This is a genomic window from Pseudomonas sp. PS01298 (assembly GCF_029959745.1).
Taxonomy (GTDB): Bacteria; Pseudomonadota; Gammaproteobacteria; order Pseudomonadales; family Pseudomonadaceae; genus Aquipseudomonas; species Aquipseudomonas aylmerensis.
This window is the reverse complement of the sequence record NZ_JASCPP010000005.1, coordinates 57,326-112,331: the sequence shown is the minus strand read 5'-3', so window position 1 is coordinate 112,331 and position 55,006 is coordinate 57,326. Positions and strand designations below refer to the sequence as shown.

The window sequence follows — 55,006 nt, the reverse complement described above, 5'->3', positions numbered from 1 at the left end:
TGGCGGGCATGACCGACGCCATCGGCTTCATGGCCAGCGGTGACTTTGTGTCGTTCATGAGCGGCAACACCACGCGCCTGGCGGTGGCGATCAGTGCCGGCGATCTCGGCTTGACCGCACGCCTGCTGTTGCTGGTTGCGACATTCGTGGTGGGCAATGCCTTGGGCGTGGTGGTCAGCCGCCTCAGCCGGCGGCATGCCTTGCCTTTGCTGTTGTGCATTGCCGCCCTGCTCTGCGGCGGCGCGCTGCTGCCCTTCGCCGACACGTTGCCCGCGCTGCTGGCGGCGATCATCGCGATGGGCATGCTCAATGCGGCAGTGGAAGAGGTCAACGGCTTGCCGGTGGGCCTCACCTACGTCACCGGAGCGCTGTCACGCTTCGGGCGTGGTCTGGGTCGCTGGATGCTCGGCGAACGCCGCAACGGCTGGCGGGTGCAACTGATTCCATGGGCGGGGATGTTTATCGGCGCGGTGATTGGCGCGCTGCTGGAACAACAGCTGGGCCTGCGGGCGCTGTGGGTCAGCGGCGCATTGGCGGGGGTGCTGGGGTTGGTGTCGCTGAAGATTCCCCGTCGCTGGCACCTGGGTTTTATGCCGCGCTAAGGGTTGAAAGGATGCTCGCCCGACGTTTAGGCCTCGACGTCCGTGTACTGGTAAAGAGCCATCATGTCGGGCGAGCGCGTGCATCATAAGCGAATGTCCGGCGGCTGTCCCGCCGGGCGATTCCTAAAAGCACTAAGGCAATGGATTACAGACAGGTCGCGAGGGCCGCCAGGCGGCGTTTGGCCGGCATGTTGTCTTGCGCTGCGTAGTACTTGACGGTCGATCCGGCGCCGGCGCTCAGCACGTCGACAAAGTAATCGCCAGCGGTGGTGTAGACGGTAAAACCACCCGCTCCGGTGGGCTCCTTGAAGCCGCCGGCGTCGACGCCAAACACACTTTCATCCTGCCAACCGAACTGAATGCACTCGGCAACAACCAGGGTGGCCTTGTCCGAGGTCATGGTCTTGTAGGGGTTGCCGGCGCGCGCCTCTTTCATCTTCGAGCCCGCGCAACCGGCCAGGGCGGCCAGTACCAATGCGCCTATTACGACCTTGTGCATGCCATCGTTCCTTGGAAAAAAACGCGACTCTACCATTAGCGGAACCGTCGAGGCGAAAGCCAGGCAGAAACCTGCCCCGCACGCAGCATGAATTTAGTTTCACTGTGAGGGGCGATCGCGCCGCCTATAGTCGGCAGGCTCATTTTTAAGAAGTCTCCCTTCTGCCCGCTCTCCCGCGGGCTTTTTTTCGCCTGTGCGTCAGAGCCACCAACGAAACAGGTAGAACAACGCCATGCTCAGCAGCACGGTGATCAATACGTTACGCGTCCAGAACATCAGCCCTACCGCGCAGATGGCTGCCAGCAGGTAAGGGTTGGCCGGACTCAGGTTGAGCTGGTGGTCAGCGAGAAAAATGATCGGCCCGCAGATCGCCGTGAGCATGCCCGGCACCGCAAACCCCAGGAACTCGCGCGCCCCGCGATTGAGGCGCACCGGCAAGCGCGGCTCGATAAACAGGTAACGGTTGAGAAACACCACCAGGCCCATGGCCACAATCATCAGGTAGATCATCGCTGCCCTACTCCCAGGCGTTTGCACACAAAACCGGCACTCATGCCCAGCACGCCGGACACCACCACCGCCGATTCCCAGTGCAGGAAGCTCAACCACACTGAACACAACAATGACACGGCCACACAGACCACCGTCGGCACGTCGCGCACCACCGGCGTGATCAAGGCAATAAAGGTCGCGGCAATCGAGAACTCCAGGCCCAGTTGATCCAGGCCGGGGATGCTTTTGCCGAGCACGATGCCGGCCAGGGTGAACAGGTTCCAGGCGATGTAGAACGTCAGGCCGACCCCCAGCGCATACCAGCGATTGAAGGTTTCGCGGTCGTAGTGGCTGACCAGGGCGAAGAATTCGTCGGTCAACAGAAAGCCCAGGCTCATGCGCCAGCGGCTTTTAAGCGGGGAAATAATCGGGCGCAGGTGCATGCCGTAGAGCAAGTGCTGAGATGTCAGCAGCAGCGTGGTGAGCACGATGGAGATCAGGCTGGCGCCGCTCTTGACCATGCCGATGGCGACCAACTGCGCCGCGCCGGCAAACACGATGGCCGACAAACCTTGGGCTTGCAGTGGGGTGAATTGCGCATCGATGGCCATCGAACCGGCCAGCAAGCCCCAGGGCGCACAGGCCAGGGACAGGGGAATGACGGCGATCGCGCCGCGAGCGAAGGCGTAATGAGGTAAGGCAGTAGGCATGGAGACGGCTCATCGACAGACAGTCGACAAGCATGCCAGCGCAACCAGGGGCTTGTCTTGAACGATCTTGCTCAGGCCAGGCGTACCGACACCTGCTCCACCGAATCCCGCGCTTCGCGCAGTTCGTGGGCATCCTGGTTGAGGCGGTGGATGGTATTGAGCAGACGTTGGCGCAGGACTTCATCGCCGAGTTTTTCGACGGCACGCATCAGGTCGAACGCCGCGGTTTCGTTATTTTCCGCGACGGAATCCAGGGTCTTGCGCAGGTTGCGAGTGGCACGGGTCACGCGGGGTCATCCTTCATCAGCAATGGGCAGGCACTTTAGGACATTCTTGTTTCATTTTAATTTCAAACACTTGTGGCTGATTTCCGCGGATTTGATCCACGTCAATTGAAACAAGGTTTGACCTAAATATATGGATATCCGTATATTCGTATTTCCATATATTAAAAACAGGCCTGCGCATGTCGGACCTCTTCTCTCCACCCACATTGTTCAAATGCCTGGCTGACGCTACCCGCGCGCGCCTGACGTTGTTGATCCTGCGCGAAGGCGAACTTTGCGTCTGCGAACTGATCCATGCCTTGGACGACAGCCAGCCAAAAATTTCCCGCCACCTGGCGCAACTGCGCAGTTGCGGGCTGGTGCTGGATCGTCGCCAGGGCCAATGGATCTACTACCGCCTCAACCCGGCGCTGCCTGGCTGGGTGACCGAGGTGTTGCAGACCACCCTGCAAGCCAACCAGACCTGGTTGCACAGCGACGCACAACGCCTGGAAGCAATGGGCGACAGACCACAACGGGCCAGCGCCTGCTGCTGAGCCAACGGAGCGTTTATTCATGCTTGTCGCAGTTGCTATTTTTATCCTCACCATCGTGCTGGTCATCTGGCAGCCCAAGGGCCTCGGCGTGGGCTGGAGTGCCACGCTGGGCGCGATCCTGGCCCTGGCCTGCGGCGTGATCAGCCTGGCCGACATCCCGGTGGTGTGGCACATCATCTGGAACGCCACCGCCACGTTTGTCGCACTGATCATCATCAGCCTGTTGCTCGATCAAGCCGGCTTCTTTGCCTGGACCGCCTTGCATGTGGCGCGCTGGGGCCGTGGACGCGGCCGGCGCTTGTTTGCCTATATGGTGCTGCTCGGTGCCCTGGTCTCGGCGTTGTTTGCCAACGACGGCGCGGCGCTGATCCTCACGCCGATTGTGATGTCGATGCTGCTGGCGCTGCGTTTTTCCCCGAGCGCGACCCTGGCGTTTGTCATGGGCGCAGGCTTTATCGCCGACACAGCGAGCCTGCCGCTGGTGGTGTCGAACCTGGTGAACATCGTCTCGGCGGATTATTTCAAGATCGGCTTCAACGAATACGCCGCCGTCATGGTGCCGGTGAACCTTGTCAGCGTCGCGGCGACCTTGGCGGTGCTGCTGTGGTTTTTCCGCCGCGACATCCCGCAAACCTACGACCCGGCTGACCTGGAAGACCCTGCGAGTGCCGTGCACGACCGCGCCACCTTCCGCGCCGGTTGGTGGGTGCTGGGCATCCTGCTGGTCGGTTGCTTTGCCCTCGAACCGCTGGGCATTCCGATCAGTGCCATCTCGGCGGCGTGCGCCGTGCTGCTCCTGGTGATTGCCGCCAAGGGCCACAAGATTTCCACGCGCAAAGTACTCAAGGAAGCGCCCTGGCAAATCGTGATCTTCTCCCTGGGCATGTACCTGGTGGTTTATGGCCTGCGTAATGCCGGGCTCACCACCTACCTGGCGACCTGGCTGGATACCTTTGCGCAGCACGGCGTATGGGGCGCCGCCATGGGCACGGGCGTGCTGACCGCGTTGTTGTCGTCGGCGATGAATAACCTGCCGACGGTGTTGATCGGCGCGCTGTCCATCGAGTCCAGCCATGCCGTGGGCGTGGTCAAGGACGCGATGATCTACGCCAACGTGATCGGCAGTGACCTGGGTCCGAAGATCACCCCGATCGGCAGTCTCGCCACGTTGTTGTGGCTACACATCCTGGCGCGCAAAGGCATCACCATCACCTGGGGCTACTACTTCAGGGTCGGGATCGTGCTGACCCTGCCGGTGCTGTTGATCACCCTCGCCGCCCTCGCCTTGCGCCTGAGTCTTTGAAGGAATCGAGCCATGAAAGTCCTGTTCATGTGTACCGCCAACAGCTGCCGCAGCATCTTGTCCGAAGCCGTGTTCAATCACCTGGCGCCGCGCGGCTTTGCAGCGATCAGCTCCGGCAGTTTCCCCAAGGGCCAGGTGTTGCCACGCAGCCTCGGCACGTTGCAGGCGGCGGGCATCAGCACCGAGGGGCTGTACAGCAAAGGCAACGAGGCCTTTGAAGGCAGCCCGCCGGACGTGGTCATCACCGTGTGTGACAAAGCCGCTGGCGAGGCCTGCCCGGTGTATTTCGGGCCGGCGGTGAAGGCGCATTGGGGTCTGGAGGATCCCTCCGACGTGCAAGGCGATGAAGCCTCGATCCAAGCCGCATTCGATGCCACGCTGGCGATTATCGCCACACGCTGCCGTGCATTGTTCGCCCTGCCTGTCGCCGACCTCAGCCCTGCTGACCTGAAAACACAACTTGAGCGCATTGCGCAGTTGTCACCGCAGAACCCATGAGCCCCCTTGCCAAACCTGGATGTATCGCTGCTCCCGCCCGGCCCACTGGATTCGACCCAGGCCCCGCGCATCCTGCTGCTATACGGGTCGACCCGCGAACAATCAACGGTCGATTTGAACCGCGCTGCCAGCGTATGCTGAGGCCCTCACTCCTAGCGAGCCACCTCGATGAGCGCCATGCAACACGCCTGGCTGGGCAACTACGAACTCAGCAGCACGACCTGCACCGGCCTGACCTTTGCGCGCCACAGCCATGATGAATGCGTGATCGGCGTGAACCTGCTGGGCGAGGAAAAAGTCTGGCTGGACCGCCGCGAGTTTGCGGCGGGGCCGGGCTCGATCACCCTGTATAACCCTGGGCAGATTCAGGGCGGCGGCGCTGCCGAGGGGGCGCCTTGGCAGTTTGTCAGCCTGTACGTGAGCGCCGACCAATTGGCCGGTGATCTGGGGCTGGCACAGGTGGAGTTCGACCGCTCGCTGTGTGTCCAGCCGGACCTGGCCCAGCGCCTGGCGATGGCGGTGAAAGGCGCATTGAGTGGCGATGCGCGGGTGCGCGAGTTGCACGAAGAGGCTTTGCTCCTGTTGCTCGGCGAAGTGGTCGGCCTCAGTGGTGTGCGCCTGCCCGGCACCGCGGCCACCGGCAAAAGCCTGATCGGCCGCGCCCAGGAACTGCTCGCCGAACAGCTGCATCAGTCCGTACCGTTGGAGCAGTTGGGCGATGAGCTGGGGTTGTCCAAATTCCATCTGCTGCGCACCTTCCAGAAAGAAACCGGGCTCAGTCCCCGGCAATGGGCCATGCAATTGCGCACTCGCCGTGCCAAGGGCTTGTTGCGCAACGGCGTGGCGGCCAGTGAAGTTGCGCACACGCTGGGCTTTGCCGATCAGAGCCACCTGAATCGGCATTTTCGCGCGGCCTACGGCATCACTCCCGGCCGCTACCAGAGCGTAGTGAAGCGCTGAACAGCGCAATCTGGTTCAAGACTGCACACCCATCCCTGCGCACACTGCCCGGCATCATTTGAAGGAACGCGGGCATGCTGACGATCTTCTTTTACGCGCTGGTATTCGGTTTTGTTTTTTGCCTCTCTCCCGGCGCGGTGCTGACGGAAACCCTGCGCCGTGGCCTATTGCACGGTTTTACCCCGGCCTTGCTGGTGCAGGTCGGTTCGCTGGTGGGCGATGCCGTCTGGGCGGTGATCGGGCTCACCGGTATCGCGTTGCTGATCCAGCATGACGCGGTGCGCGTGCCGCTGACGGTGGTCTGTGCGCTGTACCTGGCCTGGCTGGGCGTGCGCAGCCTGCTCGACGCCTGGCACCTGCCCGAAGCTGACAGCAACGTAGCCCGCTCCGGTAAAAATGCGCTGGCGGTAGGCGCGGCGATTTCGTTGGCCAACCCAAAGAACATCGTCTATTGGGGCGCGTTGGGCAGCGCCTTGTCCGGCATCGTCGGCGCGACACCCAGCCACGGGCAGACGCTGATGTTTTTTGCGGGGTTCATGCTGGCCTCGGTGTTGTCGTGCTTTTTGATTGCGGCGCTGGTGAATCTGTTGCGCCAGAACGCTTCGCCGTTGTGGCAACGCATCAGTTACGGCGCCTGCGGCGTGGTCTTGATCTATCTGGCTATTCTCGCGGCACAGGGCATATGAAGTTATATAACCGGTAACTTCAGAGTGCCTCTTATCTGAATGAACTCTGAACCGCGGGTTATTTAATTAATCATGCGTTGACATTTTGTAACTGTCTGAGTAGATTGCCCGTGCCCGCTACTGGGGCCTTTTTTAAACCTCACAAAAGAAGCCAATGGACACAGTATCTAGTCGCTGTCCGAGCACCGCGTTTGCGGGCATCGGGCGCCAAACCCAGAATATGACAGGACTCGCCTTCCAGGTCCGGTAAGCTGCGCTAGAGCTTGATGCTCCTCCGTAACTGCCTCGCCGGATGCGTATCCGGTCCCGAGGTGTGTTATGACCTTCCAAACCTTTGTTTTACCTGATGTACGCACACTGGCCGCCGCCCTGCGCGCCAAGCTGTGCCGCGAGCCCGTGGGTTTTTCGCCGACCCGTTCGCCACTTGCCGTACCCTCCCCTCAAGTGCGCCCGGCCCACCCGCTGGCGCACTGGCGTATCTGCCCAGCCACTGGCCAATTGCAGCAGCACTGGGATCACGCCGACCCTCAAGACCCACAGAGACCGACCGTTTCCCGCCTGGCGCAAGCTGGCTTGATGCTCGGTCTGTATGTGAGCGCTCGCGCAGCTTAACCCCGCTGGAAACAGCAACTATCTGATCAATACCCTGGAGTTCCTCATGAACACTTCCAGATGTAATCGGCTGCGCGTTAGTTAACTAACGCCGCCATCAAAGTTAGGTAAACACCTTATTTGAACCGATCGCCAAGTTAGCGGCTCGGCCGGCTTTCACTCGCCTGTATGCAGGCAAGTAACGGGCCTGTTTTGTCGACAACTGGCGACAGGAGTACACACCATGAGCGCCGTAAAAAACACGCCACTGCAGAAGAAAAAGGGCACCGACGCCGACACCAAACTGTCGATGCGTGCCGCCCGCGAAGCCCACAACGGCTTATCCGCCACCCTCGCTAACGTTCGCGCCACCCAGGATGGCCTGACCGAACTGGACGCCGCTGCCCGCCTGCAACGCGAAGGCTACAACGAAGTGGCGCACGACAAGCCGCCTCACGCCATCGTCCAGTTCCTGCAGGCCCTGAACAACCCGTTCATCTACGTGCTGCTGACCCTGGGCGGCATCAGTTTCTTCACTGACTGCTGGCTGCCGATGCAGGATGGCGAAGAGGCCGACCCCACCAAAGTCATCATCATCATGACCATGGTGCTGCTCAGCAGCCTGCTGCGCTTCTGGCAGGAGCACCGCTCGGCCAAGTCCGCCGAAGCCTTGAAGGCCATGGTGCGCACCACCGCGACCGTGCTACGCCGCGAGCAAGTGGGCGGCCAGCCCGCCCTGCGCGAAGTACCGATGCGCGAACTGGTGGCCGGCGACATCGTGCAGTTGTCGGCCGGCGACATGATCCCCGCCGATATCCGCCTGATCGAGTCCCGCGACCTGTTCATCAGCCAGGCCGTGCTCACCGGCGAAGCCTTGCCGGTGGAGAAATACGACACCTTGGGTGAGGTCACGCAAAAATCCGCCAGCGCCTTGGCCGCCGACCAGGGCAACCTGCTGGACCTGCCGAACATCTGCTTCATGGGCACCAATGTGGTCAGCGGCCGCGCCAAAGCCGTGGTAGTCGCCACCGGACCACGTACTTACTTTGGCTCGCTGGCCAAGGCGATTGTCGGTTCGCGGGTGCAAACCGCCTTTGACCGCGGGGTGAACAGCGTCAGCTGGCTGCTGATCCGCTTCATGCTGGTGATGGTGCCGATCGTGTTCCTGCTCAATGGTTTCTCCAAGGGCGACTGGGGCGATGCGTTCCTGTTCGCACTGGCGGTGGCCGTGGGCCTGACCCCGGAAATGCTGCCGATGATCGTCAGCGCCAACCTGGCCAAGGGCGCCACGGCCATGGCCAAGCGCAAGGTGGTGGTCAAGCGCCTCAACGCGATCCAGAACTTTGGTTCGATGGACGTGCTGTGCACCGACAAGACCGGCACGCTGACCCAGGACAAAATCATCCTCGAGCATCACGTCAACGCCTTTGGCCAGCGGGATGACGCGGTGCTGTCCCTGGCCTGGCTCAACAGCTATCACCAGAGCGGCATGAAGAACCTGATGGACCAGGCCGTGGTGCAGTTCGCCGAGCAGAACCCCAAGTTCCAGGTGCCATTTGCCTACAGCAAGGTCGATGAATTGCCCTTCGACTTTGTGCGCCGTCGCCTGTCGATCGTGGTCAAGGACGCCGCCGACGACCACCTGCTGGTGTGCAAGGGCGCCGTGGAGGAGATGCTGGGCATTTCCACCCACGTGATGGAGGCAGGCAAGGCCGTGCCGCTGGATGAGCACCGCCGCGAAGCGTTGCTGGCGATTGCCAACGACTACAACGAAGACGGTTTCCGGGTGCTGGTGGTGGCCAACCGTCACATCCCTAAATCGCTGGCGCGCCAGCAGTACACCACCGCTGATGAGCGCAACCTGGTGATCCAGGGCTTCCTGACCTTCCTCGATCCACCGAAGGAAACCGCCGGCCCGGCGATTGCCGCGCTGCAACAAATCGGCGTGGCGGTCAAAGTGCTGACCGGCGACAACGCGGTGGTCACCAGCAAGATCTGCCGCCAGGTCGGGCTCGATCCAGGCCAGCCGCTGCTGGGGGTGGAAATCGAAGCGATGGACGACGCGACCCTGCTGCGCCGCGTGGAAGAGCGCACGGTGTTCGCCAAGCTCACGCCACTGCAGAAATCCCGCGTGCTCAAGGCTCTGCAAGCCAACGGTCACACGGTCGGTTTCCTCGGTGACGGCATCAACGATGCACCGGCGCTGCGCGATGCCGACGTGGGTATCTCGGTGGACAGCGGTACCGATATCGCCAAGGAATCGGCCGACATCATCTTGCTGGAAAAGAGCCTGATGGTGCTTGAAGAAGGCGTGCTCAAGGGCCGCGAAACCTTCGGCAATATCATGAAGTACCTGAACATGACCGCCAGCTCCAACTTCGGCAACGTGTTCTCAGTGCTGGTCGCCAGTGCGTTCATTCCGTTCCTGCCGATGCTGTCGATCCACTTGCTGCTGCAGAACCTGATGTACGACATCTCCCAGCTGGCCTTGCCGTGGGACAAGATGGACAAGGAATACCTGGCCAAGCCGCGCAAGTGGGATGCCAAGAACATCGGCCGCTTCATGATCTGGATCGGGCCGACCTCGTCGATCTTCGACATCACCACGTTTGCGCTGATGTGGTACGTGTTCGCCGCCAACAGTGTCGAGATGCAGACCCTGTTCCAGTCCGGCTGGTTTATCGAGGGGCTGCTCTCGCAAACCCTGGTGGTGCATATGCTGCGCACGCGCAAGATCCCGTTCTTCCAGAGCACAGCCGCGTGGCCGGTGCTGATGATGACCGCCGTGGTCATCGGGCTGGGGATCTACGTGCCGTTCTCGCCGCTGGGCACCCTGGTCGGCCTGCAACCGCTGCCGCTGGCGTACTTCCCGTGGTTGGTCGGCACCCTTCTCGCCTACTGCTGCGTGGCCCAACTGATGAAAACCCTCTACATCCGCCGCTTCAAGCAGTGGTACTGAGTTTCACCCTGCCATGCCTCGTAGGAGCCGGCTTGCCGGCAAGCCGGCTCCTACACCCAGGCAGCGTTTGCATTGCAAGGAAATTTCTTATGCGCGTCTTGATCTGTGCAGGTCGTCATTACGCCGACACCAAAAAGTCCCGCCAGGTGCTGGACGCTTACCACCGCCTGCGCCCGGTGCAGGTATTGATCCACGGCGGCAACCAGTTCCTCGGCAGCGACATCGAGGAATGGGCACGCGAGCTGGGCATCGACGTGGTGCGCTACCCGCCCAACTGGCAACACCACGGCAAGCAGGCGGAACGCCAACGCAACCATTTCATGCTGACCGACAGCCGCCCCGATGTGGTCATCGCCCTGCCCGGTGGCGATGACACCTTCGAGCTGGTCTGCCAGGCCAACGCCAGCGGTATCTCGGTACTCACCGTAGAAAGCTGAATTCACGCGAGGTGCATCATGCACAAAAAACACACCCCTCAACGCCCCGACGGGTTTGCCAAATACCGTGCGCGCCACTATCGCGGTGCGCGCAATAGCCTGCTGCTGTTGCCACCGGCGAAACGTCGGGCGCTGCGGCGCAATCTGATCTTTATCGGCCTCACGCTGGGCCTGATCCTGCTGGTGGCCCTGGTGTCGAAAGCCCACGCGGCCGGCGGTGCCTACGTGGTCGACGACGGCGCGATCAATGCGCCAGGAGCATGCAACATAGACGCCTGGTACAGCGCCAATCGCCACGATAGCAGCACCCACAGCGAGACGCTGTCGCCGGCCTGCACCTTCGCCGCCATGCCCTCTGTGCAATGGGGCGCGGCGCTGTCACGGGCCGACCATGAGACCCAGGTCAACCCGCAACTCAAGGCCCAGGTGCTGTCCCGACAAGACCTGGGCGTGGAAATCGCCGTTTCCGCTGGCGCGCACCTGGCGCTGGATCGACAACACGGGTTTGATGGCGCTGACCTGAACGTCCCGTTCACCTGGCAAGTCCTTGAAGCCTTGCGCCTGAACCTCAACGCCGGCTGGACTCATGCCTACAACGACGGCGATCAGCAACATCGCCTGACCTGGGGCAGCGGCTTGGAGTACGAGCTTGCGCACGCCCTGACGCTGATCGCCGAGCGCTATGGCCAGGCCGGCGGCGACCAGGCCTGGCAGGCCGGACCGCGCCTGCACCTGGGGGAATTTGTCGACATCGACCTGATACTGGGGCGCAGCCTGACCGGCGCCCGCGACCAGTGGCTGACCACCGGTGCGACACTGCGGTTCTAGGCTTTGGCCTGTTGCTCCAACAGCAGCTGCAACTGCGGGTCGATCTGCAACTGCCCCGCGAGGTCATCCAGGTAGTTGCGTTCGGCTTCCTGCTGGTCATCGACCAGCAGCACACTGGCCACGTACATCTCGGCCGCCACTGCCGGGTCTTCGGCAAACTCGGCAAAATCCGCCGCATCCAGGGGCTTGGCGATTTCGGCGTCGAGCCACTGTTGCAACTGTGGGTCGTCGGTATGTCGGCGTACTTCATTCGAGATCAACTGCCGCTCTTTTTCGTCGATCTCGCCGTCGGCCTTCGCGGCCGCGATCAATGCACGCAAGACTGCGTGACTGTGGGCTTCGGCTTCGGCGCCGTGGAGCTGGTCGACGGTCTGGAATGCCGCTTGTGGCTTGGCCGCCTGCTGGCTCTGCCAGGCCTGATACGCTTGGAAAGCCATCATTCCCAGGGAGGCCAACGCCGCATAGTTCATCCCACCAGTACGCCCCTGGGCCGGGCGCGCGGCAGCTCCACCCCCGAGCATGCCGCCCAAGCCACCCAATAACCCACCGAGGCCGCCACCGGCAGGCGCATTGGCGCTGTTGGTGCCTTTCAACAGACCACCAAGCAGCCCGCCCAGACCGCCGCCCGCGGTGCCACTGCCCGGCTGCCCGGCGCGCAGCAGTTGTTCAAGTAAGTCGCTGGTGTTCATGGTTTCACCCTCCCAGGGCGTGGTGTTGGCGTCTAACAACCATAGCGCGCCACTGCGGGAACACCATGACCGCCGGGCGGCCACGCCTTATGATGGCGCGACCCCGGCAACAAGAGACACACCCCGTGAACCGTATCGAACAGATCGCGCTGATGGCGACCTACAACCAGTGGATGAATCGCAAGGTCTATGACGCGACCGGCACCCTGGACCACGCCGCACTGCTGGAGGACCGCCAAGCGTTTTTCGGCTCGATCTTCGGCACGCTGAACCACCTGGTGCTGGGCGATACGGTCTGGCTCAAGCGCTTTGCGCTGCACCCTGTCGGCTTTTCGGCACTGGCCCCGTTGAGCGCCATCGAGGCACCACGCGACCTCAAGCACCTGGCCTTCGCCGATCTGTGCGCACTCGCGTCCCGGCGCGTCTGGCTGGATGAGCTGATCATCGAGTGGGCCCACGGCTTGAGCGATGGTGACCTCGACCATCGCCTGCACTACCACAACATGCGCGGAGTCGCGGCGGACAAGCCGTTTTTCAGCCTGCTGGTGCATTTCTTCAATCACCAGACCCATCACCGCGGCCAGGTGACGACGTTGCTGACCCAGGCCGGCGTGGATGTGGGCGATACCGATCTATTGGCGCTGATCGACTAGCCGTAGCCGCGTACCTATCCGTTTGGGGGGATAAACGAACGTCACACCACCGATGGGGTCGTAACTTCAGGTGCCGGGATTTTTCCGCTCCCGCCCTCCCCGCGCGCATTGTGGGTCTACCGATGCGCGTACCCCATAAGAAGGAGACGCTTACATGGTCATTCACTTCAAGGTCGCCGGGCATCTGGCTTGCGGCCATCACGGCACCAACCTCCCGTCCAGCACCGAGTTGAACCGGGTCAAATGCCGCACCTGCCGCAACACCGAAGCCTACAAGGAAGCGCGCCGCACCCAGCGCAACGCCGCTCGCCGCGCGTCACGCAAAGCCAAGACTCATACCGCAACCGACTGGCGCAGCGCGTGGACACAACGCCTGACCGACTTGCCAGGCCTGCAGCGCCTGCCACGCGGGTTCAGCGGCCAGCCTTTCGTCTAGGCTGCCCATGCAAAAGCCCCGGCCAGGCCGGGGCTTTTTTGTTGCACTTCAATCATCATTGGACACCGGCCGGTTGCGTGCCTTGTACCCTGGCAAGGTAGCGGCATACGCAAATGCCTGTTCGCGGGAATTGAAGGTCGCCAACCGGTCCTGGGGCGTACATACCCGCCACGGTCCATGGTTGACCTGCACGATGTCGTAGCCATTCAGATGCAGCTTCGTCAGCATTGGAGCGCTCATAGTCACCTCGCTTTCCTGAGATTTTCTGGCGTTGCAGCCCCACCTTACACCCGCTACGGGCTCAGAGGTCGACCATGTGTCGTACCGAAATGGCTGCATTCATGAACACCAAACAGCCACTGATCCACGCTCTGGCCGGGGGGTATGGCAAGTAGCCAAAGCTGTCATTTATGGCTCATGTTCTGTCGCCAGCCGAATCGTCCGATTAGCCTCAATACCCCCTGTAGATCACTGATCTGCCGAGCTTTTTCACTCAAGCCTTCAGCAAGAAAGCTGCCCTTCGACCTTGCGCCCGAGCGTACGGATCTATATATTCCCAACCCTGCTACAACGCGCTGCCGCCCGAATGGCGAAACTGGTAGACGCATGGGACTTAAAATCCCCCGCTCGTAAGGGCGTCCCGGTTCGATTCCGGGTTCGGGCACCAAAGATATCAAGGGCTTGCGTGATGAACTTCATGCAGGCCCTTATCTTTTTATGCTCCGCGATTCCCCTCTCCGACGTCCTGCCGATAGTTAACCGTTCATAACTCCAACCGAACTCCACTAAACCGACAATGCTCTATCGAGAGACGCCTGGACGCCTCCAGGCCAACCCGCAGGGAGTGGAATTATGTCTGACGATCTGAAAAACCGTGGCCCTCAGGACCGAGCTCGCGTGAATACCTCCGAGCCTTGGGAGGTAAAGCACTGGACCAAAGAGTTCGGCGTTACTGAACAACAGCTTAAGGACGCCGTGAAGGCGGTGGGCCCGATGGTTACCGATGTCCGTAAGAAGCTCGGAAAATAGCTGCAATCTCGCCTCGTGCTGTCGCGGGGCGAGCTTATTTATCCCATCTACCGGCGTTCTGCTGACTCAACTCGAATACCCCGTTTTCATCGGCTGCTACGCTGTCCAATCTACTAAGGAACAGCAATGCCAAACACTGATCTACTAAGAACATCCGCGGCGTTTTGCACTCAATCGACGAGAACGGGGGGTTCATCAAGCTGACTCTGGCAGTCTTCATGTCGCCCGATTGAAGTTGATCAGGCGCTGAGCACCTCACTACTTGCAAGCAACCGACCACAGCTGATCGAGCTTCACGGTGTAGCTCTGGCTCATCATTTCCCGACGCATGCACCAGTCGGGGTTCGTCGGCACACTGGCCGACCTCAGCGCTCCCCTTCCCCCCTGTCATTGATCTGGTCCAGCACGATCATAACTCTCGTGGCCTCGGCCGGCTGAGACACCGCGAATAGATCGTCCATGTTCTCGCCCGGCTGGCACAGATTGAGCAACATCGCCTCGGCTTTGCTGTACTTGAAGCCTGTTCGAAAAATCCGGTCAAGAGCGTCAACTGCAGCCTTGCTCAGCAGGCGCATGTCGTCAGTTGGATACGGCATATCCACCACTACCCCGTTGGCGTATTTCGCTTCATCCGGATTGAACATGCCGGTGCGGATGCATATCCGACTGTTCATAAGCCCCGACGGGCGGAGACGATTATGTGCGGAAGACTGACGCAGTACCGTGGCATCCACGACTTTGTTGCAGCCCTCAGCATGCCTAACACCTTGACCAAATCTATGGGTGACCCGCCAATCGAACGCTACAACGTCGCGCCGACCACGCAGGTCGCGCTACTGCACGTTCAAGGGGATCTGCTGCACGCTGACCCGGTGCGCTGGGGATTGCGGCCGCATTGGGCAAAGGATCGAGCTTCACCGATCAATGCGGGCGAGGAAAAGGTCGCCGACGGGCCGTTCTTCAGGGCGATCTGGCTGCACCGGGCAATCACTCCGATCCACAACAGCTTTGAGTGGGTAGACGAAGGAGGTCCGAAAAAGTAGCCCGACCTAATCCGCCGTCGGGATGGCGCGCCGATATTCTGCGACGCGATAGGCCAACTACCGGACGTAGATGAAGGACCTAGCGAGCATGACGGGTTTGTGATCATCACCGCTGACAGCACCCGCAGCATGGTTAGATATCCACGAGCGTCGACCCGCGGTGCTGACGCCGGGAATGGTTGGACCCGGCCACACCCGAAGAGCGAGCGGAGCAGATAGTGCTGCACCAAGGCGAACTGTCCGAGGTCTTTGAATGGTTCAAGGTCGACACTGCTGTGGGCAACGTGAGGAATAAGGGGCCACAGCTGATCCAGCTGATCGAACCGGCATTGAAATAACAGGCAACATTCTCCCGCATGGAACTGGAGGCTTCTTTTTATTGGTGGTCTAAGGTCTCCTTGCAATCAAATTGAGTCGTAACAAGGAGAAAGTCATGTCCAAGTCTGGAGGCGGCAAAAGCAACTCAGGTTCGACTGGTAAAGGCGCAGGCAGCGGAGGCACCAAAGCGCCCGTCGTTGCAAACCTTCCAAGTACCACGGGCAAACCTTCCGGCGGCGGCCGAGGAAATGCCGCACCCAAAGCCAAGTAAACTCTAGCGGCCACCCGCCTTTGTGGGTGGCTCTCTCATTTCGGGCCTGCACTCAGTTCCCTCAGATACACCTGGCACGCCCGCAGCGCGATCACCGCATTATCTCCATCGTCGGTGATGGCGATAATTCGTTGAGCATGCGCTGGGTCAAGTTGGGCTCGACGGGCAGCATGAACCACGCCCACGGAGCCGCGGGTGTTAGGCACGTCACAGCCACTGGCTGAATCCGTGGTGTCAATAAGGACTGACAGCCGCACATCAGCAGTAGCAAGGCGGTCACTCAATAGAGCCTGGTTGCGCTAGGCATCAGATAATTCCTTGGTATGTTTTTGGTCGGCGACGGCCAGATGCTGCTCCGTGAAGGCGCTTTTCCTGCTCGGCGCGAGCCTCAGCCGCCGCGGCATTGCCGATCGAGGTCAGGTCCGTCTCGAACTGGGTGCTCTGCTCTGCCAGTACCTCCCCGAGGCGCCAGTCTTGCACCTGCCAGGTACCGGCAGCACTGATCGCCATCGCCAGCAGTATCGCGGCCAGGATCTGCCCGGGCGTCATTTCAGTGCCTTTTCGTAGAGCGCCTGGCGATCATCCTGTCCGGTGAGCCCGGCATTGATGCGCCGAGTAATCTTCACGAACTGTCCTTGATATGCCAGGGTGTTCAACCCACGGGTAGAACAGAACCAGGCTGCCGACATTGCCGCGTGCTTCCAGCAGTGTTGGTTGATTGACCAAGTCAAGGCCCAGCGCTTCACCGCACTCCATGTCGCTCGCCCGCCCAGTGATTTGGATCAGGCCCCGGCCACGGTACTTGGGGCCGTCCCCCTTCACCGTGTTGCCCAGATATGCGCGCCCTTCGTAGCCGGCCTGTTGCGCGGTGGGTCCCCATATCTCCCGCACGTAGCACAGATGGCCCGACTCGTGTCCAAACTGCGCGCCGAATGCGGCGATACGCAGCTTGTCCACGATCCCGTACTTGCCCATAACGGCGTTCAGCACAGGAACAAAAACGCCGGCGTTGGTGGGAATCTGCAGCAACTGCTGCTCAGTGATCGACATGATTTTCTCCAGGCAATAAAAAGCCCGCTCATCGCGGGCTGATTAGGCTTTATCGTTTAGAGGCACGCGGCATTGCTCATACTAAAATCGTAAAACTGTAGTAGCAGCGTTCCTTAAGCCTGCCGCCGGAATACAAGCTTAATATTTTGAATAAAACCACCGTCCTTCATCTTTCCAAGACGAATGAATGGTGTTTCGATATACCGATAGGAAAGACTTGCGAGATATAGCGTTAGAGGAACGGAAATAAACATAGCCACATAAAAAAGAGGCATGCCGGTTGAAACTGATTTTGGAATAAACTTCTGCACATAGAAGAATGTAACGCTATGAAGCATGTAAATTGAATAAGACATCTCACCAAGGTGCTTGAGACCTTTCTCAATAAACGTTTTACCTGACAAGGCCAATCGCAAACAGGCAAAGGTTGCAATAATACTAAACAAGGTGAAGACCAGTCGATCATATCCAGTAACAAGCTGTATCATTTCAGGAGTACTCTCATAAAAGAACATTCCAAGTGCCGCCACAACCAAAAGCAACACAGAAGATACATTCGATAACCGCGAAGGCTGCACAGAGAGAGAAAACTTAGATAGTGCAACACCAACGACAAATAAAAAAATTTGATTGAATGGGTGAATATAGGTAAACCACTGCTCAGCAAGACTCTTATCAGTGCCAAGCAAGTTAAAAGCAAAGTGAATATAGCTTACTAAAGAAACTAACAGCAAAGCCAGAAGTGCTGCCCAGCGCCGGGCACAAATAATAACTATCGGAAATGCAAGGTAGAAACAAACCTCATTACCAATTGACCATGAGCCGGCAGGTATACCTTTCGTGTATCCCAGAAAGCCAAAAGTCATAGATAGATTCAGCATCACCGTCTCTATCGAATAATTTCGCCATAGCTTAAACAAGAACCCAATGCATGCAATCCAATATATCGGGGCAAGTCTTAACAACCTTTTCTTCCAGAACTCAGAAACCTTATCAAGCCCCCAAGATGAATTTCTATAAGCAAGAAATAGAGAGGCACCGCTTATTATATAGAAAAGCGACACTCCATAAATACCAAGGCGACCAAGAACGGTATTTCCGTCAGGGTCTCCAATAGTTCCGCAAACATAGTGATAAATCATTATTGAAAGCGCCATTACCCCCCTTAAGTAGTCAAGCGCTTCGACTCTCTGACCTTGCCCCATTAACGGCTTCCCTGCGGTAAAAAGGAAAGGAGAATATCAGATCGTTTTCGGTTTTCAAAAAATATCAACGACAAGGATGCCGTTGGGAAGTAGTCCATACGCTGCCGCTCCGCACGTATTCCACATGTGTTATGCGACTTGCACGATCTGTCTCAAATGCTGCTCGATGACAGGCATAGCTTTTTTTCAGGAAAAAATAAACCCGTTTATGGCGGATGAGGTTATGCAATATCGGATCAGATGGGTGCTATGGGGCGCTTGTTGCTGTCGGGAAAAGCGGGTTTGTCGGCAGTCCACTTGCGAAGGGCGAGCCAGTATTTCTGCCACTCGGCAATCGTTCCAGGGATGCCCTCCTCCCCATAGGAAAACCTTCCCGTTCTCCCCGACTGGCTTTATCTGAAAGGCATCAATCTCATCCGAAGGAGCCGGCTTCGCATCCAGCATCCATAAAAGCGCAAGGTTGCATACTTGTCGAAAGTCGACACAGAGGAGCAGCCAGCCAGCAGGAGCGAGTGAATAACGAGCGACATAGCTATCAAGATTTTACGCATGGGCATCCTTGCGATTCAGGCGGATAGTGAAACTTGGAATCCAAGCACTGTTCCCCGGACCTGTCCAGGCATCCAGCGTGGATGGAATGCCAGTAACTGGGCTCTTCGCAGCGTAGTAGCGTTGTGCCTTTCAGAAATGCCAAGGAGTGGCAATGCCGCATCGCCTGACAAAGTTAAAATCCGCGCTCAATCAGATGCCAAACAACACCTACTCACAGTTCCAGGCTCTGAGAGACGGACTCGTAGCCTCACTTATCGACTGGCCAGTGGAGAAGTGAGATATCTCTGATGAACATTTGCCGACAGATCAGCCGGCCTCCCAAAAATCTAGAGATTGGCTAGACGCGCTGACTGTGGCGCTTGCCCAGGATCTCCCCACTAATAAATCGGAAGCTACTCCCGAGCGACTGAACAACATTCTGGTGCTCGCGTCCGCAACGCCCCTCTCCCGGCCTTCTGCCGACTCAAATCAAAGTCCCTGTTTCACCACCTGCTACGCTGATACATCCACGGAGAATCAGCCATGCCAAACTCAGATCTATTGCCCTCCCTGCTATCAAAACTTTACGAGAATCAACTGTCCCTCGAGGCTTCCGTCATGGAGCTATCGAACTGGGTCGAGCAACGCGGTTCCGCTGAAGTGGCAGAAAACGTGCGCAGCGCTTTGCATACCATCGACGAAAACGAAGAGTTCATTAAGCTCACCCTGGCCGTGCTGATGTCACCGGAGTGATCCTGCGTATCAGGCCTTTACTGAGTTCTTGATCACCCAAATGCCAAGCGCAACAAATACAGCTGATTTAGCCACGGCAAACAGGGTGTCTCTTCCCGCAAACAACTCGAACGCCGAAAACAGCAGTGAGAAGGTGCCTACTATCGCCAAACCATAGCCAACCGGGCGCACGTACCTGTGGAACATTTCTTTCATCTCCCTGAAAAAACAAAAAGTGTAGATTTTACCGCCCCTCAGCGTGAAATCACCGATGCGCTCTGGCAGGGGCCGGCACACATTAACAAGCCGCCCGCTGTCTCCGGCTAATAAACCAACCCCACACATTGATCTTTTTCAGTAGGGAAAAACTTCAGGAGAAGCGTTTTAAGGGGGTAATGCTGCGATTTCACTTCATAAACAACGTTGGTAAAGCTGTCTGCATCAGATCCATTACCCGCGTTTGATGCCTCAGACACCTTTACCAATCTAACGTCAGAAATATCACCCACCAGCGAACGCATTTGATTCCACCCCGTCAGCGGGTCATCAACAGATTCAAGGCATAACAGTGACTGCCATCGCTCTTTATCGCCTCGCTCATACGCTGAAATTGCCTGTTGCGCGAGCTTGAGCGTGCCTTGTGCACCCGCAAGGTTCGGCAATGAATGTGAGTCTTTGTGCGTTGAACACCCGGTCGCGAGCATGCACATGAATAAGACGGCTTGCCCCGTCAATATCAACGACGTTTTAGAGTACATATGATTCGCTATCCTTTTTGAATCCGATCCTAGCCTGCCCTCAGGCTGCGATGCGTAGTCAGCACCCCGCTCTTATCGAACAGGAAAATCATCTGGTTTCCCCCACCATCCTGGCAAACAACGCCTTCGGTTTCTCCGTCGACGATTCCTTGGCAAGCCATGTTCCATACGTATGGACGGATTTGGCACTTGAGGGTTTTGCCATCCTGGATAATCAGGTGGTGAGTGGCGGAGACGTCTTCAGGGGCTGGTTTGGGGCAGCTGCCCTCCCCCCAATTGACACCTTGGTGATTGGGTTGAGAAGCGCAACCGGCCAATAGTAGGAGGGAAAACACGCATTTGAAATTCATGATTACCGTCCTTAGTCATGAAGAGGGAGTAGCACTACATCCGTATAGGCGCGGTTTATTGTGCGTCACTTCGCGCTGATATTTAAGATCGGGGTAGCGGTTTTCGACAACAGGCACGTTAAAACGTCTAGCGATGGATGACGGATTACCATCACCCGCCCCGGCTTGAGGGCTCAGCGTCTCTATCGAGTTGGCTCAAGAGTGGCCAGACCACACCGCCACCCAGGACTTGGTCGATAGCGCCAACCTTTGAAAAGGCTTGCTCAAGGTTGAAGTCTGCGCCGTTGCTGAACACTTCGGCCTCATTATGCAGTGCATACGCTATGTGGGCTTCAGCCCGTACTTTCATCGAGGCATTCACGTCACTTTCAAAGCAATTGGACATCAACGCGCGGTCCTCAATTAATTCCAGCGCCAAAGCCTGTTCTGTTGTGACTGCATAATGCCCTCGGCAGTGAACGAAGCCCCTTAGCCTCCACGAACCTCGCTTCCGAGCCCGGACGAGACGCTGGTCAGCCAGGAAAGTTGGGAGCCAAGAATTATTTCGTCAACCGGTGCATCCACTTTGATCGCTGGCTCGTAGATTCAATACCCTCACCCGGAGGGCATAAGAGCCAAGGAGATACATCATGCACGCTTTTTACAAGAAACTTGCAGCAGCAGCCTGCTTCGCGATTCTCTCCGTCACCGCAACGCTCAGCTTTGCCGCCGACACAGTGATGGTCGGAGGTGCAGCGATGTACCCGAGCAAAACAATTGTCGAGAACGCAGTCAACTCCAAGGACCACACGACACTCGTCGCAGCCGTCAAGGCTGCCGGGTTGGTTGATACACTCAACAGCAAAGGCCCCTTTACGGTGTTCGCGCCCACCAACGAAGCCTTCGCAAAGCTTCCAGCCGGTACCGTCGATACTCTGGTCAAGCCGGAGCACAAAGCCGATTTGACTAAAATCCTGACCTACCATGTCGTGCCCGGCACTCACACATCGGCACAGCTCATGGCCGACGCCAAGAAGAACGGTGGCACCGTAGTATTGAAAACAGTTCAAGGTGAGTCGCTGAACATCAAGCTGCATGACGGCAAGCTTTGGGTAGTCGATGCCAAGGGCGGCAAGGCCAGTATCAGCATCGCAGACGTGATGCAGTCCAACGGCGTGATCCACGTTGTCGACTCGGTCTTGATGCCTTAAACACTCGTCATTCCCGGCAGACGCGCAGTTTGCCGGGTGTTGAGGCCGCCAGAGCCGCTGGGGTCTGAGCAATAGAGTGCGAAAATCGGCCTAGTTTTCGTAGAAATACCAAATGACCGACACCACGGCGACTACCCAGCCGAGGGTCAGCAGAAACGAGAGACCTGCAAGTCGCTTATCCATGACGTCCTGTCATCTTGTTGAAAGCCCATAATCCTTCAAACAAAGCGTAGCAGGTGCGCCCGAGATGGGCGGTGGGTCGCTGAGACTCAATGAATCAGCTCCCTGGCCTTTTCCAGGCATTCGGTGGCGCTGTCCAACGCCTCGACGGCTTTCAGGGAATCATCAGCGCCGCTCTGCGCGCGCTGCCCGGTGATGACGAACAGTACATCAACCCCGGCTTTTGCCACCTCGGCCAGGTAATCCGCGCGTGGGTGCCGGATGCCGTTCTCGTAACGCCCCTGGGCGTTCACTTCGACGCCGCCGATTTTTCCAATCTCTGACTGCGATAGACCCAGCCTCAGTCTCTCCGCCTTCAACCTTGCACCAATGCTCATGACTCATCCCAATCGAAAAGATAAAACTGAGAGCCTGGCGGTGGTTTTTTAGTTCCAGAGTGGCGCTCGCGTCGTCATGGCCGCCTGGGCGGACTTCAGCAGCAAAGCCCGTCGCCCCAGGAACCAAGATCAAGCGAGCACGCGTCGAGCCGTTTTATCGTCGCGGGTTGAACCACGGCAAGGCCCTACGGATGCTGCTTTACTGAGGCGCGTGCTGGATCAAATCAATAGTCGCACAGCACGCGCAAATCGCACTTCCTCGCTCGACCCACACCCACTCGCATTGCACTTAAGGATGAGCATCATGACCGATGATTTGAAGCAATCAGGTTCGACCACGACGTCCCAGCCCACCACCACGCTGGAGCAGGTCAAGACCGGAAGGGTGCTGGATTTCACTTGGGCGCCTAACGCGAATACGACCACCACCGTCGTTTCGGCGGACTTCATCGACTACGAGGTCGATACTTCCCAGGGCAGCCCTACCGGGGACAGTCACTCCATTGCACGGTTCACCTATGCCCAGGGCAAGGGCGGTGGCCAGATCAGCCAATTGTTTCTCGAGGAGATGCGTGCCGGCGTGCGCGCCAGCACCCAGATCGGGCTGATGGTGGGACGTAAATGGGCACTGGACGCCGACGCCGACGTCTCCGGCAGCATAGGCACCTACGTCATCGAGCAATTTGATGACATGCGCGCCAGTGTCAATTACGTCGGGACTTTCAGCCGCGTCTTTGCAGACCCCAGGATGGTCAGTTACCACGCTGGGGGGCACGTGCACACCAATGTCTCGATCACCGCCAGCAGGGCCCTGACCATGGCCGACTCGGGCAAGTCGATCCTGGTCATCAGCGACACGGACGTTACGCTGACGCTGGGCGACGGTGTGATTGAAGGGTTCAAGGTCACACTGATCCAGGCGGCGGCCGGCAAAATCAACATTGCGGTGTCCAGCAGCCATGTTATCTACAGCAACGCAGGGGCCCGAACGCACACGCTCAACCCGCTGGACGAGCTGGAAGTCAGCACCTTTCCCTACGGCCCGGTATTCCTGGCCTTCCGGGTCAGGCCGACGGCCTGAAGCCAGCGCCATTTTTCCTGCAGGACGGGGTGTGAACACACGTGCACACCCCTTATCAATGGCCTCTACATCACGCTTTTGACCCGCCAGACCTTGCCTCACGCAATCTTGCGGGCGATGTCATACACCGAATGTTTGGCCTTGCAATGCAGGTACGAGCGCCATTCCTTGAAGGCGCGCTGTTGCCTGGCAAAAGCCTCCAGCCACTCATCTCCGCCCACCAATTCGATGGGAATGGACATCATCAATTCGGTCGCAAGATCGAGTTCCTCAACGAGCTCGCGTCCATTCGGCATATCAAGAATTAGGGATCGCATAGCCACCTGTGATTATTCTTCGCAGTACATCGACCGCTCCAACTCTCTGATAGTGCTCAATTTCCGACGAGCGGTAACATCTGGTAACGGGTAAGGAAAACCGCCTGCACTGCAACCTACTGTCGCGTCACCAATGCGTGTACTCCCTCTATGGCAGCAGATCCGGCGCACACAGGCGTTTTTAGCCTCCAGTGGAAACCGTTAAATCCCGCCACTGAAAAAATGCTGTTTCCTATCAATGATTTGCGATGACCCAACGCGTCAGTTTTTGAGGGTTTTACGTCAAAATTGTTAATAGCACCGTGATTTGTCGCCGCCTAAACTCCAGATCGAAACATTCTGAATCATCCCGCTCGTCCCCCGCGCCGCCCCTGTTGGTGTGAGTGTCGCAGGCATAAAACCCTGCGGGCGCTGCCGTGTGCGCACGGGAAACGCGCCAGACTCGCAAAGGAACCTTCATGCAGCGCAGAGACTTCTTATCCTCGGCCATAGCGCTGGCGGCTGCCTCGACATTGCCCGCCGCCCGCGCCGCGGAAATCACCGGCGGCCAACCCTGGGAGCCAGGCACTGCCAGCCTGCCGGCCCTGCCCCCGGTCCGCCAGGGAGGCCTGGCGTTTTTCAATCAACACGAGTTCCAGACCACCGAAGCCATCGCCGAACGGCTGATCCCCACCGACGCGCTGTCCATCGGCGGCAAGGACGCCGGCTGCGCGACCTTCATCGATCGCCAGCTGGCGGGCGACTACGGCAAGGGCGCCACGCTGTACCGGCTGGGCCGCTTCGTCAAAGGGACCTTTGAACAAGGCACCCAATCGGCACTCACCCCCGCCGAGCGCTGGCGCAAAGGGTTGGTCGCGATTGACGCGGACAGCCAGGCGCAATTCGGCAAGCCATTCGTGCAGCTGCAAGGCGAGCAACAGGACCAGGTACTGACCCGCTTCGAGAAGAACGCCGTGCAGGTGGGAGCCGAGTTTGATGACGGCGCCAAAGAGATCTTCGAACAAGTGCTGGCCAACGTGCGTGAAGGCTTTCTGTCGGACCCGCTCTACGGCGGCAACAAGGGCATGGCGAGCTGGAAGATGCTCGGCTTCCCGGGCGCGCGCTATGACTTTCGTGACGTCATCGCCAAGAAGGGCCAGAAGCTCAACATCATCCCCACCAGCCTGATCGACAAAACGCTTTGAGCCCCCAGAACATTTGAGCGATGAGGCCTGGCCATCATCGCCGACTGACCGTGATTTGCTGTAACGAAGAGGAATTCCCGAATGGCCAATGTACGCCCCAAAGTCGACGCAGTGATCGTCGGCCTCGGCTGGTGCGGCTCGCTGATTGCCGAAGAACTGACCCGTGCCGGCTTGAATGTCGTCGCCATCGAACGCGGTCCGTGGTTTGAGACCGCCACCGACTTCCCGCCCTCGGTGGACACCGATGAACTGCGCTGGGACACCCGCCGCAGCATGCTGCTGCCGCCCGCGATCGAAACCACCACGTTTCGCAACAACCGCTCGCAAACCGCGCTGCCGACCCGCGACTGGAGCCTGAACGAGTTGGGCTACAACGTCGGCGGATCGGGCACGCACTGGGCGGGCATGGCCTGGCGATTCCTGCCGTTCGACTTCGAACCCTACAGCTTTACACTCAAGCGCTACGGCCAGCAGCAAATCGAAAAAGGCCTGATCGTCCAAGACTGGGGCGTGACGTATGACGACCTCGAACCCTTCTACGAGCGCTTCGAAAAAATCGCCGGCGTATCGGGCAAGGCCGGCGTATTGAATGGTGAGAAGATCGACGGTGCGAACATCTTCGAAGGCAACCGCAAGAGTGAATTCCCGCTGCCGCCACTCGCCACCACCCGCCTGACCGACCTGTTCACCGAAGGCAGCAAAAAGCTTGGCTTGCACCCATTCATGGTGCCCGCAGGCCAGGCCTCGCAGGCCTACACCAACCCGCTGGGTGTGCGGATGGGGCCCTGCACCTACTGCGGCTACTGCCTGTATTACGGCTGCGGCAACTTCTCCAAGTCGAGCCCGAATGCCTGTGTGATTCCCGCGTTGATGCAGCGCAGCAATTTCACCGTGCTGACCGAATCGGCCGTGCTGCGCGCCAACCTCGCCGAAGACGGCAAGACCGCCACCGGCGTGAGCTACCTCGACCGCAACAAAATGGAGTGGGAGCAACCGGCGGACATCGTGATTTTCTCCGCCTTCCAGATGCAGAACGTGCGGCTGTTGCTGCTCTCGAAAATCGGCAAACCCTACAATCCCGAGACCCGCCAAGGCGTGGTGGGCCGCGCCTACAGTTTCCAGACCGTGTCCGGCGCCAACCTGTTTTTCGAGGACGAGCAGCTCAACCAGTACATCGGTGCAGGCGCCCTCTCCGCCCAGGTGGACGACTACAACGGCGACAATTTCGACCACACCGGCAAGGGCTTCATCGGCGGCGCCGGGATCCTCGTGGTAGCCCGTGGCGCACGTCCGATCGGCAACGCAGACGCTGTCCCACCAGGCACTCCACGCTGGGGCAGCGAATGGAAAAAAGCCTATACCCACGCGTTCCAGAACGGCACGTTCATCTTCAACCAGGGCACCAGCTTTTCCCATGACGAGTGCTACCTGGACCTGGACCCGGAATACAACGATGCCAATGGCGACCCGTTGATTCGCGTGACCTTCGACTACAACGAGAACGACCGGCGCATGGCCAAGTTCACCGAAGACAAAGCGGTGGAAATCGGCAGGGCCATGGGTGCAAAAATCGTCAACGGCTTTGACTCGGCAGCCGTGAACTATGGGCCTTACCTGCCCTCCAGCGACCACACCATCGGCGGCGCCGTGATGGGCCTGGACCCGAAAACCAGCGTACTCAACCGCTATCAGCAGAGCTGGGACGTGCACAACGTCTTCGTCCTGGGTGCCTCTTCATTCCCGAACAACGCCGGCTATAACCCGACGTCGACCATTGGCGCGCTGAGCCTGTGGACCGCCAAGGCGATCATTGACCAATACCTGGCCAAACGCGGCCCACTGGTGGAGGTACCGGCATGAATGCGCGCTTTCGCATGGCCCTGACGGCCACCGCCGTATTGTCCCTGGGTTCCGCCATCGGCCTGTATGGTGCATTCGGCATTGCCGATGCAGCGGACAGCATTGCGCAACCCGGGCAGCAATCTGCTGACGGCGCCGGGGTCAAGGCGCCTGCCACCCAGGCACAGGAAGACCCGGCGGTGACGCGCGGGCGCTACGTGGCGATTGCCGGCGACTGCGCGGCCTGTCACACCGATCCGCATCACGGCAAGCCGTTCGCCGGTGGCTACGCGCTGGAAACACCGTTCGGCAAGTTGCTCGCCAGCAACATCACCTCCGACAAGAACACCGGTATCGGCGCCTGGACCGAGCAGGAATTCACCCGCGCGGTGCGCGAAGGCAAAGGCCGACATGGCGAAAACCTCTACCCGGCGATGCCCTACAACGCCTACGTGAAAGTCAGCGACCAGGACATGCATGACCTCTGGGCCTACATGCAGACCGTCCCGGCGGTGGACAACGAGGTGGTATCCAACCAGTTGCCATTCCCGTTCAACATCCGCCTGATGATGATGGGCTGGAACCTGCTGTTCTTTGATAACACACCGTTCCAACCGCAGGCTGAGGCGTCTACGCAGGTCAACCGGGGCGCGTACCTGGTACAGGGCCTGGGCCACTGTGCAGCGTGTCACACGTCAAAGAACTTCCTCGGCGGTGACAAGGGCGGCGCGTTCCTGCAAGGCGGCGAGTTGGCTGGCTGGCACGCACCGGAAATTACCGGCAACCCCTACGTCGGTATCGGCGGCTGGAGCGATGCGCAACTGGTGCAGTACCTCAAGACCGGCAGCAACCACGTGGCCGTGGCGTCGGGCCCGATGGCCGAAGCCGTGACCAACTCCACCCAGCACCTGCGCGACGAGGACTTGTACGCCATCGCGGCTTACCTCAAGACCTTGCCTGGCTCGGACACCCGCAGCCCGCGGCCGCTCAAGGCCTCCGGCACATTGATGCAGCAAGGCGCGAATGTGTACTCGGCCAACTGCTCGGCGTGCCACAGCAGCGACGGCAAGGGCATCAACCAACTGGCCTCGAGCCTGGCCGGCAACCCCGGCATCCAGGCAGAAAATCCCCAAAGCCTGATCACCACGGTGCTCGAAGGCGGCCGTGGCGCGGTGACCGTCGACAACCCCACCAGCGGTGCGATGCCGAGCTTTGCGTGGAAATTGTCAGACCAGCAAATCGCGGCGACGCTCTCGTATATCCGCAACAGCTGGGGCAACACCGCCCCCGAGGTGAGCGCCAAACAGGTCGCCGCTGTACGCGAAGACCGCAAGCTGCCAGCCCAACTGAGCGCCGACGGCACCTCCCGCTGAACCCGTGACGCGGCCTGCTCCAGGCCGCGTCCCTGCCTTTGAAGGAAAAATCAGATGCTACGTTTTCCACTGCGCTGCCTGGCGGCCTGCGTTGCCATGGGCGTACCTGCGACACACGCTGCGGATGCGTTCGCCAGCGACTCACCCTGGATGAGCGGCGATTGGGGCGGCCTGCGCAGCGCCTGGCTGGCCCAGGGGGTGGATATCAAGTTGGGTTACACCGGCGAAACGTCGACCTTGCTACGCGGCGGTTACCAGCACAAAGACCGCTCGACCCGCTACGCCGACCAATTCAACGCAGGCGTCGACATCGACCTGCAAAAGCTGCTGGGCTGGCAGGACGCAGCCTTTAGCCTGGGGCTGACCAACCGCAACGGCGCCAATAACCTTAATCAAAAGATCAGCGCACCCGGCGCCGCCGGCATGGGCTCGACCCAGGAGATCCAGGGCCGTGGCAGCGTGACCCGCCTCAGCGAACTGTGGTTGAGCAAGGGCTGGCTTGACGATGCGGTGAACATCAAGCTGGGCCGGTTCGCCGTCAGCGATGACTTCGCCGTGGAAGACTGCCTGTTCCAGGGGCTGGCGTTCTGTGGCTCGCAACCGGGCAACTACGTGAACAGCATCTACAACGGCCCGATCAGCCAGTGGGCCGCACGGTTGCGCTACCGCTTGAGCCCGACGGTGTATGCACAGGTCGGCGCGTTCAATGTGAACCCGTCGAACCTGGAGAATGACAACGGCCTCAAGCTCAACACCCACGGCACCACCGGCACCTTCACGCCGCTGGAACTGATATGGAGCCCGACTATCAACCAACTGCCCGGCGAATACCGTGTGGGTTATTACCACAGCACCGCACAGGCCGAGGATGTGTACAAGGATCAGTTCGGGCAAGCGGCGGCCACCCGTGGCAACGCCTATCGCACCGATGCCACACGGCATGGCGAGTGGGTCGTGGCCAAGCAGCAGCTGACCTCGGTCAACGGCGACACTTCTCGCGGCCTGACCCTGACGGCCAGCGCCACGTTCCAGGATCGCAACACGACGGCGATCGACAGCTACCAGAAACTCAGCCTGGTCTATAAGGGCCTGTGGGATGCGCGTCCCACCGACACGCTGGGCGCCGGCATTGCACGTGTTCACGCCAGCTCGGTGTTCCTGCGCAATGCCCGCGCGGTAAACGCCGCTGGCGGTGACTTGCCCGAGCAGCACAGTGAATATGTTGCCGAGCTGAACTACGGGATCCAGGCCACACGCTGGTTGAACATCATGCCGAACCTGCAGTACGTGAAGGACCCGGACGGCGTTCGTCAGGTCAAGAATGCCCTGGTACTGGGCCTGCAAGTACAATCGCAGTTTTAACCGGCCACAGGATACGCACGCAGCATGGGCAACACCCTCAAGCGTCACGGCCTGATCAAGGTCGCAGAATTGGCCGGCGTCAGCCTGAGCACCGTGGACCGGGTCCTCAATGATCGCGGGGGCGTGTCCGACACCAAGCGGCGCAAGGTCCTGGCGATGGCGCGTGCGCTGGGTGTGCGTCGCGGCCTGCCCGCGCCGTTCACCGGCCCGATGATCGTCGATGTACTGTTGGCCGACAGCGCCACTGACCATTTCAAGCGCCTGGATGCGGCGTTCGAGCGCCAGGCACAACGCCTGCGCTCGGACCTCACGTTGCGCCGCCAGCGCTGGCCGGAAAACGCCCCCGGGCAACTGCTCGACGCCCTGCGCAAACCGCGTTCGCGGCGCCATGGCATGATCGTCGTCGCGCCCGACACGCCGGACGTGCACCAGGCGCTGGACACCATCGTGCAGAACGGCACGCCCACCGTCTTGCTGACCACCAACCTCAGCACGGTCGAGGGCGCGGTGTATGTCGGCATCGACAATCACGCCGCCGGGCGCAGTGCCGGGCGCTTGATGAGCGAATGGATCGGCCAACGCCCCGGCGCCGTGCTGCTGACGGTCAACTCGCTCGCCTACAGCGCTCATCAGGAGCGCGCCAGAGGCTTCATCGACGTAATGACGCAGCGCGCACCGGCTACGCGCATTGTCGGCCCGGTCGAGTGCTTTGATGACGATGAACTGACCCGCGCGGCCGTCGCGCAGTGCCTCGCCGTCGGGCCCTTGGCAGGGCTGTATGACACCGGCAGCGGTTCGCAGGGTATCTATGCGGCGTTGGCGCACAGGCAGGTCGATCCGGTATGGATCGGCCATGAGGCCACCCCCCAGCACGCCGCGCTGCTGCGCCAGGGCGTGATGTCGCTGGTACTCGATCAGGACCCGGAAGGTCAGGTGCAGGCCAGCATCGACTATCTGCTGCACACCCACGGCATGATCGACACGCCGCCCCTGCTGCCACTGGCGATGAAAATCATCATCGAGGAAAACCTGCCCGGCGCCTTGTGACCGCCGCGTGTGATTGCAGGCGTGCGCAGCGCCTCGGCCTTTGTGTGATGTCGATTGAACGATGCGTTGGCGCACGGGCTCTATTCACTAGAGCAGCGCGCGCAGCAGAATTTCAGCGCGTCGCGTCCACGCCCACTCACAAAAGGTCAGTCCATGTCTTACGATTACCAGGGTACCGCCAGTGTCATCACGGCCTCTCGTCATCTGGGCACCGCTTCAGATGAACACCTCAATGAGTCGGTGGAAATCCAACTGACCAGCAGCGGTAAGCCGACAATCGCGCGCCTGAACTTCGACCGGCCCCTTCAATGGCCTGGGCACCCGAACTTTGTCGCGGTCAACCTGCCCGATGGCTCATCCGTAGGCGGCGTGATCGTCGAGATCGAACGAACCACAGATGGCCCTGGCTGGGTGACGTTCACCGTGGACGACTGACGGAGGTGCCGTCGTCAGGCATCCGGGTGTTCACTCGTGACCGAATCGGCGGCGTCCACGTCCGACATGTCTTCTTCAAGCGGCGCACCGTCTTCCGGCGGCAGCGGGATCTGACCTTCCGTGCGCTTCGGGTCCGGGCCGGTTTCGTTGTCGGTGGTGCGCGTTACCACCTGTTGGGATTGGTTGCCCGGCGCTTTTTCGTCAATGTGCATGCTGTTTCTCCAGTCTGGCGCGCGGGGAATCCGGGCTTAAACATGAGAGGCAGCGGGTGCACGAGAGTGCCGGGCAATGGACGAACGGCGAGACGCGCACTGCAGTCAAACAAATCCAGCCTCCGGGCCGCACTTGATCTACGATTAAAAGCCCACCGCCCGCCTCTCGGAGAATCCGCATGAACCCGCACACCACCGCGCTTGTGTTGATCGAATTCCAGAACGATTTCACTACCCAGGGTGGCGTGTTCCATGACGCTGTCAAAGACGTCATGCACGCCACCGACATGCTCGCCAATACCGCCACCACGGTGCAGCAAGCCCGCAAGCTCGGGGTGAAGATCGTGCATTTGCCGATCAGCTTCGCCGCGGGGTACCCCGAACTGACCACGCGCGACTATGGGATTCTCAAGGGCGTGGCCGACGGCAACGCCTTCAGTGCGGGCACCTGGGGCGCCGAGATCACTGCGACGCTGTCCCAGGACAGCAGCGATATCGTCGTCGAAGGCAAGCGCGGGCTGGATGGCTTTGCCACCACGGGCCTGGACCTGGTGTTGCGCAACAACGGCATCCAGACGCTGGTGGTGGCGGGTTTCCTGACCAACTGCTGCGTCGAGGGCACGGTGCGCTCGGGGTATGAGAAAGGCTACAACGTCGTCACCCTGACCGACTGCACGGCGACGTTTACCGAGGAACAACAGCAGGCGGCGGAAAACTTCACACTGCCGATGTTTTCGCAGACGCTGAAACACACGCAGTTTCTGCAGGCGCTGACGGCCCCATGAAAAAAACCGGCGACTCCTGGATGAGTCGCCGGTTTTTGCTTATTCGGTCGGTGCGTACTGCATTTCACCGTTGCCGAACGACCAGTCCTCGCGCTTCACGTCCACCAGGCTGATCCACACATCCTCCTTGCGCAGCCCGGTCTTGGCGTGAATGCCTTCTGCGATGAATTGATAGAAGGCCTTTTTCACCGCCACGCTGCGCCCGGCATTCCAGGTGACCTGGATAAACACGATGCTGGGGGTGTAAGTCACGCCCAGGTAGCCAGCGGCGGGATACACCAGTTCATCGCGGGCATGCCGATTGATGATCTGGAATTTGTCGTGCTCGGGCACATTCGCAACGCTGGTCATCGCCGCGTACACCACGTCGCCAATGGCGGCAGCGGTTGCTTCGGTAGTGTCGGCGGCGAGGTCGATTCGAACTAAAGGCATGGCAGAATCCTTGGCAGGTCGGTGGCCATTCCACAGCGGCGGCCCGTGATCACTACCCTAGGCCTGTGCGAACAATTCATCAATCGCATATTCAGCAATAATAAATATGATTATTACGCATATTGAAGCCGCATGACCTGTGACGCTTGCATGAACCGAACGCGAAAAAGCCGTAACATGCGGCCTTCGTTCAACACCTCATGGAAGACATCACGCATGAACAACCTGTCTGGCGCGCTGCGCCTGGTAGTCTCCCTGCCGATTTACGCCGCGTCCATCCTCGCATCCCTGCTCACTCTCAAGCCGCTGTTCGATGCGGGGATGATCTTGCTGGCGGGCTTCCTGACCCCTTATCAAATTGGCCGCGTGCTCGGCTATTTACTTGCCAGTGCGATATTGACCACGATTGCCGCCGGTCTGTGGATGCTGGCTCGGTACGTGCGCACGTCGCGTTTTCGCAAACAGCCGGCGCCGGTGGCCAACCCGTTGCCGTGAAGCAGGTGCTTAGTTCGATGGGGCTTTGACTGTCGCGCTCTGCCCCGTTTCGACATCACGAATGTCATAGCTCCAGCGGCCCTTCGACGCCTCGCCATACAGCCCATAGGTTCGGCCACCGACCAGGCTCACCGTGGTTGCGAGGGGCGCGGTTCGGCCGTCGCCAATCGACCAGGTAGCTTGCAGGGTGTGGGTGCCGGCGCCGAGGCGGTATTCGTTCTGACGACCCAGCCAGAACAGCGTCCCGTTGTTATCAATACGGGTGATCGTCAGGTGTTTGTCGAACTGCTGGATCACCGCAACCTGGTCCGCAGGTTTTCCTTCTGCGCTCTGGTGCTCGTAATGAATACAGCCGGTCAGCGCCAGGCTGAAGCCCAGCATCGAGAATGCGCGAACGTGTTTGGCAAGCATGCTTTCAATCCCTTGAAAAGGGCGTGATCCTAAAGACATTCAGCACGTGCATCAACCGCCAATCAGGCCCGCGCGCCAATCAACACAACCACCCCACCCCATTGCCGCACCTTGATCGGCAGGCTCTGCTCGAGAGCCTCGAGGGTCTGCCGCGCATTGTCCAGGGGAAAGCGCCCGGTCACGCGCAGACCGGCTACAGCGGCGTCCAGGCGCACGATGCCGTTGCGATACGGGCGAATTGCGTCGACCACGCTGGCCAGGGTCTGGTTGCGCACCACCAGCCAGCCATCAAGCCAGGCGGTATCGGTGGCGGCCATGGGCACCTGGGTGAGGATGCGCTGGTGATCGAACAGCGCGCTCTGGTGCATCGCCACCCGCTGCTGCGTGCCGCCTTCGAAGTGCAGCACCGCGTCCGCATCCAGGGTCACCAGGCGTATCGCGGCGCCCTGCTCGCTCAGCATCAGGCGGCCGGTGCTGGCGCTGATGCGGCCGGCGCGGGTGTCGACCTGCAGCGGGCGCAGCACATTCACCAGCATTTCCCCGGCGCGCAGCTCCAGGCTGCGCGGCTCCCCCTTCAGCGTGGCGAGCACCTGGCTGCGCGCATTCAGCTTGAGTGTGCTGCCATCCGCCAGTTGCCAGGTACGCCGCTCGGCGGTACCCGTGGCATAGGACTGCCCCGCGTCGTCGAAGCGCGAGACCCAGCCCGCGCCCGCCGCCAGGCCCACCGCACACAGGCTGGTACGCAGGAACGAACGCCGGCTGCTCGGCTGCTCCAGGCTGCGCAACAGCTGCGCGCTGGAGCGTCCACGCCACGGCGAGGCCTTGAGTTGGTCGAGGCCGGCGATCAATTGCGCGTACACCTGGCGATGGTGCGCCGAGGTACTGCGCCATTCATCCAGCGCTTCTTGCTGCGCGGGGCTGAAGTCGCCGGACTGGATTTGCACCAGCCAGCCGATGGCCTCTTCGGCCACCGGGTCGTTCAACGGGTGTTTGCTCACTCACTCAACCCCAGGTAACAGGCACGCAGGGCCTGGGTCATCAATTGGTGGATGCGCCCCAGGGACAGGCCCAGCCGTTCACTGATCTGTGTGTAGGTCATGCCGTCCAGCTGGCTGTGTACGAACACCGCCTTGGCCTGCCCCGAGAGGCCATCGAGCAGCCGGTCGATGGCCAGAAGGCTCTCGATCAGGATCAACTGCTCCTGCGGCGACGGATGCACGTGTTCGGGCACCTCGGCGAGGATCTGCAGGTACGCCCTCTCCAGGTCGCGACGGCGCCAGCTCTCGTACATCAGGCGCTGGGCGATGGTGGTCAGCAGCGCGCGCGGTTCGCGGATTGCAGTGGGATCGGGCAGCATCCACACCTTGAGGAACGTCTCGGCGGCGATATCCTCAGCGCTATGGCTGCAGCCGGTGCGGTAGGACAACCGCGCGCACAACCAGCTGTAGTGCTGCTGGAAAATCTGGCCGATGAGGCGGGTCTTGAGCAAAGCATTCGGGTCCATAGGTCCATAATCTTCATGGACTGCACACGCCAGCGGACAAGTGGTGGTGGGCCTGTCGGTTTGAGGTAGACCTGCATCCGGGCAGGTGAATCCAGTTTGCCCCAGTGGGCATCACCAGATAAAAGAATAAAAAAAGCCATCAAACTGCATTTTTTGCATAACCCTGGATAATCTTCCAGGCACGCAAAGTCACCGCCCGCAACCATCGCGGGCAGTGTGAAACCGCACTTACTGAGCGGCCAGTTGCGCCTCGCTGCGTTCCTGTTCACGCAGTGGCCGTACCAGCCAGGTCACCACCACCGTCAACACCAGCAGGATCAGCGCCAACACCCACAGCACGCCGTGGAAGGCACTGTCATAGCCGCCGATAAACAGGCTGTGCACGGTGCCGGCCTGCTCTGTGCCCAGCGCCTGCAGCGAACCGGTCAGGTTGCCGGCGGCAACCTCGTCGATCCAGCGTTGCAGGGTGCCGGGGTCCGGTGCCAGGCGGCTCAAGGTGGCGCGCAATTGGCTGTCGAGCAAGGTCGCCAGGAGCGAGCCGTACAAGGCCACGGCAATCGCCTCACTGCCCAGGCGGAACGTGTTGAGCAACCCGGCGGCCATCCCGGCCTTTTGCTCCGGGACAGTCTTCAGTGCCAGCCCATCCACCAGCCCCGCCGACAGGCCCATGCCGATGCCCACCAGCAGCAAGGGCAGCGCCAATTGCCACAGCGCCACACCCACCTGGCTGACCAGCGCCAGCGCGACCACGCCGACCAGCAAGGCAATCAGGCTGGCCTTGAGGATGCCGATCGCCGACACCCCGCGCGCCGCCCACTTGCCGGCCAGGATCGGGCAAAACAGCATCGGTACCGTGAGCAGCAACATCGCCAGGCCGGCGTGGGTCGCGCTCAGTTGCAGCACGCCGAACAGGTAGCTCGGCAGGTAGGTCAGCAACGTCACGAAGCCGAATGACGCCGCGACCGTCACCAACGCCAGGCCGACAAAGGGCCCGCGCGCCAGCAGCGACAGGTCGAGCATCGGCTGGCGATGACGCCGCTCCTGCCAGGTGAATACCGCCAGCAACACCGCCGCCACGGCCACCAGGCCGAGCACGCCCTGGCTGCTCCAGCCCCATTGCGAGCCCTGCACGATGGCAACCATCAGCGCCAGCAACGCCAGCACGAACAGCGTCGCCCCCGGCACATCGAAGCGCGCGGTGCGCTCCGCCAATGCCCCGTCGCGGGTAATCAGCGGGCTCCCCAACAGCACAATCACCAAGGTCACCGCATGCGCCCAGAAAATCGCGCGCCAGCCGACACTGTCCAGCAACAGGCCGGACAAGGTCGGCCCCAGGCTGACGCCCAGCCCCGCCACCGTGCCGAACAAGGCAAATGCGCGCAGCCGCGCCGGGCCGCTGAAGTGGGTGGACAAAATGGCGATGCCGCAGGAGAAAATCGCCGCCGCGCCGATGCCCGCCAGCCCCCGTGCCGCGTCCAGCAGCCAGGCACTCTCGGCCACCGCAGACAGCACCGAAGCGACCACGTACAGCGATGCACCGGCGACGAAGCAGCGCTTGCGCCCGAGCCGATCCGCCAGTGCGCCCCAGGCCAGGGTAAAGCAGGCGAACGCCAGGTTGAAGGCGTTGACCACCCATTGCAGGCTGGTCAGCGGTGCCTGTATATCCGCGCCGATGGCCGGCAGCGCGAGGGCCGTGCCGGAAATGGAACTGGGCACGACAAATATCGCCAGCAGGATGATGCTCAGTAGCGCAGTATCGGCAAAGGTCGTTTTCATGGGTCCTTCCAGGTCAGGTTGAAGTAAAGCCGAGCACCGGTAAACGGGCCGGACGGCGCAGGATGATGCCGTCGATCCAGGGCACCTGGTCCGCCGGCACCGCCAGGCGCAGGTTGGGAAAGCGTTGCACGAGGATCTGCAACACCGTGGTGATTTCCAGCCGGGCGAGTGCCGCGCCCATGCAGTTGTGCATGCCATAGCCGAACTGCAAATGCCGCGCGCCCTTGCGGTCCAGGCGAATCGCCAGCGGCTCGGGGAATGCCGCCGGATCGCGGTTGGCGGCAAACGCATCGGCGTAGATGATGCTGCCCTCGGGGATCAACCCCCACGGCCCTTCCAGGTCGACACTGGCCAGGCGCGGAAAGGTCGAGATAGTGCCCAGCGGGATCAGCCGCAGCAGTTCTTCGACGGCCTCCGGAATCAGCGTCGGGTCCTCCACCAACTGCTGCCACAGCTCGGGCGCAGCCAGCAAGGTGTACACCGACTTGGTCAGCACAGTGAGGATGTTCTGGTCGCCGCCGATCAACACGCCGAGCAGGATGCCCACCAGTTCCTTGTCGTTGAGCGGCGGTTCGCTGTCGGCACGGCTGGCGACGAAACGCTGGATCAACCCATCGGGATAGGTTGGCCGCGCGCCGGTGACCAGGTCGGTCAGGTAGTTGTAGACGCCCCAGAACTGGTTCAGCAGCTCCGGCACATCCGCGTCCGACGCCACCTGCACGGTATGGCTGAGGGGCCGGTAGTACTCGCGATCGCTCAAGGGAATGCCGAGCAACTGGCAATCCACCGTCGCGGGAATGTGGTCGAGCACCTGGGCAAACAGGTCGGCACCGGGCGCCTGGCGTTGCAGCACATCCAGGCGTTCGTGGGTGGTTTGCTCGACCTTCTCACGCAGCACCGCCACGCCGCTCGGGCTGAAGTCGCGGGCGACCACTTTGCGCAGGCGGCCGTGGTCGGGAATGTCATTGTTGAGCAGCAGTTCTGGCGGCGTAATAGTCGGCAAAAAGCTCGCGCCGTCTTCTTCGTTGCACGGGGCACGAATCGCGCGGTTATCCAGCAACAGCGCCTGCACGTGTTCATATCGAGTCAAGTGAAAGGCCAGGTGGCCGCTGGGCAGCAGGATCCTCGCCAAACCATTGGCCGGGCTGGCAGGTTGATAAGCCGGCGGCGCATCCAGGTGCGGGATGCGCGCCACGGTCACTTCAGGTGTGGTGGTCACGGCGATATTCATCAGGCAGGCTCCACGGCAGGTTGCAACAGGCTCACACCGGTGACGCGCTGCAGTTGCGCGAGGGCCTGGTGGTTGTCGGTGAAGTGCAGCACTTGCCAGCCCAACGCTGCAGCGGCGTGAATATTTTCCGCCACGTCATCGATCAACAGGCTGTGCTGCGGCGCCACGCCCGAACGTACGGTGGCCACCTCAAAAAACGCCGTGTCCGGCTTGCGGGTGCGCTCCTGGCTGGAGTCGACGATCAGGTCCACGACCTCATCCAGGCCGACCATCGCGCGCCAATGCAGCGACCACTCGACCACGTTGTTGGTGAGAATACCGACGCGAAAACCGCTACGTTTCAACGCGCGCACGGCGGCCACCAGTGGCGCATTCGCGGGCACCCCGGCGAACCATTGCTCGCCGAAGCCTTGCAGGCGCGCACGCGACAGGTCGATCTGCGGATCGCGGCGACGCAGCGCCTGCTCCAGCCGTGCGCCCCACTCGCGCTCGGTCAGCAAGGCGTTCTCGACCGGCGCGAGCATCGGCACGCCCAACTCGTCCGCCACGTCGCTCATGGCCTGCTGCAACACGCGCGGGGCCAGGCCGGTCTTGACCTGGTATTGCTCGAACAATGCCGGGATCGGCGGCGACAGCACGCCGCCGAAATCGAACCAGATAAACTCCGGCGCGCTCATCGCACACCCCCTGCCACCAGGGCCAAGGGCTGGCTGGCCGCCACCGGCAGCAACTCCAGTTCGGCGGTGGCAATCACCACGCCGTCCTGCTCGACATCCAGCGCGAGGGTGATCTGGCCGTGTTCATCACGGGACAAGGAGGCGAGATCTGCACGCACCCGCGTCGGCAGACCGAACTCGCCGAACCGCGTGAACACCACATGGCAGCGCGACAGCAATAGTTGCTCGGGGGCGACCTGCAGTTGCCGGTCAGCCGCCACCAGCGCGACCTGGCGAAAGCCTTCGAGCAACAGCATGCCGGGGATATGATCCAGCGGATGGTCGAAGATCGCCGGGTTGTTGAGATCAACGATCAGCGGCGCGACCAGGCTCTCTGCGCCCTGCTCCAAATCCCGGCCGAGCACCACGTTATTCAACCAGTGGCGCCCCACTGCCGAGGGGCTCAAGGGCGGCGGCAGTTGTGCCAATGGGTCGGCGTCCAACGGAATGGCCGCCAGGCCACGGGCACGCATCTTGTTCCAGGCCGCGCCGCTCATCCAGCGAATGCTCATACGTTCGTGGCGCGCGGCGACTTCGCCATTGATGCTCAGCGACATGTTGAGGGTGACGCCGCTGCGCTCGCCATGGCGCAGGTATTCATCCACGACATACACATCGATCGAGGCTGACGCCGGGCGATCGCCGACCACCAGCAAATGCCGCTCGGTCACCCGAGTGACACTGTCCAGGTAAATAAACTTGTCCTGAGCATTCACTTGCAGAAACGCGTGGGAGATATAAATCGACGCCTGCCGGAACACTTCAAGCAATAACAACATGTCGTAGTGCGCGGCACGGTGCGTATGTTCACTGAAGTAACTGTGGGTGCGCGGTAATTGCGCACTGCAGCGAAAGTGTCCGTCCTTGATGCGTTCGGCGCCGGTCAGGAATACTTCGCTGACGGCGGCACGGTGCACCATGCTGCGCGGAACGGTGTTTTCGCAATGCAGGCTCGGCACCGAGCCAAGCGGGTTCAAAACTGATACGTCAGACATGGGCATCTGTCTCCTGATGAGCTTTTCCGTAAGCGTGCAGACCGCCGTACATGTTCACATCGGTGAACTTTGTATGCTGTGCGCGGACAACCCGATCTGGCTGTCAGTACCCTTGTGCGAATACTCCCTTATATTTTCAGTGCGCACTTAGATCAGTTTGATCGAAGCTTATGCGCACAACAAAATCATCTAGACACCCAACTAATCGTTCTAACTTAGTGGTGAAAATCCGCCCGCGAAGTTGCTCAAGGTCGTAAAGAACATCACGACCCGGAGCAGATTTGCATGTTGAAAACAGGATTCACCCTGGCGCCGCTGGCCTGCGCATTGGCCCTCGGCGGGCTGACGCTGCCGACCCTGGCGTTGGCTCAAAACGAGGCGACGTCGGTACAGACGGTGATTGATTTCAATATCCCCGCAGGGCCCCTGGATGAGGTGCTGCTGAGCATCTCCCAGCAAAGCGGCCATCCGATTGCGTTTGACCCGCCGCTGGTAGAAGGCCGCGCCAGCCGCTCGATCCAGGGCCGCTTGAGCCAGGAACAGGCGCTGGGCATTGCCTTGAGCGGCTCCCAGTTGGGCTTCAGCCAGACCGCCAGCGGCGCGGTGTTGATCCACCGACTGGCCAGCACCGCCGCCCCCGCCGCCGCCATCAACAGCGAGCCGCAGGCACCGCGACTGAAATCGGTCGAAGTGATCGGCACCCGCCGCAGCGACGTCACCGCCCTGCAAAGCGCGGCGCCGGTGGATGTGATCAGCAGCGAACAGCTGGAACGCGCCGGCACCGATAACCTCGCGAAGGCCCTGGAAACCCTGGTGCCGTCGGTGAACTACCCGCAAGTCAACGGCACCGACGGCGTGTCGTCACAGCGGCCGGTGTCGTTGCGCGGGCTTGCGGCCGACCAGGTGCTGGTGCTGGTCAATGGCAAGCGTCGGCATGCCTCGGCCTTCGTCAACACCAAGGCCACCTTGGGCCGTGGCTCCCAGGCGGTGGATCTGTCGACGATTCCGGTCAGCGCGGTCGACCATATCGAAGTGCTGCGCGACGGCGCCTCGGCACAGTACGGCTCGGACGCGATTGCCGGGGTGATCAACATCGTGCTCAAGGAGCAGGACCACGGCGGCGCGGTGCAGAGCACTTTTGGCCAGTACACCAAGGGCGATGGCTTTCGTCGCTCGGTAGGCGGCTGGACCGGCTTCACCTTGCCCGGCGACGGTTTCCTGACCCTCAGCGGCGAAGGCCTGCGCAGCGAGCGCACCTCCACCGGCGGCACCGATGGCCGGCAGTTCTACCCCACCGGCGATGCCCGCGAAGCGGATGCCGACCGTCACTGGCGCTACGGTTCCCCGGGCCTTGAGGACTGGAACCTGGCGCTGAACAGCGGCCTGTCACTCAACGACGCGGTCGACCTCTACGGCTTTGCCACCTACCAGGACCGCACCGGTGAATCCCAGGCGACTTTTCGCCGTCCGATTGACCCCAACAACCTGGTGGCCGTGTACCCCAACGGTTTCCTGCCACTGCTGGATGTGCGCTCGCGGGATGCCTCGGTCACCGGCGGCGTGAAGATCCGCGATGAACAGCTCGGCAGCTTCGACCTCAGCGCCAACTACGGGCGCAACCGCATCGACTATCACCTCAGCGATTCGCTGAATGCCAGCCTCGGCCCCGCCAGCCCGACGAGCTTCAACGCCGGGGCGCTGGTGAATGAGCAGACCAACGTCGGCCTTGATCACGTCAAGGAATTCAAGGTCGGCTGGGGCGCCGGCCCCCTGGTGTTTTCCAGTGGCCTGGCCTGGCGCAACGAGTCCTATGAAGTGATCGCCGGCGACCTCGCCTCCTGGACCCACGGCACGGCCCTGCCCGCCCGCGCGGGTGGCGCCCAGGGTTTCCCTGGCACCCAGGACAGCGACGAAGGCCGCTATGCCCGCCACGTGTTCGGCGGCTACCTGGGCCTGGAGCAGCAGGTCACCGAAAAGCTGCAACTGGGCCTGGCCGGACGCAGCGAGCACTACGACGATTTCGGCACCACCACGACCGGCAAGTTTTCCGCGCGTTATGACTTCACCCCGCAGTGGGGCCTGCGCTCGACCCTGAGCAGCGGCTACCGTGCGCCGACCCTCGGGCAGATCGGCACCTCGGCGACCCAGACCGAATTCAAGGCCGGCGACCCGACCGCCTACCAGGTCGGCACCGTCAGCGTGAACACGCCCGTGGCGCGAGCCTTGGGCGCAACTGACCTGAAGCCGGAAAAATCCACCAGCCTGTCCCTCGGCGTGGTCTGGCAACCGATTGAGCGCGCCAGCGTCAGCGTCGATGCGTACCACATCCGCATCAAGGACCGCATCGCCCTGTCGGAAACCCTCAGCGGCACCCAGGTCAGCCAGATTCTCGCCAACCAAGGCTATGGCAATTACTCCGGGGTGAGCTTTTTCACCAATGCGCTGGACACCAAGACCAGCGGCGTCGACGTCGCTGCCCACTATCGCCTGGACCTGGCCGATGCCAGCCAGTTGACCCTCAACGGCGCCTTCAACTACAGCAAGACCCAGGTCACCGACATCAAGGACAACCCCGGCCCCCTGGCTGGCACCGGCATCACCCTGATCAATCGTGAAGCCTTGAGCTACGTGGAAAGCGCCTCGCCCAACAGCAAGCTGATCCTCGGTGCCGACTGGCGCAAGGGGGCCTGGCAGGCGAGCTGGAACACCATTCGCTACGGCACCTACACCCTCGATTCCAACCTCGGCGAAGCCCGCGACCAGACCTTTTCGGCGCAATGGGTGAGCAACGCCAGCGTGTCCTACGACATCAGCCAGGCACTCACCCTGACCCTGGGCGGCAACAATATTTTCGACAGCTACCCGGACAAGATCGACGTCGCCAACCGCTTTGTCGGCGGGCGCGTGGCCTACCAGAGCATCTCGCCGGCTGGTGCCGAAGGCGCCTTCTACTACGTGAAAGCCGACTACCGCTTCTGACCCTCACAAGGAGTTCCCGATGAGCTTTGATCCTGTGCGTTTTACCCAAGTGTTCGAACACGAATTTGCCCTGGCCAAGCAGTTGCTGATCAAGCACCAGGCGCTGTCGAGCAACGAGGCAGGCAACATCAGCCTGCGCATTCCCGGCGAGGAGCGGCTGGTGATTGCCTCGCTCAGCGGCGCTGACAGTGGCGTGGCGGCCATCGTCGATTTCGACCTGCGCCACAGCCAGGGCAGCCTCACCGACAACCTCCAGGAAGTTGCCGCGCTGCATGTGGCGATCTACCGCGAGCGCCCGCAAGTCAATGCGGTGATCCACACCCACTCGCCGTACCTCACCGCCTTCGCCATCGCCGGGCGCCCACTGCGTGCTCACGCCGCACAGCTGCTGGGGATCCTGGCGGAAGATGAGGAAATCCCGCTGACCGCCTGGGGCCCGCGTTACGCGCCGGAGCCGGTGGTCGCGGCGCTGCGTGAGCATCCCCACGCGCCGGCGGCGTTGCTGGCCAATCATGGGCCGTTTGCCTGGTCGGAGCGTGATGTGCTCGCGGCGACGCGCTTGCTGGTGAACCTTGAAGAAGCCGCCTATCTGACCTTCCTGGCCCAGCAACTCGGCACGCCGCAGCCCTTCCCCAGCGGCGCGGCGCAGCGTTCGCGGCTGGGCTGGAGTGCGACATGAGCCGGACGGTCGCCGCCCTCGCGCTCCTGGCAGTGTTCGCCGTGCCCGCCCATGCCGAGCCCCTGCTGGAACGTGCGCAATCGCGCGGCACGCTGAACGTCTGCACCAGTGACGAATTCCCGCCGTTCAAGACCCTGGACGCCCAAGGCAAACCCGCCGGCTTGATCATGGACCTGATCGTCGACCTGCAACAGCAGCTGTCCGCCAAGGTCGGCCAGCCGCTGAAGCTGCAACTGGTGCAGGTCAACCCGTTGAACCGTTTGCTGTTCCTCGACCAGGGGCGTTGCGAAGTGCTGGTCACTTCGTTGCTCGACACCCCGGCGCGGCGGCGTGAAGTGGACTTTGCCAGCCCGGGTTTCTACAGCTCGGCCGCCACGGTATTCGCGCCGAAAAGCACCGCCGTGCCGGACTGGCAAAGCCTGCGCGGCAAAACCCTGTGCGCGCCTGCCACCAGTGTGTGGGTACGCCCCTTTGAAAGCCGCTATGGCGTGCAATTCGCCTCGTTCAACGGCACCGCCGAAGTGCGCAAGGCCGTTGCCGACAGCCGTTGCCTCGGGGCGATGGGTGACGATGCGTTGTACAGCGCCCTGGCGCGCCAGCCGGAATGGGCCGATTACGAAGTCAAGTTGCCAGGCCAGGACCCGGCGCCCTGGGGTATCGCCCTGCGCAAGGGCCAGCCGGCGCTGCTGGCCGCCGTGTCGGGCATCGTCGAAGGCTGGCATGCCCACGGCGTGATCATCGACCTGGAACAGCGTTACGGCCTAACCCCCAATGCCTGGGTCGCGCAGCAGCATGCACGGGCCAGCCATGAGTGAAATCAATCTGCGCCTATGGCTGGAACAGCATGGGCTGTCGCTGAGCATCCTGTGGGACCCGATGGACCGCCAGCGCTTCCTGCTCGGTCTGGGGCTGACCCTGTTGTTGTCGGTGGCAAGTATCGCGCTGTCGCTGGTCATGGGGATTCTCGGCGCCGCCGGCCTGGGTTCGCGCCGCCCGCTGTGGCGTCACCTGAGTGCGGCGTACATCGCGTTGTTTCGCAATACGCCGCTGTTGGTGCAGCTGTTCTTTTTCTACTTTGGCGTCGGCGCATTGTTGCCGCTGGTGGACGGCGCCAGTGTGCGCCTGCTCAATGGCACGCAGTGGGCAATCATCGTGATTGCCCTGCACAGCGGCGCATTCCAGGCCGAAAACCTGCGCGCCGGCATCGACGCGGTGCCGCGCGCCACCCTCGACGCGGCCGCCGCCCTGGGCCTGCACGGGCGCACGGTATTGCGCCACATCGTGCTGCCGCTGGCCCTGCGCAACAGCCTGCCGGCGATGGGCAATACGGTGGTGCAAACCATCAAGTCGACCTCGATCGCCTACGCGATTGCGGTGCCGGAACTGCTCTATGCGAGCAACCGGATCTGGTCGGACAACTTCAACGTCGCGGAAATGATGCAGGTACTGCTGCTGGTCTGGCTGCTGTTGATCGGCCTGAGCAGTTGGCTGCTGCGCCGCCTCGAAGACCATCTGCGCCTCCCTGGCCAGGAGCTGCCCGATGCCGCCTGAATCGAGCCTTTTCCAACTGCTGTGGCAGTGGGCGCCGGCCCTGCTGCAAGGCTTTGGCCTGAACATCCTGATGGGCATCACCGCGATGCTGGTGGCGACGCTCGGCGGTGTGGCGCTCGGCAGCCTGCAGGTCAGCGCCCACCCCGGCCTGCGGCGTGGCGCCGGGCATCTGAGCCGTTTGCTGCGCAACTTGCCGTGGCTGGTGGTGATGTTCTACGTGGCCTACCTGCTGCCCTATGAAGTGCAGTGGGCCGGGCGTTGGTGGCAACTGCCGGACTGGCTCAAGGTCGCGTTGGGCCTGGCCATGCCTGCCATCGGCTACGTCTCGGAGATCGTGCGCGGCGCCGTGCGTGCAGTGCCGACCGGCCAATGGGAAGCCGCCCAGGCCCTGGGCATGCGCCACGGCCAGGCGCTGCGTCACGTGATCATCCCGCAGACACTGCCGAGCCTGGTGGCGCCGTGGATGAACCTGTATTGCGCGGTGACCATGTCCACCTCCCTCGCCAACCTGCTGGGGGTGGAAGAGTTGATGACCACCGTGCAGTCGCACCTCTCGACCCAACTGCGCAACGACCTGCTGCTACCCGCCTACGGCTTGGTGTTCATCGCGTTCTTTATCTACATCCACCCCCTTTCACGCTGGGCCAAGCGGCTGGAACGCGCATGAGCCCCTCCTGGAGTAAGCCCCCCTTGCGCGACGATACCCGCCTGACTCACCTGGGCCGCGATCCGGCCAACCACGCCGGCACCGTCAACACCCCGGTGTACCGCAGCTCGACCTTTATCTGGCCCGACACCGGCACTCTCGAAAACCACCTGCAACAGGCCGACGACCCGCACTATCGCGGGCACATCTACGGCCGTAACGGCAACCCCACCACCGCCGCCTTCGAAGACGCCGTGGCACAGCTGGAAGGCGGCTTTCGCGGGCTGATCATGCCCAGTGGGCTGGCGGCGATTGTCGGCGCGGTGCTGGCTGTGGCGCGGGCCGGCGACCATATCCTGGTGACCGACAACTGCTACTGGCATGCCCGCCAGGTGTTTGACCAGGTACTGCCGCGCTACGGCATCCAGGCCACCTATTTCGCGCCGATGCTCGGTGCCCACATCGCCGGTTTGCTGCGCCCCAACACCCGCCTGGTCTACGCCGAAGCACCCGGTTCCAGCACCTTTGAAGTGCAGGACACTCCCGCCCTCGCAGAAGCCGCGCATGCCCACGGCGCGCTGCTGATGCTCGACAATACCTGGGCCACGCCGCTGTTCTTCAAGGCGTTCGAGCACGGCGTGGACATCTCGATCCATGCCGCCACCAAGTACCTGGTAGGCCACAGCGACGCCATGCTCGGCGTGATCGTCACCACCGAAACGCTGTACGCGTCAGTGCGCGAAACCGTGCGCCACCTCGGCTATATCGCCAGCGCCGACGATGCCTACCTCGGCCTGCGCGGCCTGCGCACCCTGGGTGTACGCCTGCGTCAGCACCAGCGTTCGGCACTGGCGGTCGCGCAGTGGTTGCAGCAGCGCCCCGAAGTCGCCCAAGTGCTGCACCCGGCCTTGCCCGAGGCCACCGGGCACGCGTTATTCAAGCGCGACTTTCTCGGCTCCACCGGGCTCTTCGGCGTGGTGCTCAAGCCCGTCTACGCGCCCCAGGCCAAGGCCTTTCTGGACAGCCTGCAGCTGTTCGCCATGGGTGCCAGCTGGGGCGGTTTCGAAAGCCTGATTCGCCCGCAACAACGCCACCCTTCCGCGCACATCGAACCCGGCGTGTTGCTGCGCCTGCATGTGGGCCTTGAAGCGGTCGAGGACTTGATCGCCGACCTGCAACAAGGCCTGGAACGCCTGAGTGTCACCCCACCTGCCTCGAGGAATCTGTCATGAGCCATACACTGCCCACCCACTACAGCATTTGCCCGTTGTTGGTCGCGTCGAACATCGCCGTGGAATTCGGCTGGCTGGATGAGGAATACCAACGCGTCGGCGCCGAAGCCATCTATCTGCGTTCACTGCCGGAAAACCTTGGCTGGTTGCCGCACTTCACCCATGGCGAATCGCGGCTGATTCGCGACGGCGGTGCCGTGCCGGCCTTGTGGGCGCGCGCCGACCAGGCCGACACGCTCCTGGTCGCCACGACTGCCACGCAGCGCGCCGGGCAGATTCTGGTGCGCGCCGAGGGCCGCATCCGCCAGGTCGCCGACCTGTTCGGCAAGCGCATCGGGGTGCCGGTCAGCCGCAATATGGCGCGGGTCGATGTGCTCAAGGCCCTGGCCGAACACGGCTTGTTCAATGCCCTGCAACTGGCGGGGCTGGAACCGTCGCAGGTGCGGCTGATCGAGCTTGAGGACGAAGGTGATCCGCAGACGTTGCAGCCGGCGATCCGGCCTTCGGCGTTCTGGTCGCAACTGCATGGGTTGCATGGCAAGCCTGGGCATGAAGTCCAGGCGTTGGCCGAAGGGCGTGTGGATGCGGTGCACGTGGCTGCCGGGCACGTGCCGGCGCTGTTGGCCAGCGGCGAATTCACGGTGATCGAGGACCTGGAACGCTACCCGGACTGGACCTTGAAAAACCACAACGGCCCCTACGCCACCACCGTCAACCGCGCGTTTGCCGAAGAACACCCCGAGGTGGTCGTGGCATTCCTGCGCGCTGCAATCCGCGCCGGCCACTGGATCAACCAGCACCGCGATGCCGCCGCCGAGCTGTTCACGCGGGTGACCTTCCTGCCGGATGCCGGGTTTATCCGCCGCGCCATCGCCGAGCTGGATTTCGTGCCGCAACTGGCCGCGCAGAACCTCGCCGCCCTGGAGTTGAAAAAGGACTTCCTGGTGCAACGCGGGTTCCTGCAGAACGACTTCAGCGTGCACGAGTGGGCCCAGCCCGAGTTTCTCGCCAAGGCCCACGCCGATTTTTGACGCCACCTCTTTGCCAAGGACAGACAATGATTGCTCAGTACCGTAAAACCCTGCTCGCCAGCCTGTTGCTGGCCGATTCCAGTTGGGCGGCGCAGGCCGCCAGTTCCACCGAACCGCAACTGAGCAAAGTCGAGGTGGTCGGCGCGCGCGTGACCGAGGCCAGCGCCGCCATCGGCGAAGACAAGATCAGCAATACCCTGACCATTTCACACCAGGCGTTGCTGTCGGCACCGGCCGGTACCTCGGGCCTGAAAATGCTCGAGGCGCTGCCCGGTTTCAATGTGCAGGTCAACGATGCGCTGGGCTTGTATGAGTTCGGCAACTCGGTGTTCGTGCGCGCGTTCAACCTGCAGCAGATCGGTTTTTCCATCGACGGTGTGCCGTTGGGGCGCACCGACCAGTTTGGCGGCAGCCCGATCTATCGCTACGTCGACAACGAAAACACCGAGCGGGTTACCGCCTCCACCGGCGCCGGCGATGTCTCGCAATCGGGCTACGCGTCCCTGGGCCCGTATGTGGATTACCAGACCAGCAACCCCACGGTCGAGCCCGGCGCAAGCCTCTCCTACACCCTGGGCAGCGACAGCCTGCGGCGCAGTTTCGTCAAGCTGCAAAGCGGTGAGTACCAGGGCCTGTCGGCGTATTTCAGCCGCTCTAAAATCGACGGTGACCTGTGGCGCGGTCCCGGCACCATTGACCGCGAGCACCTGGAAGCCAAGGTGCGCTACCGCTTCGGTGATCGTGATGAGGTATGGCTGCGCGCGGTGCACAACGCGTTCTACGACTATGACTCGCCGTACGTGAGCATCGCCCAGTACGACGGCAGCGCCAACGACCCGTTCGGCCGCTCGGGCCGTTACTTCGCCTATCTCGGCAGCCTGCCCGACTTGCCCGAGACCGTGCCCGGCGTGCGCTACAGCAACACCAACTACAACCAGTTCTACAAGCAGGCGGTCAACCAGCGGCGCGACACCTTGTACAGCCTCGGCGGCCAGTTCGAGATTCGCCCCGACCTGCTCAACTACACCACGCTGTACTACGAGGCCAAGAAAGGCTTTGGCGTATCCCCCGAGGCCTACGCCACTTCCCTGGCGCTGCACAACGCCGAAGGTAACGTCGATGGCCTGTTCGCACCTCGCGGCGTGCAATACGGGTTGTCGTCCCTCAGCGGCCATCGATTTGGCGGCCGCACCGGCCTGCAATGGGAGGTCGGCCAGCACCAGATCGACACCGGCGTGTGGGCCGAGACCGATGTGTTCAACCGTCAGCAGGCGCGCTACAACCTCACCGACGGCAGCCCGGCCGGCGAACCGTTGTTCAATGAGCCGGTGCACCTGCAAGGCGATTTCAGTTCCACTCGCGACTCGCTGCAGTACCACCTCAAGGACACCTGGACACTGCTCGATGATCGCCTGCGCCTGCAGTACGGGTTCAAGAGCCTGCACCTGAAATACCGCATCGAGGGTTACCGCAATGCCGGCGACTACATCAACAACCGCCAGCCGCGTATCGCGACCCAGTGGAACGACGCGTTCCTGCCCCAGGCCGGGTTGGTCTACAACCTGACCGACGACACCCAGGTGTTCGCCTCCTACTCGGAAAACATGGCGCTGCCGCGCGGTGCCGACGATATCTTCCGCGCCGCCAGCCCCAGCGCACCACCGCCGGAAGCCGAACGCGCGAAGAACTATGAAGTCGGCTACCGCATCAATCGCCCGAGCTTCAACGCTGCGTGGGCGCTGTACCGCACCGACTTCGACAACCGCCTGCAAGCCTTCGCCTCGCCGGTCCCCGGCAGCAGCCAGGTCGAAACCTACTACCAGAACGTCGGCAAGGTGCAGGCCTACGGCAGTGAACTGAGCGGGCAATGGAAGCTGCCGTACCTGGCTGACAAAGTCGTGCTCAACGGCAACCTGACCTACAACACCTCGACGTTCCAGAACGACGCCGGCGGCCTTTCGATCAAGCACAACGAGGTACCCGACAGCCCGCGTTGGCTGGCCCAGGCCGGCGTCACCTATGAGTTGGCGCCGTGGGCAGTGCTGAATTTCTCGGCGCGTTATATCGGCGAGCGCTACAGCAACTTCACCAACAGCGAATCGGTACCCGGCTACACCCTCTACAACGCCTACCTGGACCTGGGTGGCGAGCGCCTGCATTACGGGCCGCTGAAAAATGTGAAGGTGCGCTTCAACGTCGACAACCTGTTCGACAAGGACTACCTGGGCTACATCCTCACCAGCACCAGCGGCCCCGCGGTCTTCCGCCCGGGCTCGCCGCGCACCTTCCAAAGCACCCTGAGCATGGAGTTCTGAACATGAACAAGCGCCTGCTGCTGCTCGCCTTGCTGCCGTTGTTGGCCAACGCCGACACCGTGGTCAGCCCCGCGACCCTGGCCCTGCACCAACGCCTGCTGGTACTCGACAGCCACCTGGATACCCCCCTGACCCTGACCCGCCCCGGCTGGAACATTCTCGAACGCCATGACTACCGCCAGGATGGCAGCCAGGTCGACTTGCCGCGCATGCGCGAAGGTGGCCTGGACGGTGGTTTCTTCGCGGTGTACACGCCCCAGGGCCCGCGCACCGAGGAAGGTCGTGCGTATGCCAGCGCCTATGGGCTGGCAACCCTGACCCGCATTCGCGATGTGATCGACCGCAATCCCGACAGCTTCGCCCTGGCCCTCACCGCCGACGACGCCCGCCGCATCGCCGCCGAGGGCAAGCGCGTGGTCTTCATCAGTATGGAAAACGCCGACCCGCTCAGCTCCGACCCCGCGTTGCTCAACACCTACTATCGCCAGGGTTTGCGCATGCTCGGCCTGGTGCATTTCATGAACAACGACCTGGCCGATTCCGCCACCGCACTGCCCGAATGGAAAGGCCTGAGCCCCAAGGGCCGTGATTTGGTGCAAAGGGCCAACCGCCTGGGCATCCTGCTGGATGTGTCGCATGCCAGTGATGCGGTGTTCGACCAGATGCTCGCGTTGTCCAGCGCGCCGATCATCGCCTCGCACTCCAGCAGCCGCGCGGTCAACCCGCACCCGCGCAACCTCGACGACGCCCGCGTGCGCCAACTGGCGGCAAAAGGTGGGGTTATTCAGGTCAACGCCTACAGCGACTACCTGATCCCGCTGACACCCAACCCGGAGCGCAACAAAGCCATGGCCGCGCTCGGCGCACGCTTTCACAACCTCGCCGCCCTCAGCCCGGAACAAATCAAGGACCTCTACCAGGAACGCGACACGATCAACCAGCGCTTTGCCCAGCCCAAGGCCGACCTCGATGTCTTCATGCAGCACCTGCTGCACCTGCTGGAAGTGGCCGGCCCGGATCATGTCGGTATCGGTGCGGACTGGGATGGCGGCGGTGGCGTGAGCGGATTGGAAGACGTCAGCCAATTGCCCGTGGTAACCCAGCGCTTGCTGGATGCCGGTTACAACGAGCAGCAGGTGGCGAATATCTGGAGCGGGAATCTGCTGCGGGTGTTGCAGGCGGCGCAGGCGCGCGCGCAACCCTGAAGGCGCGACGTGCTGGAGCGCTGGCGAGCGCGCTCCAGCCGTTCACGGGCGGGGCTCAGTGATGCCTCACCACGCTGTCCTCCAACGCGGCGCGCCCCACCTCGACAAAATTGGAGGCAGAATGCGCATCGGCATAGCCGAATGAAATGCCGAACATTAGCTTCAAGTCCTCACTCACCCCCAACACCTCCCTCACCGTATCGGCATACATCCCCAACAAGGTCTGCGGAATTCCGCCTAGCCCGCGCGCCTGCAACGACAGCAGGAAGGTCTGCGCATACATGCCGATATCGCCGGCCGAACGCACGTGATCGCCGATGTGCGGCATGAACAAGAAGGCCACGTGGGGAGCATCAAAGAACGTCAAGTTGTGGCGCAGGCAGGCCAGGCGCGCGGCGTGGTCATCACGGCCGATATCAATCGCCTCATAGCGGGCGCGACCACTGTCTTGCGCACGTTGGGCGAACACGCCGGTATAGGCGTCGATGTCGAACTCGAAATCGGCGGTGAAGTGCTGGCGGTTGTCGGCGTCGAGCAATGCGGCCGAGAGACGGTCACGGGTATGGCCACTGACGATGTGCACGTGCCACGGCTGCGTGTTGCAGTTGGACGGGCTGTGCTGGGCGTCGAGCAGCACGCGATTGATCTGTTGCTCGGTCAACGGCGTCGATAAAAACTGCCGCGTTACACGACGACTGCGGGCAATGTGCTGGAAGATTTCTGGCGGGTTCATCGGAGGTCTCCTGGAAAAGGTGCTAGCCTATTCGCCACCCTGATCAAGATAAACAGACCACTAATTGACACATTAACAACTGAAAGTGATGAATGATGGATAAATTTCGCGCCATGCACGTCTTCGTCACGGCTACCGATGCCGGCTCCTTCGCGGGCGCCGCCAGCACGCTGGGGTTGTCACCCCAGATGATCGCGCGCTACATCGATCACCTGGAACAGCACCTGCAAGTGCGCTTGCTCAACCGCACGACTCGGCGCCAGCAACTCACCGAGTTCGGTCGCGCCTACTACACGCGCTGCGTGCGCGTGCTGGCGGATGTCGAAGCCGCGGATGCGCTGGCGCTGGAGTCGCATGCCCAGCCGATGGGCGCGCTGAAGATCAGCGCGCCGCAGAACTTTGGCGCGCAGAGCCTGATGCCGGTGATCAACCACTTCCTGGCGCAGCATCCGCGCGTCGAGATCGACCTCGACCTGACCGACCGCTACGTCGACCTGATTGCCGAGGGCATCGAGGCGGCATTTCGCATCGGCGATCCCGGCGTAGCCGACAGCACCAGCCTGGTGGTACGGCCATTGCGCCCCTACCAACTGCTGGTATGCGCGTCACCGGCCTATCTGCAGGCACACGGCACCCCCACACAGCCGAACGAACTGGCCGACCATGCCTGCCTGGGGTATGTGTTCACCGACCGCGTGATGGACAAGGAATGGACGTTCACCCGCCACGGCAAAGCCTACCCGGTGCAGGTCGGCAGCCGGTTGCGGGTCAACAGCGCCGACGCGCAGCTCAAGGCGGCGATTGCCGGCTTTGGCGTGATGATGGCAGCACTCGACCTGTTGGCCCCGGCACTCGCCAGCGGCCAACTGGTGCGGGTGCTGCCCAACTTTGAAGGGCCCTCCAAGCCCATGAGCCTGATTTACCCCGCCGACCGCCAGCGCACCGCCAAGCTGCGGCATTTCATTGATGAAGCGATGGCGGCATTCGGGCCCTAGAGCATCGGCGAACTGCTGACCACCCGTAACGCCAGCCCCTCATACGCATCCAGGGTGATGGTGAACTCGCCTTCGGCAGTGAGATCGCCCTCCACACGCTCGTTGATGATGTCCACCACCATCCCGGCCGCGATGTCGGGCAGGTGCAGGGTTTCGGTGATCGGCGTGGCGCCGAAGTTCAGCGCGGTAATCTGCGTGCCTTTACCCGCCGGCAAGTCGTGGACCATCACCAGCAGGCCTGGATGCTGCACGTCCGGCACCAGGATCTGGCGGCTCGCCGCGATGTCGTAGGCGCGGCGTACGGCGAGGATTTTCTGCAGTTGCGAGGCGAATGACTCAGGGTCCTGCAACTGGCTGTTCAGGCTGCCGTAAAGGCTTTTCGCGCGCGGCATCTGCCCGGCGGACAGTTCGGCTTCAGGGTTCAGGTCTACCAGGTCATAGGCGCCGCGATGAATCCAGCGCGTGTCGCCGTCCTGCATCAAGTGCGCCACCTCATCGGCAGACAAGGGCAGCGCACCCACCAGGTCCCAACCCGACAAGGCAAATACTCCCGGCTGCATGGCGTTGTACATCACCAACAGCAAATGGATCTGGCGAATCTGCTGGATATCCGCCGGGGTAATCGCCTCCAGGTCACGAATGCCCAACGCCGCCGTGATGATGCTGGCGGTGGTACAGGACACCCCATTGGTGACGAACTTGAGGTTGTAGGGCGCATGCTCGCCGGCCAGGCGCTCGTACATCTGCTCGCGGATGTGCTCGCGCAGAATGTTGCCGGGGAAGGTCTGGCCCTGGTAAAGGAAGGTGTCGTGGGCGTGCAGGGTCCAGAAGTGCACCAGCTCGAGAGTCAGTTCATCGTGGTTTTGCAGCGCGTGGATCAGCGAGCCCGGGTCGATGCCCTGGCGATGCATTTCGCGCAGCATCAGGCGCAGGAATTCGGCATCGCCCATCAACAGCGCATGCTGATACGCGGGACGGGTGATGAAGTCATAGGACAGGTCGGCGCCGCCATGGGACATCGATGCGATGTCATCCACGGTGAGGTTCAATTCCTGGAAGCTGAAGCCGCCCGCCTTGCGAATCGCGCCGCCAAGCAGCTGGTTGCCGGTGATCGACAGCGGATGGCTTTCCGACCAGGCCGTGCCATCGAGCTTGCGCTCCACCCCGAGGAAGCCGTTGGCATCCAGGCGCAGGATTTTCGCGCCCATCACGTCGATGGCGTGCAAGGCATCGCCAATGATCATCTGCTGGGCGGCGAAGGTCGGGTCGAGCCAGTTCAGCGATGGCTGGCCTTCCTTGAAGTAATGCAGGTACACCCAGCGACGCGGCTTGCCATCCACGCCGATCACCACCTGGGTAGCACTCCAGTCGGTCTCTTTCACACCCGGCTCGAAGAAGATCACCCGCTGCAACTGGCCGACGATGTAGTGCTTGTCACGCAGCGCATCCACCTGCGCAGGGCTGAGGTTCTGCGCATCGCGTCCTTCGGCCACGTCGGGCAGCAACGGCCAGTCTTCCTCGCGGATCTCGACCATGTGGTACAGGCCGGGATAATCCTCGTAGGCCATCTCGGCCAGGCGGAAGTCCGCGCCCTTGCCGGTGTGGGACGGAATCACATCGTCGATGATCACCGCATTGTGCGCCGCGGCCATGCGCGTCAACGCCTGCAACTGCGCCTCGGTGCCCAGCTGCGGGTCGATCTCGAAGCTGATGCGGTCGAAATTGCCGTCGATGGTCGGCGTGTGCGTGCTGCCGGTCAGGCCGCCGGATTTCTTCAGCGGGCCGTTATGAATGCCCTGGATGCCGATTTTCGACAGCGCATGCCACAGGCTCTCGTCCCCCAGCGCCTCCAGCACCGTACCGCCCTCGCGGGTCACGATCGACGCCGGGTAGGCGGTAAACCACACCGACGACAACGCCGACGCATCACGCGGCCGGGTCTGCGCGTACGGCTGCTGCCACAACCGGCCCTGCCCCGAATAGAGCTTGGCGCGCTGGCGAGCCGCATGCAGCATCGATTGTTCTACCAGCCAGTTCACATGGTTGTTTTCAGCCGCCGTCATAAGCTTGGTACCTGTCGTCGTGAAACATTACTCGTAGACATATGAGGCGTACGCGGGCCATTCGTTGCATTGCGATGTTCGGGGGCTAATCCGCTCCGCCGGTCGCCTGCCGATACTGCCTCGGCGTAAATCCCGTCGACGCCTTGAACTGGCGGGTGAACGCACTGTGGTCGGTGTAGCCA

58 protein-coding genes, 1 tRNA gene and 6 pseudogenes (2 of these 65 cut by a window edge) are annotated in these 55,006 nt (G+C 61.6%); 37 read left to right on the top strand and 28 right to left on the bottom strand.

The genetic code is table 11. The features are described from left to right. A protein-coding gene (locus QMX97_RS04165) for a YoaK family protein (RefSeq protein ID WP_201144577.1) crosses the window boundary here: on the top strand, positions 1-602 show its 3' portion. The gene continues 103 nt to the left of window position 1, outside the view; only the last 602 of its 705 coding nucleotides appear in the window; its start codon lies off the left edge, out of view; the stop codon is at positions 600-602. A gap of 145 nt (positions 603-747) precedes the next feature. Here QMX97_RS04165 and QMX97_RS04160 read toward each other — a convergent pair whose 3' ends face one another. The 4 genes from QMX97_RS04160 to QMX97_RS04145 form a co-directional block, all read right to left on the bottom strand. Further along, complete coding sequence (locus QMX97_RS04160) at positions 748-1,101, bottom strand: hypothetical protein (protein ID WP_065905463.1); 354 nt, start codon at positions 1,099-1,101, stop codon at positions 748-750. Between the two features lie 198 nt (positions 1,102-1,299). Beyond that, a complete protein-coding gene (locus tag QMX97_RS04155) occupies positions 1,300-1,611 on the bottom strand; it encodes an AzlD domain-containing protein (protein WP_213553144.1) in 312 nt (103 codons plus the stop codon). After that, on the bottom strand, positions 1,608-2,303 hold the full coding sequence (locus QMX97_RS04150; RefSeq protein WP_065905465.1) for an AzlC family ABC transporter permease: 696 nt from the start codon (positions 2,301-2,303) through the stop codon (positions 1,608-1,610). Before QMX97_RS04150 ends, QMX97_RS04155 begins: the two co-directional genes overlap by 4 nt. Positions 2,304-2,374: 71 nt before the next feature. After that, complete coding sequence (locus tag QMX97_RS04145) at positions 2,375-2,590, bottom strand: hypothetical protein (protein WP_025856028.1); 216 nt, start codon at positions 2,588-2,590, stop codon at positions 2,375-2,377. Positions 2,591-2,769: 179 nt separating this feature from the next. Between QMX97_RS04145 and QMX97_RS04140 the strand changes: the two genes are divergently transcribed. The 10 genes and pseudogenes from QMX97_RS04140 to QMX97_RS04095 all read left to right on the top strand — a co-directional run bounded on the left by QMX97_RS04140 (position 2,770) and on the right by QMX97_RS04095 (position 11,388). Further along, entirely contained in the window at positions 2,770-3,126 is a 357-nt protein-coding gene (locus QMX97_RS04140) for a metalloregulator ArsR/SmtB family transcription factor (protein WP_065905466.1), read from the top strand. Between the two features lie 19 nt (positions 3,127-3,145). Then, entirely contained in the window at positions 3,146-4,429 is a 1,284-nt protein-coding gene (locus QMX97_RS04135; RefSeq protein ID WP_282396130.1) for an arsenic transporter, read from the top strand. Between the two features lie 12 nt (positions 4,430-4,441). Continuing rightward, a complete protein-coding gene (locus QMX97_RS04130; RefSeq protein WP_282396129.1) occupies positions 4,442-4,927 on the top strand; it encodes an arsenate reductase ArsC in 486 nt (161 codons plus the stop codon). A gap of 6 nt (positions 4,928-4,933) precedes the next feature. Beyond that, a pseudogene (locus QMX97_RS04125) lies at positions 4,934-5,032 on the top strand (arsenical resistance protein ArsH); the annotation flags it as partial. 63 nt (positions 5,033-5,095) lie between these two features. Next, positions 5,096-5,887 (top strand): AraC family transcriptional regulator, encoded by a 792-nt coding sequence (locus tag QMX97_RS04120; RefSeq protein ID WP_201144587.1) that lies wholly within the window; start codon positions 5,096-5,098, stop codon positions 5,885-5,887. Between the two features lie 74 nt (positions 5,888-5,961). Beyond that, on the top strand, positions 5,962-6,573 hold the full coding sequence (locus QMX97_RS04115; protein ID WP_282396126.1) for a LysE family transporter: 612 nt from the start codon (positions 5,962-5,964) through the stop codon (positions 6,571-6,573). 318 nt (positions 6,574-6,891) lie between these two features. After that, entirely contained in the window at positions 6,892-7,185 is a 294-nt protein-coding gene (locus tag QMX97_RS04110) for a hypothetical protein (RefSeq protein WP_201144591.1), read from the top strand. Positions 7,186-7,408: 223 nt separating this feature from the next. Continuing rightward, the gene (mgtA, locus tag QMX97_RS04105) at positions 7,409-10,123 is read left to right on the top strand and encodes a magnesium-translocating P-type ATPase (RefSeq protein WP_065905471.1); all 2,715 of its coding nucleotides are present in this window, start codon (positions 7,409-7,411) and stop codon (positions 10,121-10,123) included. 89 nt (positions 10,124-10,212) lie between these two features. Beyond that, positions 10,213-10,560, top strand: a complete 348-nt coding sequence (locus QMX97_RS04100) for a DUF2493 domain-containing protein (protein WP_065905472.1) — start codon at positions 10,213-10,215, stop codon at positions 10,558-10,560. Between the two features lie 18 nt (positions 10,561-10,578). Then, positions 10,579-11,388, top strand: coding sequence for a hypothetical protein (locus QMX97_RS04095; RefSeq protein ID WP_282396124.1), 810 nt, complete (start codon positions 10,579-10,581; stop codon positions 11,386-11,388). Here QMX97_RS04095 and QMX97_RS04090 read toward each other — a convergent pair. Then, a complete protein-coding gene (locus QMX97_RS04090) occupies positions 11,385-12,077 on the bottom strand; it encodes a tellurite resistance TerB family protein (RefSeq protein WP_282396122.1) in 693 nt (230 codons plus the stop codon). The genes QMX97_RS04095 and QMX97_RS04090 overlap by 4 nt on opposite strands. Positions 12,078-12,202: 125 nt before the next feature. Here QMX97_RS04090 and QMX97_RS04085 point away from each other — a divergent pair, with 125 nt between their 5' ends. Together QMX97_RS04085 and QMX97_RS04080 are read left to right on the top strand one after the other, a co-directional pair. Continuing rightward, a complete protein-coding gene (locus QMX97_RS04085) occupies positions 12,203-12,730 on the top strand; it encodes a DinB family protein (RefSeq protein WP_282396121.1) in 528 nt (175 codons plus the stop codon). Between the two features lie 154 nt (positions 12,731-12,884). Then, complete coding sequence (locus tag QMX97_RS04080) at positions 12,885-13,166, top strand: hypothetical protein (RefSeq protein WP_065905476.1); 282 nt, start codon at positions 12,885-12,887, stop codon at positions 13,164-13,166. 48 nt (positions 13,167-13,214) lie between these two features. Here the strand turns inward: QMX97_RS04080 and QMX97_RS04075 are convergent, their stop codons facing one another. After that, positions 13,215-13,406: a DUF2188 domain-containing protein gene (locus QMX97_RS04075; RefSeq protein WP_065905477.1), complete on the bottom strand. Its 192-nt coding sequence runs from the start codon at positions 13,404-13,406 to the stop codon at positions 13,215-13,217. A gap of 340 nt (positions 13,407-13,746) precedes the next feature. Between QMX97_RS04075 and QMX97_RS04070 the strand changes: the two genes are divergently transcribed. Both QMX97_RS04070 and QMX97_RS04065 read left to right on the top strand, forming a co-directional pair. Further along, positions 13,747-13,833 (top strand) — tRNA-Leu (locus tag QMX97_RS04070). A 185-nt stretch (positions 13,834-14,018) separates the two neighbouring features. Next, a complete protein-coding gene (locus QMX97_RS04065) occupies positions 14,019-14,195 on the top strand; it encodes a DUF3606 domain-containing protein (RefSeq protein ID WP_106803766.1) in 177 nt (58 codons plus the stop codon). Positions 14,196-14,453: 258 nt separating this feature from the next. Here the strand turns inward: QMX97_RS04065 and QMX97_RS04060 are convergent. Further along, a pseudogene (locus QMX97_RS04060) lies at positions 14,454-14,860 on the bottom strand (DUF4113 domain-containing protein); the annotation flags it as partial. 33 nt (positions 14,861-14,893) lie between these two features. Here QMX97_RS04060 and QMX97_RS04055 point away from each other — a divergent pair. Beyond that, positions 14,894-15,576 (top strand): annotated as a pseudogene (locus QMX97_RS04055) (SOS response-associated peptidase family protein). Positions 15,577-15,862: 286 nt separating this feature from the next. Here the strand turns inward: QMX97_RS04055 and QMX97_RS04050 are convergent. The 3 genes and pseudogenes from QMX97_RS04050 to QMX97_RS04040 all read right to left on the bottom strand — a co-directional run bounded on the left by QMX97_RS04050 (position 15,863) and on the right by QMX97_RS04040 (position 18,082). Further along, a pseudogene (locus QMX97_RS04050) lies at positions 15,863-16,376 on the bottom strand (lysis system i-spanin subunit Rz). After that, positions 16,373-16,877 (bottom strand): annotated as a pseudogene (locus QMX97_RS04045) (glycoside hydrolase family 19 protein). The pseudogenes QMX97_RS04050 and QMX97_RS04045 overlap by 4 nt, the downstream one beginning before the upstream one ends. A gap of 113 nt (positions 16,878-16,990) precedes the next feature. Next, positions 16,991-18,082 carry an acyltransferase gene (locus QMX97_RS04040; protein WP_282396116.1) on the bottom strand — a complete coding sequence of 364 codons (1,092 nt, stop codon included), beginning with the start codon at positions 18,080-18,082 and terminating at the stop codon, positions 16,991-16,993. Between the two features lie 1,074 nt (positions 18,083-19,156). Here QMX97_RS04040 and QMX97_RS04035 point away from each other — a divergent pair. Further along, positions 19,157-19,366, top strand: a complete 210-nt coding sequence (locus QMX97_RS04035; RefSeq protein WP_282396115.1) for a hypothetical protein — start codon at positions 19,157-19,159, stop codon at positions 19,364-19,366. 9 nt (positions 19,367-19,375) lie between these two features. Here QMX97_RS04035 and QMX97_RS04030 read toward each other — a convergent pair whose 3' ends face one another. The 4 genes from QMX97_RS04030 to QMX97_RS04015 form a co-directional block, all read right to left on the bottom strand. Then, a complete protein-coding gene (locus QMX97_RS04030) occupies positions 19,376-19,552 on the bottom strand; it encodes a hypothetical protein (protein ID WP_262133472.1) in 177 nt (58 codons plus the stop codon). 116 nt (positions 19,553-19,668) lie between these two features. Continuing rightward, entirely contained in the window at positions 19,669-20,103 is a 435-nt protein-coding gene (locus tag QMX97_RS04025) for a hypothetical protein (protein WP_282396113.1), read from the bottom strand. 29 nt (positions 20,104-20,132) lie between these two features. Continuing rightward, entirely contained in the window at positions 20,133-20,453 is a 321-nt protein-coding gene (locus tag QMX97_RS04020) for a hypothetical protein (RefSeq protein ID WP_065908350.1), read from the bottom strand. A 151-nt stretch (positions 20,454-20,604) separates the two neighbouring features. Continuing rightward, the gene (locus tag QMX97_RS04015; protein ID WP_282396112.1) at positions 20,605-20,871 is read right to left on the bottom strand and encodes a hypothetical protein; all 267 of its coding nucleotides are present in this window, start codon (positions 20,869-20,871) and stop codon (positions 20,605-20,607) included. 211 nt (positions 20,872-21,082) lie between these two features. Here QMX97_RS04015 and QMX97_RS04010 point away from each other — a divergent pair, with 211 nt between their 5' ends. Beyond that, on the top strand, positions 21,083-21,643 hold the full coding sequence (locus QMX97_RS04010) for a fasciclin domain-containing protein (protein WP_065908348.1): 561 nt from the start codon (positions 21,083-21,085) through the stop codon (positions 21,641-21,643). Positions 21,644-22,011: 368 nt separating this feature from the next. Here the strand turns inward: QMX97_RS04010 and QMX97_RS04005 are convergent. Continuing rightward, positions 22,012-22,200 (bottom strand): annotated as a pseudogene (locus QMX97_RS04005) (helix-turn-helix transcriptional regulator); the annotation flags it as partial. A 304-nt stretch (positions 22,201-22,504) separates the two neighbouring features. Between QMX97_RS04005 and QMX97_RS04000 the strand changes: the two are divergent. Continuing rightward, positions 22,505-23,281 carry a hypothetical protein gene (locus tag QMX97_RS04000; RefSeq protein ID WP_213553697.1) on the top strand — a complete coding sequence of 259 codons (777 nt, stop codon included), beginning with the start codon at positions 22,505-22,507 and terminating at the stop codon, positions 23,279-23,281. Between the two features lie 98 nt (positions 23,282-23,379). On the opposite strand, the gene QMX97_RS03995 is transcribed toward QMX97_RS04000, so the two are convergent. Further along, positions 23,380-23,523, bottom strand: a complete 144-nt coding sequence (locus tag QMX97_RS03995; protein WP_226939958.1) for a hypothetical protein — start codon at positions 23,521-23,523, stop codon at positions 23,380-23,382. Positions 23,524-24,056: 533 nt separating this feature from the next. Here QMX97_RS03995 and QMX97_RS03990 point away from each other — a divergent pair. The 6 genes from QMX97_RS03990 to QMX97_RS03965 all read left to right on the top strand — a co-directional run bounded on the left by QMX97_RS03990 (position 24,057) and on the right by QMX97_RS03965 (position 30,838). Continuing rightward, the gene (locus QMX97_RS03990) at positions 24,057-24,782 is read left to right on the top strand and encodes a gluconate 2-dehydrogenase subunit 3 family protein (RefSeq protein ID WP_282396106.1); all 726 of its coding nucleotides are present in this window, start codon (positions 24,057-24,059) and stop codon (positions 24,780-24,782) included. A gap of 81 nt (positions 24,783-24,863) precedes the next feature. Beyond that, positions 24,864-26,642: a GMC family oxidoreductase gene (locus tag QMX97_RS03985; RefSeq protein WP_201144608.1), complete on the top strand. Its 1,779-nt coding sequence runs from the start codon at positions 24,864-24,866 to the stop codon at positions 26,640-26,642. Continuing rightward, entirely contained in the window at positions 26,639-27,994 is a 1,356-nt protein-coding gene (locus tag QMX97_RS03980) for a cytochrome c (protein WP_282396103.1), read from the top strand. Before QMX97_RS03985 ends, QMX97_RS03980 begins: the two co-directional genes overlap by 4 nt. Before the next feature lie 54 nt (positions 27,995-28,048). Further along, positions 28,049-29,356 carry a carbohydrate porin gene (locus QMX97_RS03975; protein ID WP_282396102.1) on the top strand — a complete coding sequence of 436 codons (1,308 nt, stop codon included), beginning with the start codon at positions 28,049-28,051 and terminating at the stop codon, positions 29,354-29,356. Between the two features lie 24 nt (positions 29,357-29,380). Further along, the gene (locus tag QMX97_RS03970; RefSeq protein ID WP_282396101.1) at positions 29,381-30,403 is read left to right on the top strand and encodes a LacI family DNA-binding transcriptional regulator; all 1,023 of its coding nucleotides are present in this window, start codon (positions 29,381-29,383) and stop codon (positions 30,401-30,403) included. Between the two features lie 153 nt (positions 30,404-30,556). Beyond that, complete coding sequence (locus QMX97_RS03965; protein WP_065908332.1) at positions 30,557-30,838, top strand: hypothetical protein; 282 nt, start codon at positions 30,557-30,559, stop codon at positions 30,836-30,838. Between the two features lie 14 nt (positions 30,839-30,852). Here QMX97_RS03965 and QMX97_RS03960 read toward each other — a convergent pair whose 3' ends face one another. Then, positions 30,853-31,050, bottom strand: a complete 198-nt coding sequence (locus QMX97_RS03960; RefSeq protein ID WP_282396100.1) for a hypothetical protein — start codon at positions 31,048-31,050, stop codon at positions 30,853-30,855. A gap of 179 nt (positions 31,051-31,229) precedes the next feature. Between QMX97_RS03960 and QMX97_RS03955 the strand changes: the two genes are divergently transcribed. Beyond that, entirely contained in the window at positions 31,230-31,835 is a 606-nt protein-coding gene (locus tag QMX97_RS03955) for a cysteine hydrolase (RefSeq protein WP_106803756.1), read from the top strand. A gap of 39 nt (positions 31,836-31,874) precedes the next feature. On the opposite strand, the gene QMX97_RS03950 is transcribed toward QMX97_RS03955, so the two are convergent. Continuing rightward, a complete protein-coding gene (locus tag QMX97_RS03950) occupies positions 31,875-32,267 on the bottom strand; it encodes a tautomerase family protein (protein ID WP_065908326.1) in 393 nt (130 codons plus the stop codon). A gap of 216 nt (positions 32,268-32,483) precedes the next feature. On the opposite strand from QMX97_RS03950, the gene QMX97_RS03945 reads away from it, so the two are divergent. Then, positions 32,484-32,762 (top strand): hypothetical protein, encoded by a 279-nt coding sequence (locus tag QMX97_RS03945; protein WP_065908324.1) that lies wholly within the window; start codon positions 32,484-32,486, stop codon positions 32,760-32,762. Between the two features lie 9 nt (positions 32,763-32,771). Here the strand turns inward: QMX97_RS03945 and QMX97_RS03940 are convergent, their stop codons facing one another. From QMX97_RS03940 to QMX97_RS03910, 7 genes are all read right to left on the bottom strand, one after another. Continuing rightward, positions 32,772-33,173 (bottom strand): hypothetical protein, encoded by a 402-nt coding sequence (locus QMX97_RS03940; protein WP_282396099.1) that lies wholly within the window; start codon positions 33,171-33,173, stop codon positions 32,772-32,774. A gap of 62 nt (positions 33,174-33,235) precedes the next feature. Continuing rightward, entirely contained in the window at positions 33,236-34,171 is a 936-nt protein-coding gene (locus tag QMX97_RS03935; RefSeq protein WP_282396098.1) for a FecR domain-containing protein, read from the bottom strand. Then, positions 34,168-34,677: a sigma-70 family RNA polymerase sigma factor gene (locus tag QMX97_RS03930; RefSeq protein WP_105696888.1), complete on the bottom strand. Its 510-nt coding sequence runs from the start codon at positions 34,675-34,677 to the stop codon at positions 34,168-34,170. Before QMX97_RS03930 ends, QMX97_RS03935 begins: the two co-directional genes overlap by 4 nt. 228 nt (positions 34,678-34,905) lie before the next feature. Next, positions 34,906-36,453 carry an MFS transporter gene (locus QMX97_RS03925; protein ID WP_065908320.1) on the bottom strand — a complete coding sequence of 516 codons (1,548 nt, stop codon included), beginning with the start codon at positions 36,451-36,453 and terminating at the stop codon, positions 34,906-34,908. 13 nt (positions 36,454-36,466) lie between these two features. Then, positions 36,467-37,684 carry a cytochrome P450 gene (locus QMX97_RS03920; RefSeq protein ID WP_282396096.1) on the bottom strand — a complete coding sequence of 406 codons (1,218 nt, stop codon included), beginning with the start codon at positions 37,682-37,684 and terminating at the stop codon, positions 36,467-36,469. Beyond that, positions 37,684-38,361 (bottom strand): HAD family phosphatase, encoded by a 678-nt coding sequence (locus QMX97_RS03915; protein ID WP_282396094.1) that lies wholly within the window; start codon positions 38,359-38,361, stop codon positions 37,684-37,686. Before QMX97_RS03915 ends, QMX97_RS03920 begins: the two co-directional genes overlap by 1 nt. After that, positions 38,358-39,395, bottom strand: coding sequence for a ScbA/BarX family gamma-butyrolactone biosynthesis protein (locus tag QMX97_RS03910; RefSeq protein ID WP_177410334.1), 1,038 nt, complete (start codon positions 39,393-39,395; stop codon positions 38,358-38,360). Before QMX97_RS03910 ends, QMX97_RS03915 begins: the two co-directional genes overlap by 4 nt. 285 nt (positions 39,396-39,680) lie before the next feature. On the opposite strand from QMX97_RS03910, the gene QMX97_RS03905 reads away from it, so the two are divergent. Genes QMX97_RS03905 through QMX97_RS03865 form a run of 9 tightly spaced genes read left to right on the top strand, consistent with a single transcriptional unit; the run spans position 39,681 to position 51,033 of the window. After that, entirely contained in the window at positions 39,681-42,374 is a 2,694-nt protein-coding gene (locus QMX97_RS03905; protein ID WP_201144626.1) for a TonB-dependent receptor, read from the top strand. Between the two features lie 19 nt (positions 42,375-42,393). Next, positions 42,394-43,053: a class II aldolase/adducin family protein gene (locus QMX97_RS03900; RefSeq protein ID WP_065908315.1), complete on the top strand. Its 660-nt coding sequence runs from the start codon at positions 42,394-42,396 to the stop codon at positions 43,051-43,053. Continuing rightward, complete coding sequence (locus tag QMX97_RS03895; RefSeq protein ID WP_282396093.1) at positions 43,050-43,868, top strand: transporter substrate-binding domain-containing protein; 819 nt, start codon at positions 43,050-43,052, stop codon at positions 43,866-43,868. Before QMX97_RS03900 ends, QMX97_RS03895 begins: the two co-directional genes overlap by 4 nt. Continuing rightward, positions 43,861-44,604: an amino acid ABC transporter permease gene (locus QMX97_RS03890; protein ID WP_065908311.1), complete on the top strand. Its 744-nt coding sequence runs from the start codon at positions 43,861-43,863 to the stop codon at positions 44,602-44,604. The genes QMX97_RS03895 and QMX97_RS03890 overlap by 8 nt, the downstream gene beginning before the upstream one ends. Beyond that, the gene (locus tag QMX97_RS03885; protein WP_282396092.1) at positions 44,594-45,271 is read left to right on the top strand and encodes an amino acid ABC transporter permease; all 678 of its coding nucleotides are present in this window, start codon (positions 44,594-44,596) and stop codon (positions 45,269-45,271) included. The genes QMX97_RS03890 and QMX97_RS03885 overlap by 11 nt, the downstream gene beginning before the upstream one ends. 23 nt (positions 45,272-45,294) lie before the next feature. Beyond that, positions 45,295-46,482, top strand: a complete 1,188-nt coding sequence (gene metC, locus QMX97_RS03880; protein ID WP_282396091.1) for a cystathionine beta-lyase — start codon at positions 45,295-45,297, stop codon at positions 46,480-46,482. Further along, positions 46,479-47,513, top strand: a complete 1,035-nt coding sequence (locus tag QMX97_RS03875; protein ID WP_282396090.1) for an ABC transporter substrate-binding protein — start codon at positions 46,479-46,481, stop codon at positions 47,511-47,513. The genes metC and QMX97_RS03875 overlap by 4 nt, the downstream gene beginning before the upstream one ends. 26 nt (positions 47,514-47,539) lie before the next feature. After that, positions 47,540-49,828, top strand: coding sequence for a TonB-dependent receptor (locus QMX97_RS03870; RefSeq protein ID WP_282396089.1), 2,289 nt, complete (start codon positions 47,540-47,542; stop codon positions 49,826-49,828). Positions 49,829-49,830: 2 nt separating this feature from the next. Next, complete coding sequence (locus QMX97_RS03865; RefSeq protein WP_120448707.1) at positions 49,831-51,033, top strand: dipeptidase; 1,203 nt, start codon at positions 49,831-49,833, stop codon at positions 51,031-51,033. 55 nt (positions 51,034-51,088) lie between these two features. Here QMX97_RS03865 and QMX97_RS03860 read toward each other — a convergent pair whose 3' ends face one another. Next, positions 51,089-51,766, bottom strand: coding sequence for a nitroreductase (locus tag QMX97_RS03860; protein ID WP_282396088.1), 678 nt, complete (start codon positions 51,764-51,766; stop codon positions 51,089-51,091). 95 nt (positions 51,767-51,861) lie between these two features. On the opposite strand from QMX97_RS03860, the gene QMX97_RS03855 reads away from it, so the two are divergent. Continuing rightward, complete coding sequence (locus tag QMX97_RS03855) at positions 51,862-52,761, top strand: LysR family transcriptional regulator (RefSeq protein WP_282396087.1); 900 nt, start codon at positions 51,862-51,864, stop codon at positions 52,759-52,761. Here QMX97_RS03855 and treS read toward each other — a convergent pair. Together treS and QMX97_RS03845 are read right to left on the bottom strand one after the other, a co-directional pair. Next, the gene (gene treS, locus QMX97_RS03850; protein WP_282396086.1) at positions 52,758-54,824 is read right to left on the bottom strand and encodes a maltose alpha-D-glucosyltransferase; all 2,067 of its coding nucleotides are present in this window, start codon (positions 54,822-54,824) and stop codon (positions 52,758-52,760) included. The genes QMX97_RS03855 and treS overlap by 4 nt on opposite strands. A gap of 85 nt (positions 54,825-54,909) precedes the next feature. Next, positions 54,910-55,006: the 3' end of an AraC family transcriptional regulator gene (locus QMX97_RS03845; protein WP_282396085.1), read on the bottom strand. Its footprint extends 683 nt past the window's final position; 97 of the gene's 780 nt are visible here — the last part of the coding sequence; its start codon lies beyond the right edge, outside the window; the stop codon is at positions 54,910-54,912.

Bases quoted from the DNA above. Each gene is read 5' to 3' on its own strand.
- QMX97_RS03860 (WP_282396088.1), bottom strand. From the start codon at position 51,766: ATGAACCCGCCAGAAATCTTCCAGCACATTGCCCGCAGTCGTCGTGTA.
- QMX97_RS03905 (WP_201144626.1), top strand. From the start codon at position 39,681: ATGTTGAAAACAGGATTCACCCTGGCGCCGCTGGCCTGCGCATTGGCC.
- QMX97_RS04135 (WP_282396130.1), top strand. From the start codon at position 3,146: ATGCTTGTCGCAGTTGCTATTTTTATCCTCACCATCGTGCTGGTCATC.
- QMX97_RS03930 (WP_105696888.1), bottom strand. From the start codon at position 34,677: ATGGACCCGAATGCTTTGCTCAAGACCCGCCTCATCGGCCAGATTTTC.
- QMX97_RS03890 (WP_065908311.1), top strand. From the start codon at position 43,861: ATGAGTGAAATCAATCTGCGCCTATGGCTGGAACAGCATGGGCTGTCG.
- QMX97_RS04030 (WP_262133472.1), bottom strand. From the start codon at position 19,552: ATGTTCCACAGGTACGTGCGCCCGGTTGGCTATGGTTTGGCGATAGTA.
- treS (WP_282396086.1), bottom strand. From the start codon at position 54,824: ATGACGGCGGCTGAAAACAACCATGTGAACTGGCTGGTAGAACAATCG.
- QMX97_RS04025 (WP_282396113.1), bottom strand. From the start codon at position 20,103: ATGTACTCTAAAACGTCGTTGATATTGACGGGGCAAGCCGTCTTATTC.
- QMX97_RS03915 (WP_282396094.1), bottom strand. From the start codon at position 38,361: ATGAGCGCGCCGGAGTTTATCTGGTTCGATTTCGGCGGCGTGCTGTCG.
- QMX97_RS03920 (WP_282396096.1), bottom strand. From the start codon at position 37,684: ATGAATATCGCCGTGACCACCACACCTGAAGTGACCGTGGCGCGCATC.
- QMX97_RS03870 (WP_282396089.1), top strand. From the start codon at position 47,540: ATGATTGCTCAGTACCGTAAAACCCTGCTCGCCAGCCTGTTGCTGGCC.
- mgtA (WP_065905471.1), top strand. From the start codon at position 7,409: ATGAGCGCCGTAAAAAACACGCCACTGCAGAAGAAAAAGGGCACCGAC.
- QMX97_RS03950 (WP_065908326.1), bottom strand. From the start codon at position 32,267: ATGCCTTTAGTTCGAATCGACCTCGCCGCCGACACTACCGAAGCAACC.
- QMX97_RS03945 (WP_065908324.1), top strand. From the start codon at position 32,484: ATGAACAACCTGTCTGGCGCGCTGCGCCTGGTAGTCTCCCTGCCGATT.
- QMX97_RS03970 (WP_282396101.1), top strand. From the start codon at position 29,381: ATGGGCAACACCCTCAAGCGTCACGGCCTGATCAAGGTCGCAGAATTG.
- QMX97_RS03975 (WP_282396102.1), top strand. From the start codon at position 28,049: ATGCTACGTTTTCCACTGCGCTGCCTGGCGGCCTGCGTTGCCATGGGC.
- QMX97_RS03955 (WP_106803756.1), top strand. From the start codon at position 31,230: ATGAACCCGCACACCACCGCGCTTGTGTTGATCGAATTCCAGAACGAT.
- QMX97_RS04080 (WP_065905476.1), top strand. From the start codon at position 12,885: ATGGTCATTCACTTCAAGGTCGCCGGGCATCTGGCTTGCGGCCATCAC.
- QMX97_RS03900 (WP_065908315.1), top strand. From the start codon at position 42,394: ATGAGCTTTGATCCTGTGCGTTTTACCCAAGTGTTCGAACACGAATTT.
- QMX97_RS03885 (WP_282396092.1), top strand. From the start codon at position 44,594: ATGCCGCCTGAATCGAGCCTTTTCCAACTGCTGTGGCAGTGGGCGCCG.
- QMX97_RS03965 (WP_065908332.1), top strand. From the start codon at position 30,557: ATGTCTTACGATTACCAGGGTACCGCCAGTGTCATCACGGCCTCTCGT.
- QMX97_RS03985 (WP_201144608.1), top strand. From the start codon at position 24,864: ATGGCCAATGTACGCCCCAAAGTCGACGCAGTGATCGTCGGCCTCGGC.
- QMX97_RS04035 (WP_282396115.1), top strand. From the start codon at position 19,157: ATGCCAAACTCAGATCTATTGCCCTCCCTGCTATCAAAACTTTACGAG.
- QMX97_RS03960 (WP_282396100.1), bottom strand. From the start codon at position 31,050: ATGCACATTGACGAAAAAGCGCCGGGCAACCAATCCCAACAGGTGGTA.
- QMX97_RS03855 (WP_282396087.1), top strand. From the start codon at position 51,862: ATGGATAAATTTCGCGCCATGCACGTCTTCGTCACGGCTACCGATGCC.
- QMX97_RS03865 (WP_120448707.1), top strand. From the start codon at position 49,831: ATGAACAAGCGCCTGCTGCTGCTCGCCTTGCTGCCGTTGTTGGCCAAC.
- QMX97_RS04075 (WP_065905477.1), bottom strand. From the start codon at position 13,406: ATGAGCGCTCCAATGCTGACGAAGCTGCATCTGAATGGCTACGACATC.
- QMX97_RS04160 (WP_065905463.1), bottom strand. From the start codon at position 1,101: ATGCACAAGGTCGTAATAGGCGCATTGGTACTGGCCGCCCTGGCCGGT.
- QMX97_RS04020 (WP_065908350.1), bottom strand. From the start codon at position 20,453: ATGAATTTCAAATGCGTGTTTTCCCTCCTACTATTGGCCGGTTGCGCT.
- QMX97_RS04115 (WP_282396126.1), top strand. From the start codon at position 5,962: ATGCTGACGATCTTCTTTTACGCGCTGGTATTCGGTTTTGTTTTTTGC.
- QMX97_RS03940 (WP_282396099.1), bottom strand. From the start codon at position 33,173: ATGCTTGCCAAACACGTTCGCGCATTCTCGATGCTGGGCTTCAGCCTG.
- QMX97_RS03990 (WP_282396106.1), top strand. From the start codon at position 24,057: ATGCAGCGCAGAGACTTCTTATCCTCGGCCATAGCGCTGGCGGCTGCC.
- QMX97_RS04000 (WP_213553697.1), top strand. From the start codon at position 22,505: ATGACCGATGATTTGAAGCAATCAGGTTCGACCACGACGTCCCAGCCC.
- QMX97_RS03895 (WP_282396093.1), top strand. From the start codon at position 43,050: ATGAGCCGGACGGTCGCCGCCCTCGCGCTCCTGGCAGTGTTCGCCGTG.
- QMX97_RS04130 (WP_282396129.1), top strand. From the start codon at position 4,442: ATGAAAGTCCTGTTCATGTGTACCGCCAACAGCTGCCGCAGCATCTTG.
- QMX97_RS03875 (WP_282396090.1), top strand. From the start codon at position 46,479: ATGAGCCATACACTGCCCACCCACTACAGCATTTGCCCGTTGTTGGTC.
- QMX97_RS04120 (WP_201144587.1), top strand. From the start codon at position 5,096: ATGAGCGCCATGCAACACGCCTGGCTGGGCAACTACGAACTCAGCAGC.
- QMX97_RS03910 (WP_177410334.1), bottom strand. From the start codon at position 39,395: ATGTCTGACGTATCAGTTTTGAACCCGCTTGGCTCGGTGCCGAGCCTG.
- QMX97_RS04040 (WP_282396116.1), bottom strand. From the start codon at position 18,082: ATGGGGCAAGGTCAGAGAGTCGAAGCGCTTGACTACTTAAGGGGGGTA.
- QMX97_RS04110 (WP_201144591.1), top strand. From the start codon at position 6,892: ATGACCTTCCAAACCTTTGTTTTACCTGATGTACGCACACTGGCCGCC.
- QMX97_RS04095 (WP_282396124.1), top strand. From the start codon at position 10,579: ATGCACAAAAAACACACCCCTCAACGCCCCGACGGGTTTGCCAAATAC.
- QMX97_RS03925 (WP_065908320.1), bottom strand. From the start codon at position 36,453: ATGAAAACGACCTTTGCCGATACTGCGCTACTGAGCATCATCCTGCTG.
- QMX97_RS04150 (WP_065905465.1), bottom strand. From the start codon at position 2,303: ATGCCTACTGCCTTACCTCATTACGCCTTCGCTCGCGGCGCGATCGCC.
- QMX97_RS04090 (WP_282396122.1), bottom strand. From the start codon at position 12,077: ATGAACACCAGCGACTTACTTGAACAACTGCTGCGCGCCGGGCAGCCG.
- QMX97_RS04010 (WP_065908348.1), top strand. From the start codon at position 21,083: ATGCACGCTTTTTACAAGAAACTTGCAGCAGCAGCCTGCTTCGCGATT.
- QMX97_RS03980 (WP_282396103.1), top strand. From the start codon at position 26,639: ATGAATGCGCGCTTTCGCATGGCCCTGACGGCCACCGCCGTATTGTCC.
- QMX97_RS04140 (WP_065905466.1), top strand. From the start codon at position 2,770: ATGTCGGACCTCTTCTCTCCACCCACATTGTTCAAATGCCTGGCTGAC.
- QMX97_RS04100 (WP_065905472.1), top strand. From the start codon at position 10,213: ATGCGCGTCTTGATCTGTGCAGGTCGTCATTACGCCGACACCAAAAAG.
- QMX97_RS04155 (WP_213553144.1), bottom strand. From the start codon at position 1,611: ATGATCTACCTGATGATTGTGGCCATGGGCCTGGTGGTGTTTCTCAAC.
- QMX97_RS04065 (WP_106803766.1), top strand. From the start codon at position 14,019: ATGTCTGACGATCTGAAAAACCGTGGCCCTCAGGACCGAGCTCGCGTG.
- QMX97_RS03995 (WP_226939958.1), bottom strand. From the start codon at position 23,523: ATGTCCATTCCCATCGAATTGGTGGGCGGAGATGAGTGGCTGGAGGCT.